51 protein-coding genes, 3 tRNA genes, 1 other RNA gene and 1 pseudogene (2 of these 56 running past the window's edge) are annotated in these 57,671 nt (G+C 58.4%); 39 read left to right on the forward strand and 17 right to left on the reverse strand.

The annotated features are described in order from the left end of the window. Both CAURIC_RS03350 and CAURIC_RS03355 read left to right on the forward strand, forming a co-directional pair. On the forward strand, positions 1 to 361 hold the 3' portion of the coding sequence (locus tag CAURIC_RS03350; protein ID WP_035113294.1) for a M3 family metallopeptidase. Its footprint begins 1,724 nt before the window's first position; only the last 361 of its 2,085 coding nucleotides appear in the window; its start codon lies beyond the left edge, outside the window; the stop codon is at positions 359 to 361. Next, on the forward strand, positions 358 to 585 hold the full coding sequence (locus CAURIC_RS03355) for a hypothetical protein (protein ID WP_035113295.1): 228 nt from the start codon (positions 358 to 360) through the stop codon (positions 583 to 585). Before CAURIC_RS03350 ends, CAURIC_RS03355 begins: the two co-directional genes overlap by 4 nt. Positions 586 to 772: 187 nt before the next feature. On the opposite strand, the gene CAURIC_RS03360 is transcribed toward CAURIC_RS03355, so the two are convergent. Then, on the reverse strand, positions 773 to 2,983 hold the full coding sequence (locus tag CAURIC_RS03360; RefSeq protein WP_035113296.1) for a 4-alpha-glucanotransferase: 2,211 nt from the start codon (positions 2,981 to 2,983) through the stop codon (positions 773 to 775). 284 nt (positions 2,984 to 3,267) lie between these two features. Between CAURIC_RS03360 and CAURIC_RS03365 the strand changes: the two genes are divergently transcribed. The 16 genes from CAURIC_RS03365 to CAURIC_RS03440 all read left to right on the forward strand — a co-directional run bounded on the left by CAURIC_RS03365 (position 3,268) and on the right by CAURIC_RS03440 (position 19,628). Continuing rightward, positions 3,268 to 5,100, forward strand: a complete 1,833-nt coding sequence (locus CAURIC_RS03365; RefSeq protein ID WP_172644038.1) for an AMP-dependent synthetase/ligase — start codon at positions 3,268 to 3,270, stop codon at positions 5,098 to 5,100. 105 nt (positions 5,101 to 5,205) lie between these two features. Further along, entirely contained in the window at positions 5,206 to 5,946 is a 741-nt protein-coding gene (locus CAURIC_RS03370) for a hypothetical protein (protein WP_265914783.1), read from the forward strand. Then, positions 5,943 to 7,202: a radical SAM family heme chaperone HemW gene (gene hemW, locus CAURIC_RS03375; protein ID WP_035113298.1), complete on the forward strand. Its 1,260-nt coding sequence runs from the start codon at positions 5,943 to 5,945 to the stop codon at positions 7,200 to 7,202. The genes CAURIC_RS03370 and hemW overlap by 4 nt, the downstream gene beginning before the upstream one ends. Before the next feature lie 16 nt (positions 7,203 to 7,218). Then, positions 7,219 to 8,244, forward strand: a complete 1,026-nt coding sequence (gene hrcA, locus CAURIC_RS03380) for a heat-inducible transcriptional repressor HrcA (protein ID WP_035113299.1) — start codon at positions 7,219 to 7,221, stop codon at positions 8,242 to 8,244. A 57-nt stretch (positions 8,245 to 8,301) separates the two neighbouring features. Further along, positions 8,302 to 9,459, forward strand: coding sequence for a molecular chaperone DnaJ (gene dnaJ / locus CAURIC_RS03385; protein ID WP_035113301.1), 1,158 nt, complete (start codon positions 8,302 to 8,304; stop codon positions 9,457 to 9,459). Positions 9,460 to 9,498: 39 nt separating this feature from the next. Further along, positions 9,499 to 10,257: a 16S rRNA (uracil(1498)-N(3))-methyltransferase gene (locus CAURIC_RS03390; RefSeq protein WP_035113302.1), complete on the forward strand. Its 759-nt coding sequence runs from the start codon at positions 9,499 to 9,501 to the stop codon at positions 10,255 to 10,257. Between the two features lie 67 nt (positions 10,258 to 10,324). After that, the gene (locus CAURIC_RS03395; RefSeq protein WP_035113303.1) at positions 10,325 to 11,419 is read left to right on the forward strand and encodes a PhoH family protein; all 1,095 of its coding nucleotides are present in this window, start codon (positions 10,325 to 10,327) and stop codon (positions 11,417 to 11,419) included. A gap of 11 nt (positions 11,420 to 11,430) precedes the next feature. Then, complete coding sequence (ybeY, locus tag CAURIC_RS03400; protein WP_035113304.1) at positions 11,431 to 12,030, forward strand: rRNA maturation RNase YbeY; 600 nt, start codon at positions 11,431 to 11,433, stop codon at positions 12,028 to 12,030. Positions 12,031 to 12,048: 18 nt separating this feature from the next. Beyond that, positions 12,049 to 13,446, forward strand: a complete 1,398-nt coding sequence (locus CAURIC_RS03405; RefSeq protein WP_035113305.1) for a hemolysin family protein — start codon at positions 12,049 to 12,051, stop codon at positions 13,444 to 13,446. Positions 13,447 to 13,691: 245 nt separating this feature from the next. Beyond that, positions 13,692 to 14,567: a hypothetical protein gene (locus tag CAURIC_RS03410; protein ID WP_035113306.1), complete on the forward strand. Its 876-nt coding sequence runs from the start codon at positions 13,692 to 13,694 to the stop codon at positions 14,565 to 14,567. Between the two features lie 53 nt (positions 14,568 to 14,620). Next, positions 14,621 to 15,616, forward strand: a complete 996-nt coding sequence (gene era, locus CAURIC_RS03415; protein ID WP_035113307.1) for a GTPase Era — start codon at positions 14,621 to 14,623, stop codon at positions 15,614 to 15,616. Positions 15,617 to 15,715: 99 nt separating this feature from the next. After that, positions 15,716 to 16,360: a DUF4282 domain-containing protein gene (locus tag CAURIC_RS03420; RefSeq protein ID WP_290183321.1), complete on the forward strand. Its 645-nt coding sequence runs from the start codon at positions 15,716 to 15,718 to the stop codon at positions 16,358 to 16,360. A 2-nt stretch (positions 16,361 to 16,362) separates the two neighbouring features. Further along, the gene (locus CAURIC_RS03425; RefSeq protein ID WP_035113308.1) at positions 16,363 to 16,857 is read left to right on the forward strand and encodes a DUF4282 domain-containing protein; all 495 of its coding nucleotides are present in this window, start codon (positions 16,363 to 16,365) and stop codon (positions 16,855 to 16,857) included. Between the two features lie 24 nt (positions 16,858 to 16,881). Continuing rightward, positions 16,882 to 17,628, forward strand: a complete 747-nt coding sequence (recO, locus tag CAURIC_RS03430) for a DNA repair protein RecO (RefSeq protein WP_035113309.1) — start codon at positions 16,882 to 16,884, stop codon at positions 17,626 to 17,628. Positions 17,629 to 17,714: 86 nt separating this feature from the next. Further along, positions 17,715 to 18,485 carry an isoprenyl transferase gene (locus CAURIC_RS03435; RefSeq protein ID WP_052094823.1) on the forward strand — a complete coding sequence of 257 codons (771 nt, stop codon included), beginning with the start codon at positions 17,715 to 17,717 and terminating at the stop codon, positions 18,483 to 18,485. Positions 18,486 to 18,539: 54 nt separating this feature from the next. Beyond that, positions 18,540 to 19,628, forward strand: a complete 1,089-nt coding sequence (locus CAURIC_RS03440; protein ID WP_035113463.1) for a VIT1/CCC1 transporter family protein — start codon at positions 18,540 to 18,542, stop codon at positions 19,626 to 19,628. A 40-nt stretch (positions 19,629 to 19,668) separates the two neighbouring features. Here CAURIC_RS03440 and CAURIC_RS03445 read toward each other — a convergent pair whose 3' ends face one another. Beyond that, on the reverse strand, positions 19,669 to 20,100 hold the full coding sequence (locus CAURIC_RS03445) for a Fur family transcriptional regulator (RefSeq protein ID WP_035113310.1): 432 nt from the start codon (positions 20,098 to 20,100) through the stop codon (positions 19,669 to 19,671). A 556-nt stretch (positions 20,101 to 20,656) separates the two neighbouring features. Here CAURIC_RS03445 and CAURIC_RS03450 point away from each other — a divergent pair. Together CAURIC_RS03450 and CAURIC_RS03455 are read left to right on the forward strand one after the other, a co-directional pair. Next, positions 20,657 to 22,036, forward strand: coding sequence for a glycine--tRNA ligase (locus CAURIC_RS03450; RefSeq protein WP_290183325.1), 1,380 nt, complete (start codon positions 20,657 to 20,659; stop codon positions 22,034 to 22,036). 13 nt (positions 22,037 to 22,049) lie between these two features. Further along, on the forward strand, positions 22,050 to 22,595 hold the full coding sequence (locus CAURIC_RS03455) for a hypothetical protein (protein WP_035113311.1): 546 nt from the start codon (positions 22,050 to 22,052) through the stop codon (positions 22,593 to 22,595). A gap of 6 nt (positions 22,596 to 22,601) precedes the next feature. Here CAURIC_RS03455 and CAURIC_RS03460 read toward each other — a convergent pair whose 3' ends face one another. Then, positions 22,602 to 24,638, reverse strand: coding sequence for a TPM domain-containing protein (locus CAURIC_RS03460; RefSeq protein WP_035113312.1), 2,037 nt, complete (start codon positions 24,636 to 24,638; stop codon positions 22,602 to 22,604). Positions 24,639 to 24,689: 51 nt separating this feature from the next. On the opposite strand from CAURIC_RS03460, the gene CAURIC_RS03465 reads away from it, so the two are divergent. Both CAURIC_RS03465 and CAURIC_RS03470 read left to right on the forward strand, forming a co-directional pair. After that, entirely contained in the window at positions 24,690 to 25,379 is a 690-nt protein-coding gene (locus CAURIC_RS03465) for a YdcF family protein (protein ID WP_035113313.1), read from the forward strand. Positions 25,380 to 25,434: 55 nt separating this feature from the next. Beyond that, complete coding sequence (locus CAURIC_RS03470; RefSeq protein ID WP_265914797.1) at positions 25,435 to 26,721, forward strand: deoxyguanosinetriphosphate triphosphohydrolase; 1,287 nt, start codon at positions 25,435 to 25,437, stop codon at positions 26,719 to 26,721. Here CAURIC_RS03470 and CAURIC_RS03475 read toward each other — a convergent pair. Together CAURIC_RS03475 and CAURIC_RS03480 are read right to left on the reverse strand one after the other, a co-directional pair. Continuing rightward, positions 26,718 to 27,164 (reverse strand): guanyl-specific ribonuclease, encoded by a 447-nt coding sequence (locus CAURIC_RS03475; RefSeq protein ID WP_265914798.1) that lies wholly within the window; start codon positions 27,162 to 27,164, stop codon positions 26,718 to 26,720. The genes CAURIC_RS03470 and CAURIC_RS03475 overlap by 4 nt on opposite strands. Positions 27,165 to 27,215: 51 nt before the next feature. Continuing rightward, on the reverse strand, positions 27,216 to 28,931 hold the full coding sequence (locus tag CAURIC_RS03480; RefSeq protein WP_265914799.1) for an FAD-dependent oxidoreductase: 1,716 nt from the start codon (positions 28,929 to 28,931) through the stop codon (positions 27,216 to 27,218). 107 nt (positions 28,932 to 29,038) lie between these two features. On the opposite strand from CAURIC_RS03480, the gene dnaG reads away from it, so the two are divergent. Next, on the forward strand, positions 29,039 to 30,976 hold the full coding sequence (dnaG, locus tag CAURIC_RS03485; RefSeq protein WP_172644039.1) for a DNA primase: 1,938 nt from the start codon (positions 29,039 to 29,041) through the stop codon (positions 30,974 to 30,976). A gap of 19 nt (positions 30,977 to 30,995) precedes the next feature. Here dnaG and CAURIC_RS03490 read toward each other — a convergent pair whose 3' ends face one another. Continuing rightward, positions 30,996 to 31,334: a hypothetical protein gene (locus CAURIC_RS03490; RefSeq protein WP_035113314.1), complete on the reverse strand. Its 339-nt coding sequence runs from the start codon at positions 31,332 to 31,334 to the stop codon at positions 30,996 to 30,998. A gap of 218 nt (positions 31,335 to 31,552) precedes the next feature. Between CAURIC_RS03490 and CAURIC_RS03495 the strand changes: the two genes are divergently transcribed. From CAURIC_RS03495 to CAURIC_RS03505, 3 genes are all read left to right on the forward strand, one after another. Next, complete coding sequence (locus tag CAURIC_RS03495; RefSeq protein ID WP_035113315.1) at positions 31,553 to 32,668, forward strand: S-(hydroxymethyl)mycothiol dehydrogenase; 1,116 nt, start codon at positions 31,553 to 31,555, stop codon at positions 32,666 to 32,668. 64 nt (positions 32,669 to 32,732) lie between these two features. Then, the gene (locus CAURIC_RS03500; protein ID WP_052094825.1) at positions 32,733 to 33,392 is read left to right on the forward strand and encodes an MBL fold metallo-hydrolase; all 660 of its coding nucleotides are present in this window, start codon (positions 32,733 to 32,735) and stop codon (positions 33,390 to 33,392) included. A 12-nt stretch (positions 33,393 to 33,404) separates the two neighbouring features. After that, complete coding sequence (locus CAURIC_RS03505) at positions 33,405 to 35,627, forward strand: heavy metal translocating P-type ATPase (protein WP_035113316.1); 2,223 nt, start codon at positions 33,405 to 33,407, stop codon at positions 35,625 to 35,627. On the opposite strand, the gene CAURIC_RS03510 is transcribed toward CAURIC_RS03505, so the two are convergent. Both CAURIC_RS03510 and CAURIC_RS03515 read right to left on the reverse strand, forming a co-directional pair. Then, positions 35,624 to 36,889: an HNH endonuclease signature motif containing protein gene (locus CAURIC_RS03510; protein WP_035113318.1), complete on the reverse strand. Its 1,266-nt coding sequence runs from the start codon at positions 36,887 to 36,889 to the stop codon at positions 35,624 to 35,626. The two genes, CAURIC_RS03505 and CAURIC_RS03510, sit on opposite strands and share 4 nt — an antisense overlap. 471 nt (positions 36,890 to 37,360) lie before the next feature. Continuing rightward, positions 37,361 to 38,704, reverse strand: a pseudogene (locus CAURIC_RS03515) (IS256 family transposase); the annotation flags it as partial. A gap of 178 nt (positions 38,705 to 38,882) precedes the next feature. Between CAURIC_RS03515 and CAURIC_RS03520 the strand changes: the two are divergent. After that, on the forward strand, positions 38,883 to 39,398 hold the full coding sequence (locus CAURIC_RS03520) for a hypothetical protein (protein ID WP_035113319.1): 516 nt from the start codon (positions 38,883 to 38,885) through the stop codon (positions 39,396 to 39,398). Positions 39,399 to 39,978: 580 nt separating this feature from the next. Here CAURIC_RS03520 and CAURIC_RS03525 read toward each other — a convergent pair. From CAURIC_RS03525 to CAURIC_RS03535, 3 genes are all read right to left on the reverse strand, one after another. After that, entirely contained in the window at positions 39,979 to 40,368 is a 390-nt protein-coding gene (locus CAURIC_RS03525) for a DDE-type integrase/transposase/recombinase (protein WP_141739664.1), read from the reverse strand. A gap of 42 nt (positions 40,369 to 40,410) precedes the next feature. Beyond that, on the reverse strand, positions 40,411 to 40,737 hold the full coding sequence (locus CAURIC_RS11085; RefSeq protein ID WP_141739665.1) for an IS3 family transposase: 327 nt from the start codon (positions 40,735 to 40,737) through the stop codon (positions 40,411 to 40,413). 707 nt (positions 40,738 to 41,444) lie between these two features. Continuing rightward, positions 41,445 to 41,517, reverse strand: a tRNA-Asn gene (locus CAURIC_RS03535). Positions 41,518 to 41,769: 252 nt separating this feature from the next. Here CAURIC_RS03535 and CAURIC_RS03540 point away from each other — a divergent pair. Beyond that, positions 41,770 to 41,843 (forward strand) — tRNA-Ile (locus CAURIC_RS03540). Positions 41,844 to 42,037: 194 nt separating this feature from the next. Beyond that, complete coding sequence (locus CAURIC_RS03545) at positions 42,038 to 43,297, forward strand: magnesium and cobalt transport protein CorA (protein ID WP_035113321.1); 1,260 nt, start codon at positions 42,038 to 42,040, stop codon at positions 43,295 to 43,297. Here CAURIC_RS03545 and CAURIC_RS03550 read toward each other — a convergent pair. Next, positions 43,275 to 44,144: a serine hydrolase domain-containing protein gene (locus CAURIC_RS03550; RefSeq protein ID WP_035113322.1), complete on the reverse strand. Its 870-nt coding sequence runs from the start codon at positions 44,142 to 44,144 to the stop codon at positions 43,275 to 43,277. The genes CAURIC_RS03545 and CAURIC_RS03550 overlap by 23 nt on opposite strands. Continuing rightward, entirely contained in the window at positions 44,137 to 44,526 is a 390-nt protein-coding gene (locus CAURIC_RS03555) for an acyl carrier protein (RefSeq protein WP_035113324.1), read from the reverse strand. Before CAURIC_RS03555 ends, CAURIC_RS03550 begins: the two co-directional genes overlap by 8 nt. Before the next feature lie 80 nt (positions 44,527 to 44,606). On the opposite strand from CAURIC_RS03555, the gene CAURIC_RS03560 reads away from it, so the two are divergent. After that, positions 44,607 to 45,635: an alpha/beta fold hydrolase gene (locus tag CAURIC_RS03560; protein ID WP_265914431.1), complete on the forward strand. Its 1,029-nt coding sequence runs from the start codon at positions 44,607 to 44,609 to the stop codon at positions 45,633 to 45,635. Here the strand turns inward: CAURIC_RS03560 and aceE are convergent. Further along, positions 45,632 to 48,385, reverse strand: coding sequence for a pyruvate dehydrogenase (acetyl-transferring), homodimeric type (aceE, locus tag CAURIC_RS03565; protein WP_265914433.1), 2,754 nt, complete (start codon positions 48,383 to 48,385; stop codon positions 45,632 to 45,634). The genes CAURIC_RS03560 and aceE overlap by 4 nt on opposite strands. 347 nt (positions 48,386 to 48,732) lie before the next feature. On the opposite strand from aceE, the gene CAURIC_RS03570 reads away from it, so the two are divergent. The 3 genes from CAURIC_RS03570 to CAURIC_RS03580 all read left to right on the forward strand — a co-directional run bounded on the left by CAURIC_RS03570 (position 48,733) and on the right by CAURIC_RS03580 (position 50,361). Then, positions 48,733 to 49,149, forward strand: coding sequence for a DUF3052 domain-containing protein (locus tag CAURIC_RS03570; RefSeq protein ID WP_070434179.1), 417 nt, complete (start codon positions 48,733 to 48,735; stop codon positions 49,147 to 49,149). 83 nt (positions 49,150 to 49,232) lie between these two features. Beyond that, positions 49,233 to 49,305: transfer RNA gene (locus tag CAURIC_RS03575), tRNA-Val, on the forward strand. A 102-nt stretch (positions 49,306 to 49,407) separates the two neighbouring features. Then, the gene (locus CAURIC_RS03580; protein WP_035113467.1) at positions 49,408 to 50,361 is read left to right on the forward strand and encodes an SURF1 family cytochrome oxidase biogenesis protein; all 954 of its coding nucleotides are present in this window, start codon (positions 49,408 to 49,410) and stop codon (positions 50,359 to 50,361) included. On the opposite strand, the gene CAURIC_RS03585 is transcribed toward CAURIC_RS03580, so the two are convergent. Together CAURIC_RS03585 and CAURIC_RS03590 are read right to left on the reverse strand one after the other, a co-directional pair. Continuing rightward, entirely contained in the window at positions 50,358 to 50,852 is a 495-nt protein-coding gene (locus CAURIC_RS03585; protein WP_265914436.1) for a low molecular weight protein-tyrosine-phosphatase, read from the reverse strand. The genes CAURIC_RS03580 and CAURIC_RS03585 overlap by 4 nt on opposite strands. Positions 50,853 to 50,866: 14 nt before the next feature. After that, positions 50,867 to 51,535, reverse strand: coding sequence for an HAD hydrolase-like protein (locus tag CAURIC_RS03590; RefSeq protein ID WP_290183343.1), 669 nt, complete (start codon positions 51,533 to 51,535; stop codon positions 50,867 to 50,869). Positions 51,536 to 51,626: 91 nt separating this feature from the next. On the opposite strand from CAURIC_RS03590, the gene CAURIC_RS03595 reads away from it, so the two are divergent. The 6 genes from CAURIC_RS03595 (at position 51,627) to CAURIC_RS03620 (ending at position 56,935) form a co-directional block, all read left to right on the forward strand. Further along, the gene (locus CAURIC_RS03595) at positions 51,627 to 52,793 is read left to right on the forward strand and encodes a Nif3-like dinuclear metal center hexameric protein (RefSeq protein WP_290183345.1); all 1,167 of its coding nucleotides are present in this window, start codon (positions 51,627 to 51,629) and stop codon (positions 52,791 to 52,793) included. Further along, positions 52,790 to 53,506, forward strand: coding sequence for a zinc ribbon domain-containing protein (locus CAURIC_RS03600; RefSeq protein ID WP_035113325.1), 717 nt, complete (start codon positions 52,790 to 52,792; stop codon positions 53,504 to 53,506). The genes CAURIC_RS03595 and CAURIC_RS03600 overlap by 4 nt, the downstream gene beginning before the upstream one ends. A gap of 57 nt (positions 53,507 to 53,563) precedes the next feature. After that, complete coding sequence (locus CAURIC_RS03605; RefSeq protein WP_035113326.1) at positions 53,564 to 54,724, forward strand: bifunctional RNase H/acid phosphatase; 1,161 nt, start codon at positions 53,564 to 53,566, stop codon at positions 54,722 to 54,724. Positions 54,725 to 54,737: 13 nt separating this feature from the next. Further along, an RNA gene (gene rnpB, locus CAURIC_RS03610) (RNase P RNA component class A) lies at positions 54,738 to 55,180 on the forward strand. A 69-nt stretch (positions 55,181 to 55,249) separates the two neighbouring features. Beyond that, positions 55,250 to 56,713, forward strand: a complete 1,464-nt coding sequence (locus CAURIC_RS03615; RefSeq protein WP_265914446.1) for an RNB domain-containing ribonuclease — start codon at positions 55,250 to 55,252, stop codon at positions 56,711 to 56,713. 48 nt (positions 56,714 to 56,761) lie between these two features. Then, positions 56,762 to 56,935 carry an SPOR domain-containing protein gene (locus tag CAURIC_RS03620; protein ID WP_156963363.1) on the forward strand — a complete coding sequence of 58 codons (174 nt, stop codon included), beginning with the start codon at positions 56,762 to 56,764 and terminating at the stop codon, positions 56,933 to 56,935. A gap of 9 nt (positions 56,936 to 56,944) precedes the next feature. Here CAURIC_RS03620 and panB read toward each other — a convergent pair whose 3' ends face one another. Further along, positions 56,945 to 57,671, reverse strand: the 3' portion of a protein-coding gene (gene panB / locus CAURIC_RS03625; RefSeq protein ID WP_035113327.1) for a 3-methyl-2-oxobutanoate hydroxymethyltransferase. It continues 110 nt past the right edge of the window; 727 of the gene's 837 nt are visible here — the last part of the coding sequence; its start codon lies off the right edge, out of view; the stop codon is at positions 56,945 to 56,947.

The raw sequence follows: 57,671 nt of genomic DNA on the forward strand, positions 1-57,671 counted from the left end.
CGCTTTGCAGCGGGCCGGGGTGGATATGGATGGCATGATCGCGCCGCGGTACCGTTCCGAGTACTTCAACCACATTTTCGCGGGAGGGTACTCCGCGGGCTACTGGTCCTACCTGTGGGCCGAGGTGTTGGATGCAGATGGTTTCCAAGCGTTTGTCGATACCGGCGCGGCGCGTGGGGAATCGGTAGATGGGGACATTGACCCAGACGACGTGCGTGCAGCCGGAGATCGGTTCCGCCGAATGATCTTGTCCCGTGGTGCAACTATCGATTACGAAGATGCGTTCTGGATGTTCCGCGGGCAGCAGAAGTCCGTGGAACCGCTGTTGCGCCGGCGTGGGTTGGATGGCGCCGTTCAATGAGTGCGCTGTGGGGATGGCTGTTTAACGCGCCGGTCTGGATCCAAACTCCGCTGGTTGTTGTGTTCCTTTTGGCACTCTCCGCCGCATTGGCATTTCTTGTCCTGAAGCTGTTGGAGGTGGTGGTTCCTACCTCATCCGAAGAGCGTGACATGCTGGCACAGCCCGTGGAGGATCCGCAGACAGATGGGCATCGGGATTCCCCAAAGAATGTGGACGCGGTTTAAGCTGTCGATATATATGTTGTCGGAATTGATTGGTCGCCACGGGGTTGTTCCGGCGGGGACTGGAAGGAAGAGGCTGTGAAACACCATTCGAAGGTGAGGCAGGCCCTGATCCTGCTGCTCATTCTGATTCTTGTGGCATGGATGGCGGGGACGTTCTTCTAGAACCTAGCCGCCCTGTGCTACTCACTTATCCCCGCGCTGCCCGCAGTACGTTCCGGGCTAATGCCTTGTTGGGCAGGTCTTCCACGGTGACGGCGTTCCCATCGTGATCGCATAGAGGAATGCGCCAGTTGGGGTAGACATCTTGGGTGGTGCCTGGCTGGTTTTGGGCCCGCACGTCGCCGACCATATCCGCCAGCGCAACGCATCGCATCGCGCTGGGGGTCAAGGCGAGGAAGCGGTGCATACCCTCGATAATGCCGGAGCTGTGTGCGTTGCCGGGATTATCGCCGCCCAACCCATCGGCGCCACCGGGGCGGTTATCGCGACCATGCACAGGGTCCTGTAGTTCGTCGGCGATGCGCGCAGAATACTCCTCGAATGGCAACCCTGCGAAAGCGCCGGCTTGGGCAATCTTCGATAGCACCTGCACCTGCCACTGCGCGTCGTTAGAAAACTCTTCCTCCACGGTGGTCGTCAACACACCTAGTTCTTCGCGCAGCGTGATGTGACCACCCCGTAGGTAACTCGCAGTGGGTGGTAAATCGTGGGTGGTCACGCTTGTCAGGCTGAGCTCTCGGTAACGATCCGGAGATTTTGGTCCGTTGGCATCGCCTTCGAACCACACCACGGTGGTTCCCAACACGTGTCGATCGGCTAGGTACTGCTGCACCCAGGGTTCGAACGTGCCAAGGTCTTCACCGACCACCACGGCCCCGGCCCGCTCGGCTTCGAGGATGAGTGCTCCGACCATTGCCTCGTGGTCATAGTGCACATATGTGCCCGTGGTGGGGGATTGCATTCGGGGAATCCACCACAGTCGGAACAACCCCAGCACGTGATCAACGCGGATCCCTCCGGCAGTGCGCAGAATTGTGCGGAGCATATCCCGCCACGGGAGGTAACCGTGCTCGGCTAGCTTCCACGGATGCCATGGCGGTTGCGACCAGTCTTGTCCTTGCTGGTTGTATCCGTCCGGTGGTGCACCCACGCTGGCACCCGGAGCCAATACGTATTCCAAGCTGCGCGCATCGGCGCCACCGGGGTGCACACCCACGGCGAGGTCCGCCAGCAGCCCAATACGCTGGTATTGTTTCAGTTCGTTTTGTGCTGCCAGTTCTTGTTCCTGGCATAGCATCTGCACCCAAGCCCAGAAATTGGCTCCGAGGTTCGACCAATCGCCCGCGCTCGCTTGGCACCACGTGACGAAACCTTCGAGGCCCTCGCCTTCGCGGTCAATGAACTCCTGCAGCTGTCGCAGCCTGTCTACTGGCAGGCCCGCCTCGTAGATGGCCGCTAGCGCCTGCAGTTTGGCAGCCCAAACTGCGTTGCGATCTAGCAGCTCGGCCTGGTCGTTGGCCGTAGCCACCCCGGCGCGCAACTGGGCGATATCGTCGTGTAGTTCCGGCCTTTGTCGATACTCTGGAATGTTCTCAATGCGCAGGTAAATGGGGTTGGAGTAGCGGCGCGTGGTCGGCAGGTACGGCGAATCCTCTACCGGGATTGCCACCTCGGCCGCATGCATGGGGTTGACCAGTAAGAAATCTGCCCCGCCCAATTGGTTGAGCGCCCGCCCCAGTGCTCCGATCGTGGCATAATCGCCCAGCCCCCACGCGCCGGTATCGCGCACCGAGTACAGTTGCGCCATCACCCCCGTGGCTGGGTTGTCTAGCAGTTCCTGGGTCTTGCTCAACCGATCCGGGCTCACCAACAACGTGGCCTCCGCCTGCGTGGTTTCGGCCTGCACTCGCAGTGTATGCCACCCTGCGGGCAGCTTCGGCAGCTGGAAGGTAGCGGTTCCGAAAGTCATGTTGGTTTCGGTTGCTTCGTTGTTTTTTTGATTTGACGCCACCCCGGCCGGCACGGACACCGTTTCCGGTGGCACCCACGTATTCAGCTGTTCGAGCACGTGCTCGGAGCCATCTTCGAGGATGGCCGTGACTTGGACGCGTTCACCATCGACACAGTTCACTGTGAGGTTTTGTGCGCGCTGCGCCCGTGCAGTCACTGTCGGGGGGATCATTCGCGCCAATTTGTGGTATTTCATCGTGGCCAGCGCGGCGTCGAGATGAAAAGCTTCCACACCGTCGGAAGGGATGTCGACCCCCAACTCCCGCAAAGTAAAGATGATTGTGGCCTCGTCGACCGTAACTGTGCTGCCGTCCTGGCCCGTGTAGGACGTGGCTACGCCACAGTGATCGGCCAGCTCGTGCAGAGTGCGGGTGACATCTGAATTCATAGTTGTTCATTGTGCCGGTGGCGGGCAGTTTATGCCATGCGAAAAAGTGTGCGAGGTGGTCGAATGGGGGGTTTTCTGCCGAGTACTGCAATGTCTGAGGTGTGTGCCAAAATGGAATTCGGCAACGTGACGCGGAACACTAAGCTATATTTCTAGAAGTGTGCATCACGCTGGCTGACGCTGCAACTACAACCCGTCCACGCGTGTGTTCCGCGAGAAGCGCTGTGCTCGGGACAAGCCACCTGTATGCGAAAAAGAAGTATTAGTCCTCTTAAAGGAGAATGATGACGGAGTACACCTCTGAAGCGCTCTACATGGTCGGGGAAAAGGAAACCATCCTCACCGCCGTGCGCGATCTTGCCGCCGACCAGCCGAATACGGTGTTATTTAGTCGCCCAGTGAACTTCGAGTGGACGGATGTGACCGCCGAGGAGTTCCTAGAGAACGCATACGCAGTAGCCCGCGGTCTTATCGCCAACGGCGTGGAGCAGGGCGATCGGGTCATCATCATGTCCGAGACTCGCTACGAGTGGACCCTCTTGGACTTCGCCATCATGGCTGCCGGCGCGACCTCCGTGCCGATTTACCCATCATCGTCCACCTCTCAGTGTGAATGGATCGCACAGGATTCCGGCGCGAAGATCGCTATCGGTGAGAATGAATCGCACACCACGCGCTTGGAAACCTTCCTCCGCGATGGGGAACCCCAGCCGAATCAGGCGCATTTCAACCGTGTTCTGTGCATCAATGCAGGTGCGGTCGACATCCTGATCAATGACGGCAAAGAAGGCGGGATTGGCCAGGAGCAGGTAGAGGCGCGAATCGCAGACACGAAGAGTAGCGATGTGTGTTCCATCGTCTACACTTCCGGCACCACGGGGCGCCCCAAGGGCTGCCGTTTGCTGCATTCCAACTGGCTGGGCGAAGCACGTGCCATCCTGACCCACCCCGTGGGGCAATGCGGTCGCGCCGGCTCCCGCGTTCTCACATTCCTGCCGTTGGCGCACGTGTTCTCCCGCGCGATCTCCCTGGCTTGCGTAGTCGGTGGCGCCACCCAGATCCATTGGTCGGACATGGGTTCGCTGGTCACCCAGTTCGAGCGCGCAAAGCCGCACCTCATCGTTGCCGTCCCGCGTATCTTTGAAAAGGTCCACGCAGGTGCCAAGGCTAAGGCCACTGATGGTGGAGGGCTCAAAGCAAAGATTTTCCTGCGTGCCGAGAAGGTAGCGCTCGACTACTCCCGCGCGCTCGATAACCCTGAAGGCCCTTCCGCTGCGCTCAAGGTTCAGCGTGCAATCTATGACAAGCTGGTCTACAGCAAGGTGCGCGAGGCCATGGGTGGCGAACTGGAATACGCTATCTCCGGCGGTTCCGCATGTAACCCTGATCTCCTGCATTTCTTCCGTGGTATCGGCGTGCGGATCTTCGAGGGTTACGGACTAACGGAATCCACCGCTGCCATCGCTGTGAACTTCGATCCGGACAACATCATCGGTACCGTCGGTCGACCCATGGGTGGCAACACCATCCGCATTGCTGAAGATGGCGAAATCACCATCAAGGGCACCGTGGTATTCGACGGCTACTGGCAGAACGAAGAAGCCACCAAAGATTCCTTCACCGAAGATGGCTTCTACCGCACTGGCGACCTGGGTCGTCTGCTGCCCAGCGGCCACCTGAAGATCACTGGCCGTAAGAAGGAGATCATCGTCACCGCCGGTGGCAAGAACGTCTCGCCGGGCCCCATGGAGGACATCCTCCGTGCGGCACCACTGATCTCGCAGGCCATGGTGGTCGGCGACGACCAGAAATTTGTCGGCGCGCTGATCTCCTTGGATGAGGAAGCAGTGAAGAAGTGGAAGGCCAATCATAACGTTCCGGAGAACACTCCAATCAGGGAGTTGGCGAAGAATGCGGTCCTGCGTTCCGAGATTCAGGATGCGGTCAACCAAGCCAACCTCAGTGTTTCTCACGCCGAAGGCATTAAGAAGTTCCGTATTGTCGAGCGCGATTTCACGGAGGAAAACGGCGAGGTCACCCCGTCGTTAAAGCTTAAGCGCTTTGTTATCGCGAAGAACTTCGCCGATGACATCTCATGGATCTACAGCGTGAAGTAAAAATTATCCTTCCCACACACCGGCCATGCCTCCCCGCTTGGCCGGTTTTCCTGTCCTAGAGTTGTCCAAGTACTGGCAACAAGATGTGGGAGAGGAGCCCGGCGCGTGCACTACAACGCAGCTTTGCGCGTTCGCGAACTCACCCAAAACATCTTCGACATCGGTGATGAAGTCGCAGCACACCTGGATAATCTCGCCGAAGCCATTGCAGACTGGGATCGGGAACTGGTCACCGACTGTCTGCATGAACTCAGTGAAATCATCGCTGAGGGACGTTCGGAAGTCCGCCCTCAGCTCGCCGAACTCAACGGCCTACGGCAGGCTTTTATCTCGGGCGTCAAAGCCGGGCGGATGTCCTACCTTGGTTCTTTTTCCGACGCCGATCGCTTTCCTCACCCAGGCCGTACCCTGTCCTTCTTGCGGAATGACACAGGCCAGGCAACGAATTATTCCGTGGCTGAAGCTGCCCCCAACGGGGATAGCTCGCCCCGCGATGGGGGAGTAGTACAGGAGCCGGGCACGATGGCATCGACGGCAGCATGGAGGCTGTGGATGCGGCAGCGCTCCGAAGGGCTGCAATACGAACTCACGCAGCTGGCGGAATGGGTGGTGGAACAGACCGAACGGGGCTTAACCAACCAATCCGTACTACTGACCCAAACGTATGCCACCGCGGAACGTTCCGCCTGCGCGCTCGTGGAACAGTGGGAAGAAGTAGTGGCGAAACAGCCCACATTGGCCCGCTCAATGCGAGGGGAAGCCCCGCCGACATTCCTGCAGGAGCGTGACCGAGTAGCAGCGGTAATCTCCCGCATCCAACGCAAACGCCGAGGGGCTGCAGTGTGACTGAGCGCGGGCTGTATATTCACGTTCCCTTTTGCGCTTCGCGGTGCGGTTATTGCGATTTCAACACCTACACACCGTTGGAATTAGCGGCGGATTCGTCCACCCAAGCAACGATGGCCGCGCGCGGTAACACAATCGATGGGTACCTGGATGCCCTAGAACGAGAGTTGGAATACGCCGCACAGCTGTGGGAACCAGAACCTGGGCGTGCTGCCGGCACCGCCATCGATACTGTCTTCTTTGGCGGTGGTACACCATCCATGTTGGGCGCCGAGGGATTAACCCGTGCCTTGCGCGCCGTGAAGCGAACGTTCGGTCTGGCCCCGGGGGCCGAGGTAACCACTGAATCCAACCCAGAATCAACCAGCCCGCAATTCTTTGAGGCGCTGCGAGCAGAGGGCTTCACCCGGATCAGCCTAGGCATGCAGTCTGCGGTTGGCCACGTTCTCAAAGTTTTGGAAAGGCAACACACTCCAGGGCGTTCCGTCGCCGCCGCCCGTGAAGCACGTGCTGCAGGATTCGATCACGTTAATCTCGACCTCATCTACGGCACGCCGACCGAGACGGATGAGGATCTGCGCACCTCCCTCGAAGCCGTGCTCTCCGCTGGCGTAGATCACGTATCGGCCTATTCGCTGATCGTGGAAGATGGCACGGCTATGGCTCGAAAAGTGCGCCGCGGGGAGCTCCCAGCTCCCGATGAAGATGTACTGGCCGATCGCTACCGCATGATCGATGAGCACCTCACCGAAGCCGGTTTCGGGTGGTATGAAGTATCCAACTGGGCTAAACCCGGCGGGGAATGTCGACACAATCTGGTCTACTGGCGCTCCGGTCAGTGGTGGGGTGCCGGCCCGGGTGCGCACGGGTGCGTGCAACTCAAATCCCACGTAAATGTAGGGGAGCCACCAGTCGGATTCAGTGGCCTGACCCGCTTGGTCAACGCCAAACGACCCGCCACGTATTGGCAGGGTCTAATGGAGCGGGGCGTCGGTAATAAACTGCCAGAAAGCGTGGTCACGGTGGAGCAACTCACCAGGGCCGACCTGGCCACCGAAAAGGTGATGTTGGGACTGCGGTTGCGTGAGGGGTTGGATTTGAATGTGTTGCATCCGACAGCGCAGTTAGACAAGGTGCTTTCGCGGTATCGCGAGTTGGGATTAGCTAACGTGGAAGGCGACAAAGTGGTGTTGACGGACGAGGGGCGTTACCTCGCTGATGGCATCGTGACGGATATTGTACTTTCGCAGGAATGAAGGAGTTGAGCGCCTCGTGTCCTCATCGACCGAACAACGTCGCAACGAGGTGCTGCGGGCCATCGTCTCCGACTTCATTGCACTGCACGAGCCGGTGGGGTCGAAAATGCTGGTTGACCGCCACAAGCTGGGGGTTTCTTCCGCCACAATCCGCAATGACATGGCGGTGTTGGAGGCGGAGGGGTTTATCACGCAACAGCATGCATCCTCCGGGCGTATTCCCACGGCCAAGGGATATCGCGCCTTTGTGGACGGACTGCACCGGATCAAACCGTTGAGCCCACCCGAGCGACGCGCAATTCTGAACTTCCTAGAAAACGGAGTGGATCTAGAAGATGTACTGCGCCGCGGTGTGCAATTGCTGAGCCAACTGACGCGCCAAGTGGCCGTGGTCCAGATGCCCGATCTGCGACGGGGCCGAGTGAAGCACTGCGAGGTCGTCCAGCTGGGAAGCCACCGAGTGCTGTTAGTACTGATCACAGATACAGGGAGGGTGGATCAGCGCAATGTGGACCTCACGCGGCCGCTGGTGGAAGATGACGTGCAGCGACTGCGCGATATCGTGAATTCCGCGATGGTGGGCCGCACGCTGGATGACGCCTGTTCGCACATCGCCCGGGTGGCGCGGGACGCGCAGAACAACCAAATGCCCGCGGAACTTCGCGGACCAGTGTTGGCGGTGGCTACTGTGTTAGTCGAAACCCTGCTGGAGCGACCCACGGACAAACTCATTCTGGCTGGCACACCGAACCTAGTGCGCACCGGCGAACTGACCCCCGTGTTGGAAGCCCTCGAAGAGCAGGTAGTGGTGCTGAAACTGTTGTCTAGCGCCCGCGATCTGCAGGTCAAAGTCAGCATCGGGGAGGAAAACGAGGACGAAGAGCTGCGTGGCGCCTCCATTATCTCGACCGGTTACGGGAATAACGATGAGGTGCTGGGCGGTTTGGGAGTATTAGGGCCCACTCACATGGATTACACCGGCTCGATCTCGAGTGTGACGGCAGTCGCCCACTATGTTTCCCGGATTCTATCGGGTGAGTAAACTACTACAAGTTATTGCAGCATTTTCGTCTAGAAGGTAAAGGATTACAGGTACACCGTGGCTCGTGACTACTACGGCATCCTCGGCGTGAGCAAGGACGCTACCGATTCCGAGATCAAAAAAGCTTATCGCAAGCTGGCCCGCAAGTATCACCCCGATGTCAACCCCTCTGAGGAGGCGGCGGAGAAGTTCAATGAACTCTCTGTCGCCCAAGAGGTGCTGCTCGATCCGCAAAAGCGACAGATTGTTGATGCGGGTGGTGATCCCGAAGCTCAAGGTGGTGGCTTCGGCGGCGCTGGTGGCTTCGGAGGTTTCGGGGGCGGCGGCCTGGGCGATATATTCGACGCGTTCTTTGGCGGTGGAGGCGGAGGTCGGCGCCGCGGACCGCGCGTTTCTCGTGTCCGCCCGGGCAACGATGCGTTGGTGGGGATCGAGGCGACGTTGGAAGAAATCTATACCGGTGTAGAGCGCGAAGTGACAGTGGAAACCGCCGTGCGCTGTGACACGTGCGACGCGACCGGTTCGAAATCCAAAAAGGCGCCGGAGACCTGCCCCACGTGCCAGGGCTACGGCGAAGTCATGGAGATTCAAAACTCTATGCTGGGGCAGGTTCAGGTTGCCCGTCCGTGCCACCGCTGTGGTGGAACTGGCGAGATTATCCCCGATCCCTGCGAGGTCTGTGCCGGTGACGGTCGCGTGCGCTCCCGCAAGACCATCAAGGTCAACGTGCCCGCAGGGATCTCCGACGGCATGCGCCTGCGCTTGGCCGGCAAGGGGGAGGTGGGCCCTGGCGGCGGGCCAAATGGCGACCTTTACGTGGACGTGCGTACTCGCGAGCACGCACACTTCATACGCGAGGGCGATGACCTCCACATAACGATCAAGGTGCCTGCGGTGGAGGCCACGTTGGGTTCCAGCGTGGAGGTTCCCATGCTGGACGAATCCGTGCAGACTGTCACGATTGAACCGGGAACCCAGCCGGATGCTGTGATCACCGTGCCGGAACGCGGTATGCCGCATTTGCGGCGGGAGCGCGATGGCTACGGAAACCTTTATGCCCACGTTGAGGTGATTATCCCAACGGAACTCAGTCGTGCGGACAAGGAACGGTGGGAGGAACTGCGTGATCGTTCCGAGGAGTCCGTATCCGTCGGGACCAAGAACGATCATAGCGAGGGACTGTTTTCCCGCCTGCGTTCCCGTTTCGCCCGCTAGGCTTCACACCAATTTCCACAGTGATGAGATTGCCCCGCCATGACTGACCCAGTATTCATTCACCCCATCCCTATAGAAGCGGCCGCCGATGGCAGTGCGGGATTTCGCTTTGCCCTCACAGGGGCCGAAGCCAAGCACGTAGATGTGAAGCGCCTCAAGGATGGGGAACCGCTGGTTATCACAGACGGTCAGTCGCGGGCCGTTCGTGCGGTTTGGCGCGGGGGGCAGGTAGAGGTGACAGAAGGGTTAGCTGTTCCGGCACCTCGGCCTATGGTGACAGTCGTACAGGCCATCCCGAAATCTGAGCGAGCCGAACTCGCCGTGGATCTCATGGTGCAAGCCGGTGCTGATCGGATCATCCCCTGGGAATCGGCCCGCACGATCGCTAAGTGGGCAGGCAAAGAGCACAAGGCGCGTTTGAAGTGGGAAAACGCTGCCCGATCTGCGGCCAAGCAGGCGCGCCGTTTGCGGGTTCCCGAGGTCACCATGCCAGTTCGCTCAGTCGCGCAGATTGCCGAGTTTTTGGACGACGCCCCCACGGCCAGCCGCCAAATTCTCGTCTTGCACGAAAGCGCCTCCGTGAGTGTGAAGTCCTGTGATTTCACCACCTGTGATGAGGTCGTGCTGGTTATCGGTCCCGAAGGCGGCGTGGCGCCGGAGGAGATTGATCAGCTGGAATCCCTAGGTGCCCGCACGGTTGTTCTTGGACCCGAAGTGTTGCGTACGGCTTCTGCAGCAGCTGTGGCCCTCGGGGCAATCGGTGCGCTCAGTCCTCGCTGGGCTGCAACCACCGACTAGGCTGGCAGATAGTTCGTCCAACCCGAACTCCAGCATTCGCCCAACAAGTGAAGGACATACCTCGTTTATGACCCCATCTCAGGCTCACCCCCGCGTGGCCAGCTCTACCGTTGAGCTGGACCCAGATGCTGCTGTGGCCGTTGCCGGTCCAGGGGATGAAAACCTGCGTGTGATTGAGAATGCCTACGACGCGGACATGCTCACCAGGGGCAACCGTGTGACCATCCGCGGTGAGGCCTCCGAGGTTTCGCGTGTGAGGCAGGTCCTCCAAGAAATGGCCAACTTGGTCAGTCGTGGCAACACGGTTACACCAGATACCACTCGTCGGATCATCGCGTTGCACAACGATCGTGGCTCCCGTAGTCTCCAGCTGGGTGGGGAGCCGGAGGAGCCCCAGCAAGTGGGTGCTCCTGTTCTTGGGTCCGATGATCCGATCGTCAGCTACCGTGGCAAGACCGTCCGGCCGAAAACTCCCGGCCAGTCGGAATACGTGGAAGCTATCGATGATCATTCCGTCGTGTTCGGTGTGGGACCGGCGGGGACGGGTAAAACGTATCTGGCTATGGCCAAGGCGGTTCAAGCCTTGCAAAACAAGGACGTGACCCGCATTATCCTTACTCGTCCCGCGGTGGAAGCGGGAGAGAAATTGGGATTTCTGCCGGGCACTCTTGGCGATAAAATTGATCCGTATCTGCGCCCGCTGCATGATGCGCTGCGCGAGATGGTTGATCCGGAGATGATCCCGCGCCTCATGGAGAGCGGTGTTATTGAGGTTGCTCCGTTGGCGTACATGCGCGGTCGCACGCTTAACGATTCCTTCGTGGTTCTCGACGAGGGCCAGAACACCACGCCCGCGCAGATGAAGATGTTCCTCACGCGCCTGGGCTTCGGTTCCAAAATGGTCGTTACGGGCGATCTCAGTCAAACCGATTTACCGCATCATCAGGAATCGGGTTTGCGCGTGGCACAGCGGATTTTGCGGGATGTTCCCGGCGTGCACGTCACTGCCTTTGACAGTGACGATGTGGTGCGTCACCGTTTGGTCTCTAGGATTGTCGACGCCTACGAGGCTTTCGAGGCCGAAGAGGAACAAGCCCGCATGGACCGCGAAGAAGAACTCCAAGAGCGCCGCCTCGGACGTGGCAAGAAGCACAAAGGATAGGGCCCAAAGTCGTGAGTATTGAAGTTTTCAATGAATCCGGTCGTGGAGAAGTCAATGAGGAGGAGCTCATTGATGTAGCTAGGTACGCACTGTGGACTCTCGATGTTCATTCTGCAGCGGAACTGTCGATCCATATTGTGGATCTGGACACTATTGCTGATCTGCATGAACGGTGGTTGGACTTGCCAGGCCCCACGGATGTCATGAGTTTCCCTATGGATGAACTCACACCGGGTTGGGGCCGTAAGGACGGTCCTCCGCCGAGTCCAGCGATGTTGGGAGACATCATGTTGTGCCCGGACTTCGCGGAGCGCCAGGCCGACCGAGCTGGCCATTCTCTAGCTCATGAGCTGGACTTGCTGACGGTGCACGGTGTGTTGCACCTGTTGGGCTTTGATCACACCACGCCTGAGGAGGAGCAGCGCATGTTCTCCCTCCAGAATGAGATTCTGGCTAATTGGTATGACTCGCAAGAGGAGCGTGGCGTCAGTTTTGCACCAAAGCCCAGCGGGGCCGGGGCCTTCCCTACGGCGGCGGACCGCGTAGATGCTAAAGATGATTCGGGCGCAACGAACATCGACACCAGCGCCAGCCACCCCGACAAAGACTAAGACACCTAAACCAGCAGCATGGACTCAATCGCAATTTTCGGCCCCCTCGGTGTTTTCCTCGCACTCCTGATGGGTGGTGCGTTGTCGCTTGTGGAAACAGCGGTATCCGCGATTTCGCGCGCGCGAGTGGAAGTTCTTGTTAAGGACGAGAAGCCGGGTGCGGGGCGGCTTCTGGATGTCATCGATAACCGTGCGCAACACATTAACCTGTTGATCTTGCTGCGAACGGTGTGCGAGGCTGCCGGGGCAGTGTTGGCAGCTGGGCTCCTGCTGACGTGGCGGGGTGATAGCGCGAGCACGTACGTGATCGCGATTGCCGCTGTGACAGTGATCACGTTCGTCGTTATTGGTGTGCTGTCGAGGACACTGGGCCGCCAAAATCCGTATTCCATTTCGCTGAAAACCGCGCCCCTACTCTTGGGGATGCGGCGACTACTGGGGCCCATTGCAAAGTTACTGGTGGCTGTGGGTAACTTCCTCGCGCCGGGCAGGGGATTTCGGGATGGTCCCTTTGCGACAGAAGTGGAGTTGCGCGAGCTGGTAGATATCGCTTCGGAGCGAGGGATCGTGGAGCGCGACGAGCGCCGCATGATTCAGTCGGTGTTCGATCTCGCCTCGACCTCCGCACGTTCGGTGATGGTTCCGCGTCCGGAGATGCTGTGGATCGAATCCGATAAGACCGCGGGACAGGCCACCAGCTTGTGCGTGCGATCTGGTCATTCGCGCTTGCCGGTGATCGGTGAGGACGTCGACGACATCGTCGGTGTGGTGTACCTGAAGGATTTGGTGGCCAAGACCTATTACTCCCAGGACGGCGGACGATCGGTGAGTGTGTCGGATGTGATGCGCCCTCCGGTGTTTGTGCCGGATTCACGGAACCTGGATGACCTGCTGGAAGACATGCAGCGAGACCAGGTACATATCGCCATGCTGGTTGACGAATACGGTGCTATTGCCGGGTTGATTTCCATTGAGGACATCCTGGAAGAGATCGTCGGTGAGATCGCGGACGAATACGATGCCACGGAAATGGCACCAATCGAAGAACTGGGGGATGGCAAATATCGTGTTGTCGCTCGCCTCAGCTTGGAAGAATTGCAAGAACTCTTTGCAGAATCCGACCGCCAGCAGTTCTTAGATCACCGAGGCGATGATCCGGACGAGATTCACGACAGCGCAGCCGAAATCTCGCGGCACACTAGTCCGCTGGAGTTTAGCGAGGAACAGCTCGACGAGGTCGATACCGTGGCCGGCTTAGGTGCTTTCGAGCTGGGTCGCGTGCCCATTCCCGGAGCTGAAGTTACAACCGCTGGACTGCATATTGTTTATGAGGGCGGGCGGGATCGCCGTGGGCGATTGAAGATCCGCTCCGCAGTGGTCTCTCGGGTAGGGGAAAACACCGAACGCGAGGGGTAGTTTTACCCCCAAAAGTGTAGGGTTTTGTACTATTTTTTCTCGTCTTTTGGCGCAAGAAGTAAACGTGTGCGATTGTTTATTTTGAGCTTAAAAGCTCATGATGCCCACTTAACAATTCTGCATATGATCGCGAATTGGTGAAACACACGACGGAATTATCCTCCCTCTGCGTAGCTATGTTCGCTTTTAACGGCGGTGTGTATTTGGGATATATACGTCCACTTTTCGATACAAGGGAGTATTCCATGCGCAAGATGTCCACGATTATTACTGCGGTTGCTACTGCGACCGCATTGGGGGCGACCGCGTCCCCCGCTGGTGCCGTCACCGGACCGGAGAAGCAAGCAGTCGAAGAATCGGGTATTAAAGCCATCGTGACGGAGCTTACCTCTGCTCACGATGCGCTCACTGGGCCGGTAAAGGTGGTTCGTGATGGCGAGAAGCTGTCTGTGACCTATACCAACAACACGGAGGCGCGGCAGAGCTGCTCTGGACTGGCATTGCCATACAAGGATGTCAAAGCTGCTGGCCTGAACAAACCGGGGGCGGATGAACAAGAGTCCACTGAGTTGGTGAAAACTTTTACGGGTATTCTCTCTAAGAACGAGTCTGCCGTTTTTGGTGTGGAAAAAGGAGAAATCGCCGTCGCTGAGGGTGAAAAGGCAGCGGCCAAGGTGCTGAGTTTGGGGCTCCAGGGAGCTATCGGCAGCGGCGCAAAGATCAAGCCGGGCGAATCTCAAACATGGACGATGACCCTTCCAGTCGCGCAGGCGACGGGTATCATCATGTGTGACGGTAATGCTCTTTTCGGTGTCTCACCAAGGGTTTACAAAGGCATTGAGCAGGATGTCCTTTTTGAGAATGTGAAGGACAAGTTGGGCTCTGTAGGTTCCGTTGTCGATGGTTCATCGAAGAACCCCACTGTGGCCGGTTCGTTCATTAAGAACATTCCTTTTTTGACGAAGATTCTGGAGTTCCTGGGCGGATTCTTCGATTTCTTCAAGAACCTGTTCAACCCACAGGGTGAAAAGGGCTCCAGTTCGAAGGGGTCTTCCGAGGCCAAGGAACCGGAAAAGGACTCCGAGAAGCCTGCGAAGAATGAGGCAGCCACCACGAAATAGTGGGGTTAGTGTTGCGGCAGTGGGGTTAGTTAACTGTCGCTGCGTCGGGCACAATGGTTAGCGTGAACAGTGATATGCATTTCCCCGACGAACCCCAGCTACCTGCTGAAGCCGTAGCCGATGCAGCGGTAGCTCCAGTTGATTTCAGTGCGCCGGAGGGATTCCGCTCCGGCTTCGTGAGTTTTGTGGGTCGACCCAACACTGGTAAATCCACACTCACCAATGCGCTGGTGGGACAGAAGATTGCGATCACTGCCGACCAGCCGGAGACGACCCGTCATCCAATTCGTGGGATAGTGCACCGGGAGAATAGCCAGATTGTCGTTGTTGATACTCCCGGCCTGCACCGTCCGCGGACGCTCCTAGGTGAACGGCTCAATGAGATGGTGAAAGATACCTATCAGGATGTCGACCTCATCGCCGTGTGTGTGCCGGCTGATGAAAAGATCGGTCCCGGTGACCGCTGGATCGTCGATGCTGTTCGCAAGGTAGCGCCGAAAACAGGGCTCATCGGGGTGGTCACGAAGGTCGATAAAGTTGGGAAAGACCAAGTCGGCGAGCAGTTGCTTGCGTTGCACGATCTACTCGATGGGGCTGATGTCATTCCCGTCAGTGCTACTGAGAAAATCCAATTGGATGTTCTGGCTGACGTAATCGCGGAGCACCTTCCTGAGGGGCCCAAGTTTTATCCGGACGGTCATGTCACGGATGATGACCGGGATACGCGCATGGCTGAGCTAATTCGTGAGGCTGCTCTAGCCGGATTGCAAGATGAGTTGCCACACTCCGTAGCAGTCCAGATTGATGAGGTGTTCCCTTCCCCTACACGTGAGGGAGTACTGAACGTCCACGCGGTCATTTACGTGGAGCGGGAGGGGCAAAAGGCAATTCTGCGCGGCAAGGGTGGCCGTAGGCTGGGCCGTACAGTCCATAACGCGCGACTGCAGATCATTGAAATGCTGGGGCAAAATATCTATCTGGATGTGCGCCTGAAGGTCGCCAAGAACTGGCAATCCGATCCAAAGCAACTGGGCAAGCTGGGATTCTAAACATCAGTTAAGAGTCGGGTAGTCTCCTGCAAAAGAAATGCCCATCGTTTACATTGTGTGAGTAGATCACATTCCCCTTTTTTGGAAGGTACTGCATTCATGACTAATCCAAACCAGCCCGAAGGTGGCTCCCACCCCGTTGGTTCCGGGAACAATAACCCAGATGGCGTACAGCCCAACGGGTACGGAAACCCAGGTGGGGCGCACTCTAACGGTTATGGTGCCCCCGCCAATGGCAGCAATTTCGGATCCCATGCCACCGATGGCTATAACCCCCACGACAACGGCGCCGCAGGTTTTAACCAGAATTACACAGGTTATGGCGCCCAACAGCAGGGGAACCCGCAGTTCGGTGCCTACCCAAACCAGGCGCCTGGATTCGGCCAGACCGGGGTGCAAAAGGACAGCTTCTTCGGCGCTCTGTTTGACTTCAGCTTCACCAAGTACGCCACGCCATCGGTCGTCAAGGCAGTGTACATCCTTGCGATGGTTGGAATCGGGTTTTTCCTTTTCATTGGTGTCATCGCGCTGCTGATTGGCCTCACACAAGACGGTGGTGCATTCGGACTGTTGTTGCTGCCTCTGTTGGTTGTGGGCGGGCTGTTTTACCTAGCAATGATCCGTGTGGGACTGGAAGTGTCCACTGCGATCATTCGCACTTCTCAATCGGTCCAGTCGATTGATGAGCGCCAGGCACGTGAAGAGACTTCGGGACAAAGCTACAGCGGCCCATTTGGGGGCTAGTAATGACTTATCACAACACGCCACATCGTGATGGCGGCCCGAACATCCAGATGGGTTCAAAGCAGGATACGTTCTTTTCCGCTTTGTTCAATTTTGGATTCACTAAGTACGTGACCCCCAGCCTCGTCAGGGTCCTTTACATTCTAGGCATCGTGGTAATTGTCCTGTGGGCACTCATGCCATTCTTTGGCGCGTTGCTCGGAATCTCGTTGCTGGATTCTTTGCAAGACGAACTGCGCCCATCGAGCGCGTACGGTGACTATAGTCCGTACACGAATTACCCCACCTACGGCTCCGAACTGGACTCGCAGATTGATAAATCACAAGGTGCGGTTGCAGGTTACGCGGCGATGTCCTTGGTGACTGGCGCCATCGGAGCCCTTATCCAAATCGGTTTGCTGCGCATTTCACTTGAAGTGCTGATGGCTCTCATGCGCACAGCTGAAGCGTGGCAACGCATCAAGCAACGCCACGAGGCGGGAATCGCCACCCTGTAGTCGCTTGGGCTTATACTTGCGGGCATGCCTCGCCGAACGCCATCGCCTCGCCCCACTTACCGGGACGAGGCTTTCGTCTTGCGCACTCATAAATTGGGCGAGGCAGATTTGATCCTCGTGCTATTGACTCGCGACCATGGGCAGGTGCGGGGCGTCGCTAAAGCAATTCGCAAATCGAAGTCACGGTTCGGTGCCAAGTTAGACCGCTTCACGCGAGTCAACGTGCAGATTTACCCAAGCCGAGGATTGGCCAATATCACGGATGCGGATGCGGTGGAATCCTACGCTGGCCCCATTGTTGCTGACCCCGATCGCTATTTCGCAGGGTGCGCGGCGCTTGAGGTTGCACACTTATTTGGCGGGGAGGATAGTTCTGTCTTTCTTCTTCTCGACGCCACCCTCCGCGACCTCGCCGCTCCTCATCCATCGTTGCCCCTAGTGAACGTGGTTGATCGCTTCGTGTTGAAAGCGTTGGACATGGCCGGATGGGCACCCAGCTTGGTTGATTGTGCACAATGTGGGAAGACGGGCCCGCACCGCGCGTTCCATCCCATGGCCGGCGGGGCAGTGTGTGTTACGTGCCGTCCACCGGGGGCAATGACACCCCCTGGGCAAGCTGTTCGGTTGTTGTGGTTGCTAGCCAACGATCGCAACGATACTGCTGCGGAAGTTGCGACGGATCGTGCAGTTTCTCGGCAAGCACACGAATTGCTTCTCAGCCACGTTCGTTATCACCTGGAATCGGGTTGTCCCGCGTATGCGGCCCTGTAAGTATTGATTCAGGTAGTAGCCAAGGGCACCTTCCCGGTTTCCCCGTCATTGCCCCTCTCTTGGCGAGGTAGGGAATCGCTGGCAGAATGGAACGGGTGAATACGCAACATCCTGCACCAGCCGCCACCCATATCGATCGCAGCTCCATTCCGGCTGAGCTCGTGCCCAAGCACATCGCGATCGTCATGGACGGGAATGGGCGCTGGGCTCAGGATCGGGGGTTGCCCCGCACCGAGGGGCATAAACGTGGAGAAGGTGTGCTTCTCAGTTTGGTGGAAGAGTGCCTCGAGCTGGGTGTGGATTACCTCTCGGCCTATGCATTCTCCACCGAGAATTGGCGGCGAAGCGCCGAAGAGGTCCGTTTCCTTATGGGTTTCAATCGCGATGTGTTGCGCAGGCAGCGTGATTACCTCGACAGTTTGGGGGTACGTATCCGTTGGGTGGGACGGCGCCCACGACTGTGGCGTTCGGTCATCGCGGAACTGGAAAAAGCTGAGCGCCAGACCGCAACGAACTCGAAGATGACTCTTGCCATGTGCGTGAACTATGGTGGTCGGGCCGAGATTGTCGACGCCGCCAGGGCCATCGCGGACGACGTGGCCCGTGGGGCGCTGAAGCCCCGACAGATTAGCGAGGCCAGGTTCGCTGATTACCTCGATGAACCCGATATGCCAGATGTAGACCTGTTCCTGCGCCCCTCGGGCGAGCAACGTACGTCGAACTTTTTGCCTTGGCAATCGACGTATGCCGAGATGGTCTATCAGGACGTTTTGTTCCCGGATTACACGCCCAATGATTTGCGGGCAGCTGTGTTGGAATTCGCCAAGCGGGACCGCCGCTTCGGCGGCGTGAAGTAAGAGGAGCTGGGCGTGGATCGCAGTCACGATTCAGCAGAAACGAAGGCGGGTCATATGCCCTCCCAACCACCGACGAAGCAGCAGATCGCTAGGTGGCGTCAATACTTAGCGAACGAGCGAGCCGAAGGAGCGGTGTACCGGGAGCTGGCGCGCAAGAAGACCGGCGAGGAGCGAGAGATTCTGCTGGCGATTGCCGAGGCCGAAGCGCGCCACGAGGCCTACTGGCGGAATCGCCTGGGGGAATACGTCGGCTTGCCACGGAAAGCCAGCCTGGGCACGCGCATGATGGCCTGGATGGCGCGGCGCTTTGGATCGGTGTTCGTTCTGGCGTTGATGCAATCGGCGGAGTCCCGCAATGAGTACGTCAAAGACAACGATGCCAGCGAGCAAATGGTGGCTGACGAAGCGATCCACGCCGAGGTGGTCCGGGGGTTGGCCACACGCGGCCGCGCCAAAATGAGCGGTGATTTCCGCGCAGCGATTTTTGGTGCCAACGACGGGTTGGTATCCAATTTGTCCCTGGTCTTGGGAATGGTGGGCACCGGGGCCTCTGCGAATGTGGTGTTGGTGACCGGAATCGCCGGATTGCTGGCGGGTGCACTTTCGATGGCGGCGGGGGAGTATGTCTCCGTTTCATCGCAACAGGAATTATTGGAAGCTAACACGCCGAACCCCGAGGCTGGCCGGTCGGTGCCGAAACTGGATGTGGAAGAAAACGAGCTGACGCTTGTGTACCGCGCCCGAGGAATGAGTTCGCACGATGCAGCAGCCAAGGCACAGCGCGTGTTCGAATCCATCATCGCGAACGACCGCGATGAAAAGGCGGTGCCGACTTTCACTGATGATATCGAGGTGGAACGCGAGGATGGCGGGTCGCCCATGTCTGCGGCGGTATCCAGCTTCTTCCTCTTCGGGATTGGTGCGCTGATCCCCGTTCTGCCGTATTTATTTGGCACAGAAGGACCTACCGCAGCCGTTGTCGCGTGCGTGTTGGTGGGGCTATCCCTCCTGCTGACTGGGGGAGTGGTGGGAATACTCTCTGGGACTACGCCCGCCAAACGTGCCTTGCGCCAACTGGTCATCGGTTTTGGCGCAGCGGCGATCACCTATGGTTTGGGATCGCTGTTTGACGTCTCTGTGTAGCTAGGGCAGGGGAGGAGGCCCTTACTCGGGGGTGCTTGAGTCACCTGGATTGGCAAGCGGAGCACAGGCCGAAAATTTCGGCCGTGTGACCGGATTTGTGGAAGCCGTGTTTTGCTGCGATTTGCTCTGCCCAATCCTCCACCGGGCCGCCGTCGATTTCGACGGTCTTCCGGCACTTCGTGCATACGAGGTGGTGGTGATGGTCGTCCATTGCGCAGCTTCGGTAGAGGGTTTCTCCCGATTCGTCGTGGAGAGTATCGATAGCACCGATATCCGCCATTTGTTGCAAGGTGCGGTAGACCGTGGTGAGACCCACCTTTTCGCCCTTGGTAGTCAATTCGTGGTGGATGTCCTGCGCGCTGGAAAAGGTGGTGATTCCATCCAAAACGTCGGCTACTGCCCGGCGCTGGCGCGTATTGCGCTGGCCGATTTTGGGGCGACGTGAAGGTACAGTTGTTTCTTGCTGAGCCATGAACTCAGTTCTCCTCGAAGCTAGTGGTGATTTGTCATCTACTCTAGGCACTTCGTTCACCATATTCAATTGGTTTTCAATTGCCGTAGACGTTCACTGAGAAGTCCAGGGCGGGACAGTAGGGGGGTGGGGTGTTAGTGGCCCCTTGCTGAGGGAGCACACTAGGCGTTCGGAAAACGCTTAGATTGGGCACTTGACATTCTTTGGGATAATTCGTTAGATTACAGGTAGTTCCCCTGAGGTGACGTAACCCCCCCTTCGTCGCCTCTACTTGGTGGGAACAGGCCCCATTCACTTCGGTGGACAGTGTGGCCGGGACCCGCAGTGATACCCCCCCTTTAACTGCGGGTCCTTTTTAATGCCCAGCGGTGGACGAGTTGCGCAGTGAAAGGGAACGAGTCACGCATCCTGTGAGCGCTCTTTGCTCTCTTTAAAGATCACGTAGGACCGCCCCCTCACGGCTGCCGACCCAGTGAGTCGTTAGGATAGGGGGAGTTGTGATCCCCTATTTCAGCCTCGCAACCAGCGAGGTCTACACAAGGAGAATAATAGAGCCATGGCCGGAAACATCGATTCCGTAGTTAACCTCGCGAAGCGACGGGGTTTGGTCTACCCGTGTGGAGAAATATACGGAGGAACCCGGTCTGCATGGGACTACGGGCCACTGGGCGTCGAGTTGAAAGAGAACATCAAGCGCCAGTGGTGGCGCCACATGGTGACTTCTCGCCGTGATGTGGTCGGTCTGGACTCGTCCGTGATCTTGCCCAAGCGGGTATGGGAGGTTTCCGGCCACGTGGATGTATTCACTGATCCGCTGGTGGAATCCCTGCACACGCACAAGCGCTACCGCGCAGATCACCTGCTAGAGGCTTATGAGGAGAAGCACGGGCACCCACCAGCCAACGGTTTGGCAGATATCAACGATCCCGAAACCGGCCAGCCTGGTAAGTGGACCGAGCCACGGGCGTTTTCCGGCCTGCTGAAGACCTACCTGGGCCCAGTAGACGACAAGGAAGGCCTGCACTACCTGCGTCCAGAGACCGCCCAGGGTATCTTCACGAACTTCAAAAACGTGATGACGACCTCCCGTCAAAAGCCACCATTTGGTATCGCACAGGTCGGTAAGTCCTTCCGTAACGAGATCACACCGGGCAATTTCATCTTCCGCACCCGCGAGTTCGAACAGATGGAGATGGAATTCTTCGTTAAGCCCGGTGAGGATGAAGAATGGCACCAGAAGTGGATTGACGATCGCTACCAGTGGTATATCGACCTGGGCATTAGGGAAGAAAACCTGCGGTTGTACGAACACCCACAGGAGAAGTTGTCTCACTACTCCAAGCGCACCGTAGATGTGGAATATGCATTCCACTTCAAGGGCTCCAAGTGGGGCGAGCTGGAGGGCGTAGCAAACCGTACCGATTACGACCTGCGTGTGCACTCCGAAGGTTCCGGAGAGGACCTCTCCTTCTTCGATCAGGAATCCAATGAGCGTTGGATCCCATATGTCATCGAGCCCGCGGCTGGCTTGGGCCGAGCCATGATGGCCTTCCTTTGCGATGCCTACGAGGAAGAGGAAGTCCCTAACTCCAAGGGCGGCACGGATACACGTACGGTTCTGCGGCTGGATCGTCGTTTGGCGCCCGTCAAGGTGGCTGTGCTCCCGCTGTCTAAGAAAGACACACTGACCCCCACCGCGGAGAAGGTGGCCGACAAGCTGCGTGGACTGTGGAACACCGACTACGACACTTCCGGTGCCATCGGTCGCCGTTACCGTCGCCAAGACGAGATCGGCACCCCGTTCTGCGTGACCGTCGACTTTGATACCCTCGAGGACAACGCGGTGACCGTGCGCGAGCGCGATACCATGGAACAAGAGCGCGTGAAGATCGACGACCTGCAGGCTTACCTCGGTGAGCGCCTCGCCGGTTGCTAGGAAGGATATCTGCGTGAATTCCGATATCCGTTGGGGCCTGCCCAGCGATGGGCACACCTTCCCGATTTACGCCGGACCTGCTGACGACATGGATCGCGTTGCCGAATTTGCTCAAGAACGCGGAGTAAATCACCTGCGATTCGGCGGGGACACGTGGGCGCTCCATGCTGATGAGGGCCCAGAAATCAGTGCCCAGACAGGCACCGGAACATGGACTGCTACGGCTCTTGACGCCGAAAAGTTCTCTCGTGCAAAAAATATTGAGATCAAAGCTGACCGGCACACAATCCGAATCATTAACGAAGCCAAGCAGAACTTTGTCTTGGACATTGATGGCGAAAAGGTCGGTCAATTTACGGGAGACCAGCGCGGGTTGCGGAATCTCCACGTGGAATTCGAAGGACCGGGGCAAAAATTGCCACTCGACGTTCAGATCTTTACGTCGTGGGTGGCTCGTCGCTGTCTCGAAGGCCGGATGCTCAATGCCAACACGGCCGTGCTTTGGTTCTTGGCATTCATCGCTGTGATGGCAATCGTGGTGTGGCTCGGCACCCTCTAGTGTGACCTAGAAGCTGGCGGAATCCGAGCCACCACCAAAGTCTCCGCCACCGAAGCCTCCGTCGCCGTCACTCCAACCGCCACCGAAACCGCCACCGAAACCGCCACCGCCGCTAAGTAACGATCCGAGCAGCATGCCGGTCAGGATGTCTCCACCGCCATAGCCTCGGCCGTATCCGCCACCACCGTAGAAGTTGTTGCGATTGTTGAAGCGGTCAATGTCCTCGCGGACCAGTTGAGTAGCTCGCTCTGCCCAGCTGGAAGCCTGCTGGGCTGCGGACATCGCAGACTTCGGATTGGTGGCCCGTGCCTGCTGCGCTTCGGCTAGGTATTGCCGGGCGGCGTTGGCAGCGGAACGTGATTCAACGCTGATGATCGAGCCGCGGTTGTTAATCACGTCCTCTACCGACTGCAGCTGCAAAGCGCCATTATCCACCATTCGGCCAACAATGGCATCGGAGCGACGGAAATCGCTCTCGGCGCCCCGCGCGGAATCCAAGCAGTCGTCCAACTCTGCATCGGCCTGCAATAGTGTGTTGTACGCACCCAGCAGATCAGTGTTGCTGGTACGCGCCTCATTTGATTGCTGCAATGCTAGCCGCGCGTTGCTAATGGCCTGTTCCATCGCGGTGCGATCGAAGGAAGCCGGCCCTTGGAGTAGCCGTTCGGCTTCGGCAATCTCGCCTTCCACCTCAGACATCAAGGACGTGAGGTTGTTGTGCGCTTGGCGCAATTGCTCCTCAGCGCGCTCGACCGCGGTGAGCTGGCTATCCGCCTGATTGATCGCCATGCGGGCCCCGCCGATGACGTCGATTAACCCGCCTTGTTCACCCGCCGGACGTTTGAGCAGCTCGTTGGCGCGGTCCAGAGCCTTATCGGCTTCGTTAATCTCTTCCTCGGCCACGTCAGGGTTGTTCTGCACAGAGACTAACAGGTTGGCATCTAGACGACTGTGCAACTCGGTGAGCTTATTGCGAGCACGAGGAATCCGCCCTCGCAGCTCGATTGTTCGCCGACGCAGTTCCTCCACTCGCTCGGGCGCGTTAATGAGCTCCTGGCGCAGGTTATTGAACTCCGCTGTTTTGGCATTGAGGTTCTTATCGGCCTTGCCACAGGAAGAAATGACCTCGATTAAGATGCTGCGCACCTGGTCTTCTTGCATCACCACTCCGCTGCGCACCTGGTGCTCTAGCTCGAAAGCCCGCGTCAATGTGCTGCGCGAATGCTCCAGGGCCCGCGCGAGATCGCGGGTGCGTTCCGGGCCGAACTCGTCCGTCGCCACCTGCAGTTCTTGGGCTCCCTTTCGGATGGACTCATCGGTGCTCTGCAGTTCGTCAGCCGCCAGTGTGCGCAACACGCTCGTGGGCTGCTGCGCGTAATAATCCACATCGTCTGGATTGATTGTGCGCGCGGCCTCTAGCTGCTGTGATTCGGTTTTGCGACGGTTTCGACGTGACCACCACACCGCTCCACCAAGACCACCGACCACAGCGGTTGCCCCAGCACCCATCCACACCTTGGACTCGGTACTAGCGCGCCCCGCGACCTTATTGGCCGCAGCTTGGGCGCTCCCAGTCCAATCATCATTGGTCAACTTGGCCACAGCCGCATCGCGAATTTCACCGGCTAGTGAGCGCGATACACGCTCACCCCAATCCATTCCGACATTCCGCGAGGTCGTGCTAATCACCATCACCATGGTGTTGGCGGAGGAATCCTGAGCACGAAGCTGCTGCGCCACACGAGTTGGATTGTTGTCTTGCTGATCCGTGTACACCAAATACAACTTGGTCTTGTTCTTCTGCACTCCCTCGCGGAGCGCTGCTTCGATGTCGGATTTTGCGGACCCGTCGATCACACCAGCTTGATCGACCAACCGGCTGGATAGTTGTAACCGCTCAACAGTTACACCCTGAGCTTGGGCTTGGGCGCTGGCCAAGTGGGCGTCGGCCCATAAAATAGCAGGTGACAACAGTAAACCGGCGCCCATTGCGCCAGCCAGTGATACCCGGGTGATGCGCCACCCAGAAGTTTTAGGAAGCATGCAGTCCACCTTAACGCAATTCGCAAGCTTGACCGCGTATGTTTATTAGCCATGGCAGGCTACAACTCACTGGGTCAGGGGCGGGGCTCCGCGGTAGGGGCGTTTTTCGGCGGGATCGCGCGCTCGATCACCTACCTAATTTTTGGAACGCTGTTGGCAATAGCGCTCATTACGGGAGCCACCGCAGCCCACGTGTGGTCCTTCGCCCGGGCGGACGACCGCCAGCAGGCGGATGTCATTTTCGTCCTCGGTGCGGCGCAGTATGACGGCAAGCCCTCCAAGTGGTTGGCGGCCCGGCTGGATCACGCCGCGGAGTTGTATAAGGAAGGGACCGCCCCCAAGATCGTGACGGTGGGTTACAAAAAGGACGGTGATCGGTTTACCGAGGCGGAAGCCGGAAAGAATTACCTCACTACCGGCTATGGTGTTCCCGAGTCTGACGTGGTTGCCTTGCGCACCGGCGTGGATACCATCTCCAGCGCCGAAGCCCTCCACACCGAAGCTCAGTCCCGTGGCTGGTCCACCGCCGTTGTGGTGACGGACCCCGGCCACTCGTTGCGGGCCACCACTATGGTTAAGGACCAGGGGCTCGACGCCTGGGGCTCCCCGACCCGAAGTGGCCCAAGTGTGTCGAGCCGAGCTGCACAGGTCAACAGCATTCTTCATGAGACACTGGGATTGATGTACTACAAGACTGCCCAGCGCGAAGATATTAAATTCCCCGAGGTGGCAGTATCCTAAGTCGCCGCCATGCGCGGTGGAGAGGGAACTCGAGTTGGTCAGGGAGGAACGCAACGTGGATGCGAAAACGCACCGGTATACCGCACACGACCGGGAGCGGATTCACGAATTGGGAGGCAAGCGGTTAGGGCTGCCGGGATCCGTGGATGACCGCCGCGATGATTTCGACCGCGATCGCGCCCGCGTGCTGCACAGCGCGGCATTGCGCAGGTTGGCTGATAAAACCCAAGTGGTCGGGCCGGGAACTGGGGACACGCCGCGTACGAGGCTGACCCACTCCTTGGAAGTGGCGCAGATCGCGCGTGGGATTGGTAAAACCCTGGGGTGTGATCCAGACCTGACGGAGCTGGCTGGGTTAAGCCACGATATTGGGCATCCTCCGTACGGACATAACGGGGAAGTCGCGCTCGACATAGTGGCGCAGAAGTGCGGGGGATTTGAAGGCAATGCTCAAACGTTGCGGATCCTCACCCGGCTGGAACCCAAGACCTTGGATGCCGACGGCAATTCCTATGGTTTGAACCTCACCCGCGCCAGCATCGATGCGGCATGTAAGTACCCGTGGGGGCCGATCGCCGACGATGGCAGTGTGCGGCGCAAGTACAGTTGCTACGCCGATGACCTGCATGTGCTGGAATGGGCTCGCGACGGCGCGCCGGGGGTGCGAAAGTGCCTGGAGGCCCAGATCATGGATTGGTCCGATGATGTGGCGTATTCCGTGCATGACGTGGAAGACGGGATCGTTTCCGGACGCATCACCATGGATGTTCTGTGGGATCTGGTGGAAATTTCAGCATTAGCGGAAAAGGGCGCGAAGGTCTTCGGCGGCTCCGTGGAGGCTCTGCTGGAAGCCGCCGGGCGGTTGCGCGATATGCCTCTGGTGGCGCGGGCGGCCGATTACGGGGGTAGCTTGCGGGATTTAGCGGGATTGAAGGCAATGACCAGCGAGCTCGTATCGCGTTTCGTCACGGCATGTGTGACGGCGACACGGGCGGAGTACGGGCCGGGGCCGCTTGGTCGATATGCCGCAGACCTGGTGATTCCACCCGTCGTGGAAGCTGAAGTGACGCTACTGAAGTCCGTGGCGGTCCTATATGTCATGGATGAAACCCGGCACCAGGCCCAGCAGGAGCGCCAACGCGACCGCATCTTCCGTGTGACGGATTATTTGTGGCACGGGGGAGCAGGCGCACTCGATCCACAGTTCCAGGGATGGTTCGAGACTGCGGATGACGATCACGCGGCCATGCGGGTTGTGATTGACCAAGTTGCATCGCTCACCGAATCCCGATTGGAACGGCTGGACAAGCTCGCCAGTGGTGCGAGTGCTGCGTGGGCTTAGCGGTCTTCGGCATCCGGAATGTGGCAGAACGACTCAAAGTGATCGTCGGAGTAGTACCACACATCGGGATCAGTTTTTGACCCGCCACCCACGACGATGCGGCGTTCACCGCGGTGCTTCAGCCCAGGTGTTTTGACGGTGTATTCCCGGTAATAGCTGGACTTTTTCTGTGGCAAGAGGTTTTCGTAGTTGCCGAAATGTTTACCATCGGCCTGACCGTCATCGGGCTCGGCGCCCATGAGGATGTCCTTGACCTGCTTTGAGGTTTCTTTCGGGAGCGAGGAAAGCCGGCAGTCCGGAATGCCGGAGGAAGCAGTGGTATACGTGGCCGTGGAGCCGTGATCGTCATCGGACTGTGTGGACAGCCACCCCAGTCCAGACAACAGGGCGATTGCGGCGGCAGATCCGATACCGACTAGACGCGTGGGTTTTTTCTTGTCCATCGGTAGTCAGATTCTAGTGCACTGGCTGGCGCTGGTGCACTTAAGGCGAGGCTACTTCGGGGTAATTGGCAAACGCAGTGCCGCTGGTGCCGTGAGCGGAACCATGGGTGAATGCGGCTCCACGGGCGCAATGCGACGGTAGCCCTCGGACTGCGCGGGCCGTGGATCGGCTTCGCCCTTGTTCGGCCACATTGCGGCTGCACGTTCTGCATTGGCAGTAATTGACAAGGAAGGGTTCACACCTGGGTTGGCTGTAATGGAGGAACCATCTGTGACAAACAGAGTGGGGTAGCCCCATACGCGGTGATACGGATCCACCACGCCGTGCTGTGGGCCCGAGCCAATTACACATCCGCCCAAGAAGTGCGCAGTTAGAGGGATATTTGCAACCTCAGACCACACCCCGCCGGCAATACCCTGTGGCATGAGGCGAGCCATAATTCGCGTGGCGCGGTTACCCTCTGGAATCCAGGACGGGTTGGGCTCACCCGTGCCCTGTTTGGAGGATAGAGATACGATCGGGCCCGTCTTTTTCAAAAACGTTGTCAGGGAGTTATCGCGGGTCTGCATCACTAGGTTGATCACCGTGCGCTGGGACCATTTGTGCAGGTTGAGCAAGCGTGGAATGGCCTTGTATTGCACACAGGCTTGTTTGATGAACTCCAAGACGCGCGGCTGCAACTTGTCGCCATCGGTCATGAGGGTCTGCAGTAGCCCCATGGCATTGGAACCCTTGCCGTAACGCACGGGCTCGATATGGGTATCCGTGGCAGGGAAGTAGCTCGATGTAATGGCCACGCCCTGGGAATAGTCTACGGAGGAATCAAACTTGGAGGAGTTCGCACCCAAGAGGGCCTCAGAGTTCGTGCGAGTCAGGTGCCCCAGCGTGGCGGGCAGTTGTGGCAAGTTGCCATTGGCCTTTTGGCGGTGCAGCAGGTTTTGTGTGCCCCACGTTCCTGCAGCCATCACCAGGTTATCGGCGGTGAAGGTACGTTTTTGGGGTTTGCGCTGCCAGAACGTGGCGGTGGCCTCGGTCTCCACGACCCACGTGTCACCGTTGCGCTTAATCGCTGTTACGGTCGTGCGATCGTGAATCCTAGCTCCGCCCTTTTCCGCGAGGAAGAGGTAATTTTTCAGCAGGGTGTTCTTGGCACCGTGGCGGCAACCCGTCATGCATTCACCGCACTCATGGCATGCGGTGCGGTCTGGTCCCACGCCGCCGAAGTAAGGATCCGCAACCGTCTCCCGGGGCTTGCCCTTGAGTCCTACCTTCTCGCCGAAGAACACGCCGACGGGCGCCAAGCGGAAGGTATGCCCCACGCCCATTTCCTCCGCGACTTGCTTGGAGAGCTTGTCAGCAGGGGTCATTGTTGGGTTGTCAACCACGCCAAGCATCTTCTGAGCTTGCTCATAATACGGTGATAGCTCATCTTCCCAATCGGTGATCCCCGCCCACTGCTTGTCTTGGAAATAAGGGGAACCGGGCTTGTACAACGTGTTGGCGTAGTTCAAGGAACCACCGCCCACACCGGCACCGGCCAAGATCATGACGTCCCGCAAGAGGTGAATGCGCTGAATACCGAAAAAGCCCAGTTTAGGAGCCCAGAGGAAGTCCTTGAGGTGCCAGCTATTCTTGGCGAAATCCTTGTCTTCAAAGCGGCGCCCCGCTTCGAGGATGCCGACCTGATACCCCTTTTCTGTCAACCGCAGAGCGGTGACAGATCCACCGAAACCAGAGCCGATCACGAGTACGTCGTAATGAGTCATGTTTAGTAGCCTAGAGCGTTCTTTTTGGGTGCTTGCTGAAAACACAGAATTCTTCAGTATTTTTCATGCCACCGGCCGATTTGTACCCAAGTATTAGCATGGTGGCTATGGCACAAGGACGAATTCCCCAAGCGGATATCGAGGCAATTCGCGAGCGCACCCCCATCGAGGAGGTTGTGGGGGAATATGTTCAACTTAAACCGGCTGGTGTGGACTCGCTGAAAGGGCTGAGCCCCTTCAAGGACGAGAAGACCCCTTCCTTCCACGTGCGTCCGAACAAAGGCTACTTCCACTGTTTCTCCTCCGGTGAGGGCGGTGATGTTTTCAGCTTCCTGATGAAGATGGAGCACGTTACATTCCCCGAAGCAGTGGAACAGTGTGCAGAGCGCATTGGCTACCACATTCGCTATGAAGGTGGTGGCCCCGGCAAACGTGAGGAACCCGGCACCCGGCAGCGGTTAGTCGCCGCCAATAAGGCGGCTCACGAGTTCTATCGTGAACAGTTCCATAGCGACGTCGAGGGGGCCGATTCCGCTCGGAATTTCCTGTTGAACCGTGGCTTCCAGATGGAACATGCGGATCAGTTCGGCTGCGGTTATGCCCCTGCCGGCTGGGATACGTTGACTAGGTACCTGTTGCGTAAGGGGTTTAGCTTTAAAGAGCTGGAGGCCGCGGGATTATCCCGCATGGGCACAAAAGGTCCGATCGACCGCTTTCACCGAAGATTGCTGTGGCCCATTAAAAACGTCGCTGGAGATGTGATCGGGTTTGGTGCTCGCAAACTCTTTGACGATGACAAGCTGGGTAAATACATGAACACGCCCGAAACGATGCTCTACAAAAAGTCTAAGGTGCTGTTCGGTATCGACCATGCCAAAGGGAACATCGTTAGCTCTCACCAGGCAGTTGTGGTGGAGGGGTACACGGATGTGATGGCCATGCACGCAGCAGGAGTCACTACTGCCGTGGCAGCGTGTGGTACCGCGTTTGGCGCGGATCACCTGCAGATGCTGCGCAGGTTCATGCTGGATGACAAGTTCTTCCGCGGCGAGATCATCTACACCTTCGATGGGGATGAAGCCGGCCAAAAGGCAGCTATGCGAGCTTTCGAAGGGGATCAGCAATTTACGGGGCGTAGTTACGTCACCATTGCCCCAGGGGGCATGGATCCGTGCGATATTCGGATGGAAAAGGGAGATACTGCGGTACGCGAGCTTGTCGCTTCCCGCATCCCCATGTTCGAATTCGTTATTCGAGCGCTTCTTGAGGACTATGACACAGCTAGCGTTGACGGCCGTGTACACGCACTGCGCCGCATAGTGCCTGTGCTCGCGGGAATTAGGGACGATGCCATGCGCGACGAATATGCCCGTCAGGCCAGCGGATGGGTTGGTTGGGAAAACCCGGCTGAGGTCGTAAAACAGGTTCGCGAAGAGGCCCGTAAAGGCAAGGCCGAAAAACCAAAGCTGGAATTGAAACAAGGGGCGGCCCGCGAAGCCCGCACGGGCAACCGGCCTGATCTGCGTGCCGTAAATTCTATGGAACGCCCCGACCCGAACGAGGAGTATCTCGAAGGCCCCAGGGAAGTCCTCAAGATTGCCTTGCAAGAACCAGGGCTGGCGGGCGAGATGTTCGATCTCATGCCACCGGTGAGTTTCGCGCACCCAACCTACATTGCGATTGCCCAGGCGATGGCGAAAGCTGGGGGAGCAGCTAATGCCACGGGCGGAGCTGCGTGGATCGACAATGTGGCCGGTCTGATTGGAGATGCGATGGGAGCTGCCGTTGTTTCGGAGCTTGCCGTGGAGGATGTGCACTGCCAACCCGGCCGGTTGGAGTTCTACGCGGACGCGATCATGGCTCACATGCAGGAACGATGGGTGGGCAATGAGATTGCGGATATGAAATCCAAGATGCAGCGGATGCGCCCAGACTTGCAACAGGAAGAGTACAAAGGGCTTTTTGCGGACCTCATGGCCCTAGAGAAGTATCGTCGCTCGCTCCAGGCCCGCGCTGCAGCCTATGGAGAGCTGGGGAGCGGGTAAAGGGATAGCTGGGGGGGGGCTATTTCCGCTTCTTGAAAGGGTTGGCCGGTCGGCCGGGCTTCCCGCTGGAGGTGGGCGCATCAATGCGGTCACGGGGATGCTCTGTATCGGCTTCCACAATCGTTTGTCCGTCGTCCAAGCTGTGCCGTGCAGACCGGGAAAGGTCGCGCACCTCGTGCATACGCGGATCCGGATCCAAGCGATTCGCCAATGCTTTCCTACCTGCCCGAAGAGCGGTCTTCGTGACCTCCGAGTTGACTGCAGTCTCGTATCCGCGCCGGATCTGCTCGTAGCGACGGCGGCCAGCTTTGGTACCCATGAGGTAGCCAGCGGCAGCTCCGACAACCAATTGAATCATTCGCGTGCTCTCCTTGGTAGGTCTCTGGGGATGACTCTGGGGCGAGTTAGGTCTCTGGGGTCGGTCTTCGACTGACGGTAAGTAACTACTTTTCTCAACTATACGGTACGGATTCTCCCGCCTCGCCATCGTGCCTAATGGGAACCGTTTTCCGTATTCATTTTTATGCCACCATGGGAACGTTGAACAACCCCTACCACCCCAGGAGGAATCAGTCCATGGCTGAACAGAATCACACTACGACCGTCAAGGGCATTATTGCCCGTACAAAGGGCGAACCGGTTGAACTGGTGGACGTTGTCATCCCCGCGCCGGGGCCAAACGACGTTATCGTGAAAATCCAGGCCTGCGGTGTGTGCCACACCGACCTAGCTTACCGCGACGGTGGCATTTCCAATGACTATCCATTCTTGCTGGGCCATGAGGCCGCCGGCGTTGTGGAAACGGTCGGCGATCGCGTGACCCACGTGGCGCCCGGTGATTATGTAGTCCTGAACTGGCGCGCCGTGTGTGGTGAGTGTCGCGCTTGCAAGAAGGGCGAACCCAAGTACTGCTTCAATACTCACAACGCCAGCCAGAAAATGACTCTCACCGATGGCACTGAGCTAGAGGCAGCCCTCGGCATCGGAGCCTTTATCGAGAAGACCCTTGTTCACGAAGGCCAGTGCACCAAAGTGAACGACTCTGAAGATCCCGCTGTCGCTGGTTTGCTGGGCTGCGGCATCATGGCTGGCCTGGGCGCCGCTGTGAACACCGGCGACATCAAGCGTGGCGAGTCGGCGGCCGTCATCGGCGTCGGTGGCGTTGGCATGGCCGCGGTCGCTGGCGCTGCCCTAGCTGGGGCCACACCAATCATTGCTATTGATGTTTCCGACGCCAAGCTGGCCCGCGCCAAGGAGGAATTCGGGGCAACTCATACCATTAACTCCAAGGACCTCACAGATGATCAGCTCATCGAGAAGGTCCAGGAACTCACGGGTGGCTTTGGCGTGGATGTGGTAGTCGATGCCGTGGGCATTCCACAGACCTATAAGCAAGCGTTCTACATCCGCGATCTGGCTGGCCGCGTGGTGCTCGTTGGCGTACCGACCCCCGACATGAAGCTGGAACTGCCGTTGCTGGACGTCTTTGGTCGAGGTGGCTCCCTGAAGTCTTCTTGGTACGGTGATTGCCTGCCGGAGCGTGACTTCCCCATGTACGTTGACCTTCACCTCGAGGGGCGCTTCCCACTAGACCGGTTCGTGGACGAGCGCATCGGGCTTGGCGATGTTGAACAAGCCTTCGAAACGATGAAGGCCGGAAAAGTGCTGCGTTCTGTGGTGGAGTTCAAGTAATCAACCCCGGAATAAATCCGCCCTCGAACGACGTTGAGATAACTGGAAGAAAGGCATTCCCGCGATGACTGACAACACTACCTCTGGGCACAGCTCCACGGGCCTGCGCATCGAACGCGTGGTCACTAGTGGCGTGTTCGCCCTCGACGGCGGTGAATGGGACGTAAACAACAACATTTGGATCGTCGGCGACGATTCCGAGTGCTACATCATCGACGCCGCCCATGCAGCAGACCCCATTATCGACGCCGTGGGGGACCGCAAGGTTAAGGGCATCGTCTGCTCGCATGCGCACAATGACCACATCACAGTGGCACCCGAATTGTCCGAGAAGCTCAATGCCCCCATTTTCTGCCACCCCGGTGACAAGATGCTGTGGGATGAGACGCACCCAGATGTCACCCCGCACGACCTCGCCGATGGTCAGAAGTTCGATATCGCGGGTACTGACCTGAACGTTATTAACACTCCCGGGCACTCCCCGGGGTCGTGCTCGTTTTACCTACCTGAGGCCAAGGTGCTGTTCAGCGGTGACACCCTCTTCGCCGGCGGGCCTGGCGCCACGGGTCGCTCCTTCAGCGACTTCGACACGATCATTGACTCTATCCGTACGAGCTTGCTCACCCTTCCGGGCGAAACCGAGGTCTACACCGGCCACGGCGATGCCACCAGCATCGGTGAGGAGGCTCCCCACCTAGAAGAATGGATCAAGCGCGGTTACTAGCGCACATTATCTATGACTCACACAGCTACCCCTTCCGACACTCTCGATCTCGCCATTACAGGCATGACGTGCGCGTCCTGCGCCAACCGAATCGAGCGAAAGCTCAACAAGATGGAGGGCGTATCCGCCACCGTCAACTACGCCACGGAGAAGGCACACATCCAGTCAATTGCGGGTAGCACCATTTCTTTTCCCGACGCCCAAGAGTTCATCGACCTCGTCGATTCCATGGGTTATGGCGCTGAGGTCGAACGGCCTTTGCGCCCTGCGGAAGACGAGTCTGAACATGGCGAGGGGGCGTCGGACCAAGAACTGGACGCACTGCGGCAAAGACTGGTGATTGGTGCATGGCTCACAGTGCCGGTAATTCTGCTGGCCATGGTGCCACCGTTGCAGTTTTTGCACTGGCAGTGGCTGTCGCTGACGTTGGCCGCGCCCATGATCGTGTGGGGTGGGTGGCCGTTCCACCGTGCGACGTGGAAGAACCTGAAGCATGGCGCGTTCACGATGGATTCGCTCATCACGATCGGCACGCTGGCGGCATTTGGGTGGTCCTTGTACGCGCTGTTTTTCGGTACCGCAGGGATGGACGCTAACAGTCATGGTGGGCCCGCCGGGGATATTTACCTGGAAGTCGGCGCCGGCGTGATCCTGTTTGTACTGGCAGGGCGCTACTTCGAGAAGCGTGCCAAGCACCGGGCGGGTAGTGCGCTGCGGGCATTGACGGAACTGGGCGCGCAGGAGGTCACGGTCTGCGAGTGGGACGAGGGTTCTACGAGCAGCGCGGGCAGCCAGCGCACCGTGCCCATCGACCAGTTGCAGGTAGGGCAATACTTTATTGTGCGCCCAGGTGAGAAGATCGCTACCGACGGAGTGGTCGTAGACGGTCATTCTGCCGTGGATGCCTCCTTGCTGACGGGAGAATCCGTGCCGGTGGATGTGGCAGTCGGGGATCATGTTACGGGTGCCACGATCAACACCTCGGGACGATTGGTGGTGCGTGCTCAGAAGGTGGGCGCGGATACACAGCTGGCGCATATGGCGAAGCTGGTTGAGGATGCCCAGTCCGGTAAGGCTCCCGTTCAGCGACTTGCGGACAAAATTTCGGGTGTGTTCGTGCCCATCGTCATCGCTGTGGCGGTGTTGGTTTTCCTCGGTTGGTGGATTGCTACGGGTGAGGTGGCGCGCGCTTTTTCCACGGCAGTTGCCGTGCTCATTGTCGCGTGCCCTTGTGCCTTGGGCCTCGCGACTCCCACCGCGCTGTTGGTCGGCACCGGCCGCGGAGCCCGCGACGGCATCCTCATCAAGGGGCCCGAGATTCTGGAATCCGCGCGCGGTGTGGACACGATCGTGCTGGACAAGACCGGTACCGTCACCACCGGTGAGATGACCGTTACCGCCGTCGTGACCGGAGACGGTTGGGCGCCTGCGGAGGTCTTGGGTCTTGCTGGGGCGGTGGAGGCCAGCTCCGAACACCCCATCGGCCGTTCTATTACCGACGCCGCCCGGGCAGAACGTGGCGTCGATCTAGAAAAGGCGCGAGTCGATGCCTTTAGGAGTATCGCCGGGCGAGGAGTGGAAGCGACGGTCGATGGGCGACTCGTGCAGGTGGGGCGCGGGTTTGTGGATGTGAGTGCTGGTGCGTTCATTCCGGTGGTCGTCGATGGGGCGTTGGCTGGGCAGATCGAGGTGCGCGACGGGGTGAAGCCTACGAGCGCGGCGGCGGTGGCTGAATTGAAGCAGATGGGTCTGCGACCGATCCTGTTGACGGGTGATGCGGACGCGGTAGCGCGCCGGGTGGCCGGGGAAACCGGAATTGCGCCGACCGATGTGCTTGCGGAAGTCATGCCTGAGGACAAGGTGGCGGAGGTGCGCCGGTTGCAGGAGAAGGGCGCTGTGGTGGCCATGGTTGGAGATGGTGTGAATGATGCGGCGGCCCTGGCGCAGGCAGACTTGGGCATCGCGATGGGGTCGGGTACGGATGCCGCGATCGAGGCAGCGGATATCACCCTCGTGCGAGCGGAGTTGCCTGCAGCGGTTGATGCGGTCAAGCTTTCTCGGCGGACGTTGCGAACCATCAAGGGCAACCTGTTTTGGGCGTTCGCGTACAACGTCGCGGCGATTCCGCTCGCGGCAGCGGGGTTACTGAACCCGATGTTGGCGGGAGCGGCGATGGCGCTGTCCAGTGTGTTTGTGGTCAGCAACAGTCTGCGTTTGCAGGCGCAGCGGCTTTAGTACGGTGGGTCTTCCGGCAGCGGTCCCCATATCCGCTGTGATTTCCTCCTGTTGAATTCGGCGAGGGTGAGCGTGCGACGGACGGCGCGTTGACGGAAGGTTTCCCTACCGAGTGGTCCGTTGGGTGCGGTGATGACCTGATGGCCGTCGCCGTGGCTGGTCCATACCTCTACGCCGTCTTGGTTGATGGTTACATCCCATGATCCGGCGGTTTTCGCGTTGTGGTGTTTTGCACAAAGGCAATGAAGGTTTGACGTGCTGGTCGGTCCTCCATCAGCGGGGTTGTCATGGTTGTACCTCTGGACGTGATCGAGTTGGCATTTGTGGGCGGGCACGTCGCATCCGGGAAAGCGACAGGTGCCGTCTCTGCCTTCGACGCTGGCCCGGACGATGGGGGATGGTGCGTAGCCATTGTTGGCAGTAAAGCCCGGTGCTTGTAGGTGGGTGATTCGTTTCATCCATTTCTTTGTTGCAAGGGGATTTAGCCAGGTGCCTGCGGCCCAGATTTGGGAATCGGGCAGGTCCACGCGACGGTATAGGTTTAGGTGGATTTCGGCCGTGGTTTGACCGCGGACGATTTTGAGCAGGGCTTCTGCGCGCGAGCAGTTCTCCTTTTTCCTTACGTTGTCGAGGGCTGCGGTGAGTTCCTGGGCCTCCAGTTTTGGCAACGTGAGGAAGAAGTCGGTCGTCTGGTCATCGCGATCATCGATGTTGAGGCGGGTTGACGAGAGGAGACTGTCATCGTCCTCGGGAGGCTGGGGATCTTCGTCGAGATCTTTGGGGCAGGCTAGGTGATCGTGTTTGTTGACGATATGCTTCATGCGGCGCCGAAGAGTGGTGGGGCTCCACATCGCCTGGTTCGGCTGGGTGGGGAGGAGGGCTTGGTAGACTTCGGGTTCCATGGCTGCGACGACATCGTCGTCGACGCATTCCAGACTGTCGGCGATGTTGCGCCAAATCTCCAGTGAATAGGCGCCCGTGTTGCCTAGCTCGACCAGTGACGGAAAGCGGTCGAAGAGGCGGCCGATCTCTACCAGAGTCAGTGCGCGGTATTCGGGCATGCCGAGCCGGGCCCCTAACCTGGTTGAAACGTCGCTGATGCAATCGTCCATATCGGGCGCGAAGGCTAAAGCCAGCCGGACGTGTGCTTTATTGATTTCGCGAATTTCGCAGCTGTAGATATCGCTGGGGTCGCATACGCGCCAGCTGGGTTGTGGGTTGTTGTGGTTCGGTTCTCGCGGTGGTCTGGACTGGGCGAACATGGTCCCCCTCGGACGGTTCTTGGACGATTCTTGCTAGTTCAAGTCGCGGATATGTTCGGTGTTTAGAAGGTGTAGACGATTCCTGTTTGTCAGGCTCGCTCTCATCATATAGACCGCCTCAGACATCGCTGCCGACATCTTTCAGAAAATCGAACACGCGATCTAATTCATGTGGAAAATGCTGGTGCAGTGTTGGGGTGCTTAGCCGAACTGACCTCGCGCGATGTGGTGGTGTGACGAGGGGAATTCCGGGTTGCCATTCGCTAAGTGCGCCCGCTAGGTGAGCCCGCTAAGTGGGGGGTCGTTGAAGTTGGCAGTGATCTATTGGGGGAGGGGGGCGGGTTAAGGGACAGAAAGTGTGTCTGAATTCCGCGGGAAATCTAGGTCAGGGTATGTAAACAGGTGCTTTATATTACTGGTTGTGGACGTGTCAAGTTTTTTTGTGTGTGGTGTTTTGTTTTCTAGATGTATGGGGGCGAATCGGTCGGGGTAGGCGACGATCATTTGGTTGAGTGCATCCAACCAGCCGACGGTTGTTCTCCCTTCGATTATGCGTCCCGATTTATCTGGTTTCGGTGCCCCTTTTGCTTTCTTTGCACGCTTGAGTGCTCGTTTGTCTTCGATTGTGCAGATCGTCAACCACAACGCTTTTACTGCAGCGATATCGTTGGGGAACTGGATGCGATTGCGGGTGGCTTTACGCAGTTCACTATTGAGTGATTCGATCGCGTTGGTCGTGTAGATCATTTTCCGCACCTGCGGGGTGAACTGCAGAAATGGTACGAATCTGTCCCAGGCGCGTTCCCATACCAAGACAGATTGTGGGTATTTCTTACCGAGGTCACTGACGGCAAACCGATCCAAGGCCTGCCGGGCTTGGGTCTCATTGACTGCCGTGTAGACCTCTTTTAGTGCAGCGGAGACGGCCTTGCGGTCACCGTAGGCGACGTATTTTTTGGCGTTGCGGATTAGATGCACCACGCAGGTTTGCACGAGTGAATGCGGCCGGGTTGCTTCAATGGCTTCCGGCAGACCTTTAAGTCCGTCGCAAGCCACGATGAAGACATCCTCAATTCCACGATTAGCCAGTTCAGCGCATACCCCTGACCAAAACGACGCCCCCTCGTTCGCTGACGCCCAGATACCTAAGATGTGTTTGATCCCGTCAAGGTCAATACCTACAGCAATGTGGGCAGCTTTGTTGACGACTCTGCCACCATCGCGGATGTTGATACGGATGGCATCCAAGAACATGATGGGATAAAACGCATCCAGCTTGCGGTGTTGCCACTGCATGACGGCATCGAGCACGGAATCGGTGACGTTGCTGATCGTCTCATGGGACATATCCACCCCATAGGAGGTGTGGATATGGTGCTGGATATCCCTGATCGTCATGCCGCCGGAATACAACGACACGATCATGTCATCGAGTTCAGTAATCCGGCGGGCACCTTTGGGCACCATCCGAGGGATAAACGAACAATCACGATCACGGGGAATGTCAATCTCGATCGGTCCGTAGTTCGTATCGACTGTTTTTGAATAACTACCATTGCGATGGTTTGTCTGCCCGGCAGCGGCCTTTGCCGTACGGTCACCGGATTCATAACCCAGGTGCGCCTCCATTTCAGCGGCCAGCCCGTTGTTCATCGCCGATTGCAGCACACCACGAACAAGCGCGTTGATGTCACCATCGGCAGCTTGAGCGAGCTTACCGATCAGTTTCGATAATTCCGGGCTCGCCATGATCCTGTTGGAAACAGCCTTAACCTGATCAGCATCCTGATGTTTCTTCGGAGACATACTTGTCATAATGTTTCATCCTCCGGACTATGTGGTGGAACCCCACACTCAAACCATCTGACACTCTCACGTAAACACGTAGACGTAAGAAAACTGAACTGATAGCCTCCCAAATGGGTACGGTCCACGACCGGACAAAACCAAGCCACCGAGGTTTCAGACCTTCAGGCAGGAGACAACACAACCCATGTTAAGAGCACGCCAAATCGCAGCAGTAGGACTCGCTCTAGCCCTACCATTCACCAGCACCCACACTGCAAATGCAGCAGAAGCCCCAGTACACGCCACCGCCAAAGAGCGTCAGCTTCTCGAAGCACCAAAAGACCAACGCCTAGCCCCACAAGCAGAAGACGTTGAGCAAGCACTAAAGCTCATCGACTCCATCCCAGATGAAGTCCTGCAAAAAGGCGACAAAGCAACACAACAATGGATCGCCGAGCATCAAGCAACAGCCACACGAGCAAGCGTCGCTGGATGCACGACAGCCATCGCTTTCTTCATAGGCACTAACGCCGTAAGTCTCGGAAAAATCGTTAAAATCAAGCGCCTAATTAAGGATCTAGGCGGCCTCAAGGAAGCAGTACAAATCATGTGGGGAGCCAGCTTCTCCTACGAAAAAATGCAAGCCGCTGGTGGTACCCTCGCAGCCCTCGCTGGAGAGTTCTTCGGGGTCACAAGCATCCGTAACGAATGCTTCCAATAAAACAAGTCATCGAAGGTTAAGGAAATGTTCGAAAAAGGACTCGTAATAACCGGAGGAACAGCACTACTAGTAGCTGCAATATTTTGGGGAATCGATGGGAAACCCCTCATCGCTTCCGGATGCGCCCTCGCAGCCCTAGTCGTCTTCTGGTGCTGGAAATACACACCACAAAACGACAACCGAAAGCCAACTACAGCAAATAACCCCACTCCTCAAGAAGTCCCTCAATACCGCAAAGACAACCCTGGCATTTCAATAACCCACGCAGTCAGATTCCTCAAAGGCCAAAACTAGCTAAACCACAAACAGGAAACCCCAGCCTGCAAGACACAGCAGCTGGGGTTCTCTTACCCAATAAAACCAAAATTGGAGAACCACCCTCACCCCATACACTGAAGTGTCTCGGGTTTTGTTCCTAGGTTTGTGCCTTGATTTCCATTATTTCTTGGGAAGGGTTGCGACTCCAAAACTCTGATTCAACATTCGCCGGCGCCCGGTAGCTCAGGCTCTGGTGGAGCCTTGATTCGTTCCACTAGGTCACCCACTCAGACGTGGCAATCTCGACATCAACCACGTCGGTCTACAACCTGGTATGAATCAGTTCGTTGTTGTAGGAACCGTTGACGTTTTCAGCCAGTGTATTGTCATAACAGTCACCAGCAGTGCCGGTCGACGCGATAGTTCCATGCTCAGCAAGACGCTCATTGTAGATAATGCTCACATATTGCGAGCCGTGATCCGAGTGGTGAACTAGACCGGTGGTCTTCTTGGCGCACACAATGGGCTGATTGAGTGCTTGCAACGGCAACGCTTCGGTGCGCATCGAATCAGACAACGCCCAGCCGACGATCCTACGGGAGAACACATCAGTCACGAAGGTGGCGTACACGAACCCTTTTCTGGTGCGCACATAGGTAATGTCTGCCACCCATAGCCGATTTGGCCCACAGGCTCGATACGCACGACCCACTAAGTCGGGGCGAGTGTTGGGGTCCCTTGGGCTTTTGTGTCGTCATGGGAGACCGGCTTTTACCTTTGTGCCAGACACACCTGCAAGGCGCATCAGACGCGCGGTCTGTTCATGTCCAATGTCGATTCCTTCACGGCGCAGCGCGTGCCACATTGTGCGAATTCCGTAGACACCGTAGTTTTGTTTATGAATTTCGGTCATGCGCTCTACTAGGGTGGCGTCGCGAAGGCTATGGACACTTATTCCCCGAGTCTTAGATTGGCGGTACCCACGATAGGTAAGGAAACCGCCAACACGGTGGGTGTTTAACGTCGTGCAGATGAACTCGACGGTGAAATGATTCCGGTGTTTATCGATGAGCTGGATCATTTCTTAACGTTGTGGGTCGAGTTCCGTGGCGAAAAAAGTTGACGCGGCCTTTAGCAGCTCGTTGGTGTCGCGAAGTTCTTGATTCTCACGCCGAAGCTTGGCTACCTCTGCCACGAGGTTTTCGGGCAACGGCTCGGCAATACGACCGTCGCGGCGAGCAGTTTGTGTCCACTGCCGAGCTGTCTGCCATGAGACGCTCAGCTTCGGCGCCACTGCCCTGGCAGGCGGCCTGCATCGACATGTTCTCGGCCAGGATGTGGTCCTCCACCAAGCGAACGACGCGGCCCTTCGCATCCTGATCAAATTTTCTTGGCGTGTTCCAGATTTTCACATCTACTCAGACAGAACAAAACCTGGGACACTTCACTCTTGTGCGTCCGCTACGTGAGTTTGAGGAATGGATGCGCACCGGGGCGAAGCCCCCGCCACCGCCGTTGCCGAAGGCGCAGACGATTCAGCGGATCGTGGACGAGAATGCGCGGAATCCTCCGAACCAGTGAAACTACGAATGACCCCCGTCATGGGTTGAGCTTATGCTCCCTGTGGTGGGGGTCTTTTTTGCGTCTCGGGTGACAACAACGTGACGACATTTTGACGACAATAGGCGCTAAAACAGGCTAAAACACACTGAAACCCAACACCCGTGCAGAACACGAAAAACCCCGCCCTACCAGCTATTTAGCCTGATAAGACGGGGTGTGCGATTGCTCCCCCAACTGGGCTCGAACCAGTGACCCTTCGATTAACAGTCGAATGCTCTGCCAACTGAGCTATGGGGGAATATGTTTCTGTACCCAGCGCCGGTGCGCTGTGCAACGAGTCCATACTCTATATTGCTTTTGGTTGAACTTACAAATCGCCACGTCAGGCGGATGATTCCTAGGTTTGTGATGGCTAGGGAATTCAAAGGCAAGGGGGTAGATCTCAAGAGGCCAGGGTTGTAACGAGGGTTGTAAGGAGGGATGGAAGGAGGGATGGAAGGAGGGGGTAGATTTCAGAGGGGATTGGCAATGTGGTTGAATCTTGATTGCTGGGGCTATAGCTCAGTCGGTTAGAGCCGCGGACTCATAATCCGCTGGTCGCGGGTTCGAGCCCCGCTGGCCCCACTAGCATGCACCCTGGTTCCGCTATGGAGCTGGGGTTTTGCTGTCTCTAGGCCGGGGTAGCTCCATAGTGCCTCCGCGCGGTAAAGTGAATTGTTTGATGAGGGGTCGCGGTCGCGCCTGCGCGAGTGGCCCCATATGTGCGCAGGGTGAAGCTTTCGGGTGCCATCTGTTCGATCCGGATAAGGAGCTCAAGTATGACGAATAACAGAGCCAATGACCCACGTCGAAATAGTCGAGCAGCCCGTTTGCGCAAACTTGAACGCCCCCAGGCTTCCAATGGGAATGCGCGTCGGGACGAGGTGGCGTCGATGAAAAAGACGGCCACTACAAAAGCAACAGCCCTCAGCGATGGCGTGGGCACCCCCAGTAAGCGCCCCACAGTGCCCGGCGCCCGCAAAGTGAGCCTCTCGCGCCTGACCCGGTCCACGAAGAAACCCAAGGCCGGTCTCACCGTACCCGTGCAGCGCGCCGTCGATCACTGTCGCGTGATTATCGATGGTGAGGCCAAGCCAGGGGAGTACACCATGCTGGCGGCTCGGCGAGAGGTGGAAGAACTAGGGCAGGGATTCGTATGGCTGAGCCTCAATCAACCAGATGAGTTTCAGATGGATCGTGTGGCGGAAGAATTCGACATACATCCACTGATCGTCGAGGACGTCATTGTGGCCCACCAACGCCCCAAGATTGAACGCTACGATGACCAACTGTTCTTCGTCGTGCGCGACGTGCACTACGTAGAGGAAGAGCAAGTCACCAACACCCGCGAAATCATTAGCACGGGTGAGGTTCAGATGATCATCGGCCACGACTTCATCGTGACCATCCGCCACAACTCGGAACCCATCGAACCGTTGCAGCACCTCGCCAACGAACCCGAATTGCGCGACATGGGCCCCATTGCGCTGGCCTGGAAAGTCGCCGACCTCATGGTCGATGAGTACGCCCGCATTGCGCAGTTGTTGAGCGAGGAAGTCGATCTGCTGGAGGAAGAAGTCTTCACCCCAGGCCGCCCCATCGATATTGAGCACATTTACATGTATAAACGGGAAATCGTGGAAATGCGCCACGCCACAGAGCCGTTACTGCCCGCCCTCAAGGCGCTGTCCACTGATCACAAGGACAAAGTCAACAAGCTACTGCGAAGCTACTTCCGCGATGTGCTGGACCACGCGATCACCGCAACCCAGCGCGTGGAGGGTTTCGATTCCCGCCTGACCTCGCTGATTGATGCATCCGTGGCAAAGATCACCCTGCAGCAAAACCAAGATATGCGCACCATCTCGGCTGTGGTTGGAATGGCGGCCGTCCCCACGCTCATCGCCGGCATTTACGGCATGAACTTTGACAATATGCCGGAGCTGCACATGCAATACGGCTACCCCGTCACGCTCCTGGTCATTTTGCTGGCTGTGCTCCTGATGTACGCCTGGTTTAAGAAGAACCACTGGCTGTAGCCGCCCAGATGCCCCCGTTGAAACCGTCCCACCGCTGCTTGGCCCAGTCTCCAAACGCGGTATCGGTCAGGACCACCGCAGCGCGGTTCGTGGGCCGGTGTACCCATAAGAACGTGCCGGACTGACCGAAATGCCCCGCCACGTCCGTGGGCATGTCAGCGCTCAGCCAGTGGGGGGACTTCTGGCCGTGCAACTCGAACCCTAAACCCCACGGGCATGGAATCTGGCGCCCGTAGCCAGGGACCACTCCCGCCAGTTTGTCGTAGTGGACGGCGAGGGCCTCGCTGAGGGTGCGCTCGCTGAGCAAGGTGGGCGTCAAGAATTCACCGGCAAGCGCGGTCATGGAACGCAGATCGGAGCTGAAACCGTGCCCCGCGCTGCCTTCAACCAGGATGGAGATCCCGAGGGGTTCGCAGATGGCCTGAGCCACATACGTCGCAAAGGGGATCTCGGTGGCACGCTCTAGGTACTCGGCGAGGATCTCGTAACCCGCGGAGGAATAAATGCGGCGATCGTGGGCCGGTTTTTCCTGTGCGTGTTCTTTGAAGCCCACGCCAGAGGCATGCGCCAGCAGGTCACGGATTGTCGGTGGGGCATTGCCCTCAAGCGTTTCCACAAGATCCGCATCCACGCGGTCGTCCAGTTCGAACGCGCCTTCTTCCACGGCGATGAGGAGCGCGTAGGCGGTCACTAGTTTGCTCACGCTGGCCAGCGCAAACGTGTCGGTTTCGGAGCAGTTGCGTACCTCGGTGGTGGTGTCACCGCCGTGGATCACCGCGGCGGCGGCTTTGCCGACCGGCCAGTCGTGGATCTCGCGCAGTCGGTCGGCCAACGCAGTGTCAGTCACGCTGCTCACCCTTCTCGCTCTGCTTTCGCTCCACCAGTTCCACCAGATCGCCTACCGTGGAGGCCTGCATAATGTCGTCTTCCTCAATTCGCACGCCGAACTTTTCCTCCAGGCGCACCGCGGTATCCACCTTGGACAGCGAGTCCACATTGAGGTCCTCATCCAACCTCGCGCTACTGCTCATCTCTTCGCGCTCGATACCTGTCGTCGCCTCCAGAATGCGGGTCACTTCGCCCAGCACCTCGCCATTCTCCAGCTGGTCGTGGTGGTTTTCTTTTGCCGACGCCACGCTGGACCCAGTCACGTTTCCCCCTAGGCTCTGGGCGAGCTTCCGCTTGGTGTCCTCAGAAATTCCGCTGGTGGAGCCCTCGGCAGTAGACATGCATTCTCCTTATAACCCGGTTCGGGTGCATTAGAGTATTTGAGTCAAAGATGTGCCGTTTATCTTAGCAAGGAGCAACCGTGCCGCAGGTATCCAAAACTCGTGGAGTAATGCGAGTGGTCAGGGCGTGGTGGCGTCGGTTCAAAAAACGGATGCGCAGCGCGGCCGACGAGGTGCCGGGGTTAACCAACGTCGACCACGTGCGATGGTTGCGCGCTGACGATGGGGCGAGGTTGCGGGTATTTGAGGTCGAGGGGCAGGCTGCCGGCGCCGAGGGCGGGGTGAATGTGATTTATGCGCATGGGTTCACCCTCAGTGCGCAATCATGGTGCTTCCAAGTTCAGGCGCTGCGCGGTGAACACACGATTGCCACGCAGTTGATACCGGACTTACGTGGGCACGCCGGTAGCGCCGGGGGACATGAGGCCCACCAGGAGCAGGTGATGCTGGGGACCGACTTAACGGCGCGGGACTTGGTTCTGATAATTCGTCAGCTGGCTCCTCGGGGGCCGTTGGTGCTGGTGGGGCATTCGCTTGGGGTGATGACTGTGTTGGGGGCGCTGCGGCACATGACGCCAGCGGAACGCGACCGCGTGCAGGGGATCGTTGTCGCCAACGGTGCTATCGACCCCTTTGCGGCGCGCGGAGTGACTCGTATGCTGCGAGCGCTGCCCGTGCGAGCCATGCGTGCGGCCGGGCACCACACGCCCGCGTTTGCCGAAGGGGTCAAAGAGCGGGTTGAGTGGCTGATCAAACCGGTTATTGCAGCGGCGGTGTACTACGGATCCCTAGAGCAAGGGAAATCCGCGCGCTATGACGTAGTAGATTTTCACGCACGCGAGATCGAAAGCGTGCCGATGCGTACGATCCTGGGTTACTTGGATGACCTCACTAGCCACGACGAACGCGATAGTGTGCCCTATCTGCGCACGATCCCCGGGGTCATCCTGGCAGGGTGCAACGACACGGTGGCCACGCCCGAGCAATCACGGATCATGGCAGAACTATGGCCGGCTGCGGAATTGCGTGAATTCGACGAAGCCGGCCACATGTTGCCCGTGGAACGCCCGGAGGATGTGAATCGGGCGATCAGGGCCTGTTTGCGTTAGACCGCGGTGGGGTCATCTATCTGCAAGCGCTTGGCGGCTTCGCTGACCACTGAACGCTCGATCTTGCCTTCGCGAGCGAGACCGAGGAGGACGGCGACTGTGACGGACGCGGCGTCGATATTGAAGTATCGACGTGCGGCCTCGCGAGTGTCCGAGAAGCCGAATCCATCGGCCCCCAGTACCACGTACTCGCCGGGAACCCATTTGCGAATCTGCTCGGGAACACCGGTGGTGAAATCGGACACAGCGACGAACGGGCCCGTGGCATCTTGCAGAGTTTGCTGCAAGAATGGCACGCGGGGCTCTGCGGCGGGATCGCGAAGCTCTGCCAGCTCGGCTGCGTGGCCGTCACGCGCGAGTTCATTCCAACTGGTCACGGAATACACGTTGACGTTGACATCGTATTCGGCCAGCATTTGCTTGGCCTCGATGGCGGCCGACATACCCACGCCCGAGGCCAGGATATTCGCGGTGAACTGCAGCTTCTCGGCCTCGCCAGAATCCGTCCGGCGGTCCGCAGGGGAGTACAAGTAGATCCCCTTGAGCAGGCCATCGACGTCTAAGTCCTCTGGCGCTGCAGGTTGATGCATCGGCTCGTTGTAGACGGTGAGGTAGTAAATGACGTTCTCGCCGCGCCCTTCGCCGTACATCCGATCGATTCCCTCGCGTGCGATGTAAGCGATCTCGTAGGCAAAGGCAGGGTCGTAGGAGACTACGGCTGGGTTCGTCGCCGCCAGCAGCGGGGAGTGCCCGTCCATGTGCTGCAGGCCCTCACCAGTCAGCGTGGTGCGACCGGCGGTGGCGCCGATGAGGAAACCACGGGCCATTTGATCGCCAGCTGCCCAGATTGAATCACCCGTGCGCTGAAAACCGAACATAGAGTAGAAGAGGTACAGTGGAATCATTGCCTCGCCGTGAGTGGCATAAGACGTGCCGGCAGCGATGAACGATGCCATCGAACCGGCTTCGTTGATGCCCTCGTGCAGGATCTGGCCCTCCGTGGACTCGCGGTAGGAGAGCATCAAGTCGTGATCCACCGGGGTGTAGTTCTGGCCGTGCGGGTTGTAAATCTTCAGCGTGGGGAACCAAGAATCCAATCCGAACGTGCGGGCCTCGTCGGGGATGATGGGTACCAGGCGTTTTTTGATCTCGTCGTCGCGCATCAAGTCCTTGAAGATGCGCACCAAGGCCATGGTGGTGGCGACCTCTTGTTTGCCTGAACCCTTGAGTGCGGATTTCAATGTTTCTACGCCGGGCACCTGCAGCGGCTTGTACGCCTCTCGGCGCTCGGGGAGGAACCCGCCCAGCTCTTTACGCCGATTGAGCATGTATTTGACTTCGTCCGAATCCGGTCCTGGGTTGTAGTAAGGGGGCAGGTACGGATCCTTCTCCAGCTCCTCATCGGTGATCGGCACACCCTGTTTGTCGCGGAAGAGTTTGAGGTCGTCGAGTGTGAGTTTCTTCATCTGGTGGGTGGCGTTTCGACCCTCGAAGTTGTGGCCCAGACCATACCCCTTGATGGTGTGCGCCAAGATGACCGTTGGTTGGTCCTTGGTTTCCAGTGCTTTCTTGTAGGCGGCGTAGATCTTACGGTAGTCATGACCGCCACGGCGTAGGTTCCAGATTTCCTCATCCGTCATGTCCTCGACCAGCTTGGCTGCGCGTGGATCGCGGTTGAAGAAGTACTCGCGCACGTAAGCGCCGTCATTGGCCTTGAACGTCTGGAAATCGCCGTCGGGGGTCTTGTTCATTAGGTCGACCAGCACACCGTCGGTGTCTTTCTCCAGGAGGGCATCCCATTCGCGCCCCCAGACAACTTTGATGACATTCCATCCTGCGCCGCGGAAGAAACTCTCCAGCTCCTGAATGATCTTCGTGTTACCGCGAACCGGGCCGTCCAAACGCTGCAGGTTGCAGTTGATCACGAACGTGAGGTTGTCCAGATTATTCAACGCGGCGAACTGGATGAGGCCGCGCGATTCTGGCTCGTCCATCTCGCCGTCGCCGAGGAAGGCCCAGACGTGCTGGTCGGAAGTGTCCTTGAGCCCACGACCGTGGAGGTATTTGTTGAAGCGTGCCTGGTAGATCGCATCCATTGGGCCCAAGCCCATGGACACGGTCGGGAATTCCCAGAACTTCGGCATGCCGTGTGGGTGTGGGTAGGAAGGCAGGCCGTGCCCTGGCCGAGACGCTTCTTGGCGGAACCCGTCCAGATCCTCTTCATTCAAGCGGCCTTCCAAGTAGGCGCGGGCGTACATGCCTGGGGAGGCGTGGCCTTGGAAGAACACGTGGTCGCCACCGCCCGGGTGGTCTTTCCCGCGGAAGAAGTGGTTCAACCCCACCTCGTATAGTGGGGCAGCGCCGGCGTAGGTTGAAATGTGCCCGCCCACTCCGATGCCTGGGCGCTGCGCGCGGTGCACCATGATCGCGGCATTCCAGCGGATCCAGCGCCGGTAACGCTTTTCCATCTCTTCGTCGCCCGGGAAGTCCGGCTCCATCGTGGTGGGGATGGTGTTGACGTAGTCGGTGGACAGGAGGGGTGGCAGCGCCACTCGCTTGGCCGTTGCGCGCTCCAGTAGACGCAGCATGAGGTAGCGGCCACGTTCCGGTCCCGCTTCCTCCAGCAGGCCGTCCAGCGAATCCATCCACTCTTGGGTTTCTTCGGGGTCGTGGTCTTTTAAGTACGACGCCACGCCGTCCCTGATTAGGGTGAAGTTACTGTCACGGGATTTCTGCTCGTCATCGGCCATGTTGCAGCCCTCCTTGTAGGAATCGGTCGGCACTGGGTCGGGGTGGCCCGGTGCCCGCAGTACACACCTTCCGAACTTACAACTAAAAACCGAGACGTGTCTTGGGTGGATATAGAGGTATAACCAGATCAGTTGGGATCACGCCGATTTTGGGCATGCTGGAACATTCCCGGTGCAAATGTCCCCGATTGTGTTAATTTCAATGGAAGTGGTTGCCATGGGCGTGGCCGTGTTCGATGAACGTGGTGGCGTCGGTAACCAAAAGAACAAAAAGTAGTGCAACGAAGGAAAGGTAATAAACCACTGTGGGTAACGCCCCTGGATCAGCCGTCGACAAGGCGGATGCCATGGACCAAGGTCAGGCAGGCCACGACTGGGCGGCTGTGTTGAGTATTTCGTCCGATGATGTCGTTCAGGAACTCGGATGGGATGAGGATTGCGACTCGTCCATCAGTGAGGGAGTTGAAGACGCTTTGGGGGAGGCGCTGCTGGATTTCGACACCGATGAGGTGGTGGACGTTGTGCTGCTGTGGTGGCGCGCGGACGACGGTGACCTTGTGGATGGGCTCGTGGATGCAACACGCAACCTCAGTGATGACGGTCGTATCTGGTTGCTCACACCCGCGCCAGGTAAAAGTGGTGCGCTCGAGCCCGCAGACGTAGCCGAATCCGCGCAGTTGGCTGGCATGGTTCAGACCAAATCTGATCGTTTTGGAAACTGGCAAGGCGCATGTCTTGTTAACCGCGGTTACAAAAAGCAGTAGCGTTGAGGAAGGCCTCGAAAAAGCGTTTCTGACCAGCGGTTTGGTTAAGTGTGTAGGTATCGTGTTAGGGTAATACCTGCTTCGCGCCTTTAGCTCAGCTGGAAGAGCAGCTGGTTTACACCCAGCAGGTCGGCGGTTCGAACCCGTCAGGGCGCACAATGATGAAGAAACCCCATCGGTACACAATGTGGCCGGTGGGGTTCGTTTTCGTCTGAACGCGGTATTGCAGGTGCGCATAGAGTGGAACAGGTGAACCAAGTGGCAGCGACAGATGGTAAAAGCACCCAGCGGGCAGGGTGGAAAGTGTTTCTCACTCCTAGTTGGATTGCCATTGCGATTCTGGTGTTGATGTTCACCTATTTCGCGTTTTCATTCCTTGCGCCGTGGCAATTGGGGAAGGGTGAGCGTAAGAGCGAAACTAATCATCGACTGCAGGCGGCCTTAGAGCACGATCCAGTTCCCGCCGGAGAAGTACTACCCGACGAAGGCCCCGTGGGCACTGACAAGGAGTGGACACACGTATCCCTCCAGGGGCAGTTCGAACCCGCCAAGGAGGTGTTGCTCCACAATCGGCCTGTGGATTCCAATCCCGCTTTCCAGCTGCTCACTCCGTTTAAGACCACAGACGGGCTGACGGTCTTAGTGAACCGCGGGTGGATCCCCCCAGCCGAGGGCGTGAAAGCCGTCGATATTCCAGCGCCGCCGACGGGGCAACGTACTGTCACCGGCTTCGTTCGACTGGGTGAAGGCAGTACCTCTGATGTGGTAAATGCTGACGGTGTACCACAAACTCAGGTGATCAACACGAGCACCATCGGCAAGGCGCAAGGAATCGAACTAGCCCACGATTACGTGCAATTGGATGCTGAAAGCTTGAATGCCATGAATGAGGCAACAGGGAATGAGGCAACAGGTAGCGGGGACAACAAGCCTCGGCCCATTCCGCTACCGCAGTTGGATAATGGCCCGCACCTGTCTTACGGCATTCAGTGGATCGCGTTTGGCATCCTTGCGCCCATCGGGTTGGCTTGGGCGATTCGCAACGAATGGCGCGAACGTAAATTGGAAGAAAAGGATCGGGCAGCCGCGGTTGCACCGGAAACCGCCGAGCCAAACCAATTGGTCGATCGATATGGCCGCCAGCGCACGCACCTCGGAGATAGGTCGGGCTTTGGCGGGCGTAGTAAAAACAATGGTGGCGAGCGCTTCTAGGCGCCAACTTCCACCTGCTTGCGAACGAAATTGGTGATGCCAGGCAACGCGTTGTTGATTTCAAAGGCAGTGGTGGCAAACCCGCTCTCGGGGCCATAATATGGGTCATCTACTTCTGGGGCATTGTGGTCATCGATCTCCCCGGTATGGCTGGCCGGATCGAATGCGCGGAATAGATAGATCTTGTGCGGATCCACACCGTTATCGATCAGTCCGCTGACGTGCCCATGATCCATCGCCAGGAACATGTCGGCATCCGCGTGTTCCGGACCGAATTGCGCGGCCACATGGGCAGTGCCATCATAACCATCCTGCTTGAGCTGTGCCACAGCGCGCCGGTCGGCACCGTCACCGACGTGCCAACCGCCCAGTCCGCATGAGTTCAAATCCACGGCATCGGCTAGACCTGCTTGCTCTAGGGCGGAGCGCAACATGACTTCGCCCATGGGGGATCGGCATATATTTCCCGTACACACAACAGAAATCTTCATATTTAAAACACTACCTAGCGCGCCAGGTCCGCCAATTGCTCAGGCGTGGCCACCACGAAATCGGCCTGCGCGCGCTCCTCATCGCTGCCGTATCCCCACTCCACGAGGGCAACGGGGATACCGTAGTGACGTGCCCCCTCGATATCGTGAATGCGATCGCCCACCATGAGTAACTGCTGCGGGGCGGGCATCGCCCATCCCTGCTCGCGGCTGAGCTTCTGTAGTTCCCGCAGCGCAAACTCAACGACCTCGGCCTTCGCCCGGCGCGAGCCATCATCGCTGGCGGTGGCGATCACATCGAAATACTCGAGCATTCCAAAGTGTTGCAGTAGGCGAACCGCCGAGGATTCCGACTTGCTGGTTGCCGTACTCAAAACGCAACCAGCAGCTTTCCACTGTGCCAGCAGTTTCTTCATGCCGGGAAACTCTGCGGCCTGTTTCCACCCGACGGTCCGTTGGTGTACGAGATACGAATCCAACGTGGCGTCGAGTAAAGAGCCCTCTAACCCTAGCGACCGCATAGTCTCCACCATCGGCGGACCGGGAATGCGGCGAGTGAAGTCCTCGTTTGGAGCCGGAATGCCGTTGTCCGCGAGGGCGTGCAGAAAACTGGCGCGGATACCGGGGTAGGAATCGGTGAGTGTACCGTCGACGTCAATAAGCAGAACTTTTGGATCCTTCACGCTGTCAAGTGTGCATGACGGGGCCGTCGCGGTGTCTGTGTTCTCGCTAGGGTGGGGGTGGAACAAGCTATGGGAAAGGACTATCCACCAGATGACCCCGCAGAAGAATCCAGGCAACACCACCGTTGCCGACGTGGTTTCGGCCATGGACCAGGCATACCCGCCGCACTTGGCCGAGGATTGGGACCGGGTCGGCCTGATCTGCGGGGATCCGGAGGCAGCGGTTGATCGTGTGGCGTTCGCGTTGGATTGTACTGATGCGGTTGCCCAGCGCGCGATCGACAGCGGCGCGCAGATGCTGGTTGTCCACCACCCATTGCTGCTGCGCGGGGTGAATTCCGTGGCAGCCAACACCCCCAAAGGGCGCGTGATTCACCAGCTGCTCACCAACGGGATCGCACTGTTTGCCGCGCACACCAATGCGGATTCCGCCCGCCCGGGTGTGAATGACAAACTGGCCGAGCTGCTGGGCGTGCACCCCGGCCGTCCGCTGCGCCCCATCGAAGAGTCACTGGATAAGTGGGGTTTCACGGTACCTATTACCGACGCCCCCACGGTCAAAGCCGCCGTTTTTGCAGCAGGGGCTGGCAATGTGGGCGAGTACGAGAAGGCGTGTTTTGAGTATCCGGTCACCGGGCAGTTCGCTCCGACAGATAGCGCCAATCCACATATCGGCCGCGCCGGGGGCGGGTTGGAGACCGTGGAGGAATTGCGTGTGGAGTTCGTAGCACCCCGGCGGATTCGGGAAAAGGTGCGGCGGGCGTTGCTCGATGCACACCCATATGAAGAGGTAGCCTATGACGTTGTAGATTCCCACACTGGCCCAGCGGATCAGGGTATTGGCCGTGTAGGCGAATTGGATACTCCTATGACTTTGCACGAATTCACCGTGCGGGTGGCCGAGCGCCTGCCGCAGACCAGGTGGGGTGTGCGCGCAGCTGGCGACCCGGGCACGATGATCCGCACCGTGGCCGTGGCAAGTGGAGCGGGGGATAGCTTCCTCACCCAGGTTGCGGGAATGGACGTGGATTGCTTCGTGACGAGCGACCTGCGCCATCACCCTGTGGATGAGCATTTGCGGATGGGTGGCTGCCCGGTAATTGATACTGCACACTGGGCATCGGAGTTTCCGTGGTGTGAGCAGGCTGCCGACGTTGTAGAGAGGGAAACGAACGTCACCACTACTGTCATCGATATCCGCACTGATCCATGGACAGTGCATGTGGGAGGAAGCTGGAATGAGAGGAATCCGGGATGAAGTGCACAGCTAAAGACCGAGAAGCGCTGCTGATTCTGGCCCGAGATTCGGAGAAGGAATCTATCTTGGAGGCGCGATTGGACTCGCTGCCTGAGCGCCACCGGGTGGACGAGCTGGAAGCAGAGCTGCGTGAACAGCGGGAACGCGAGGTGCGCACTCGGGCGAACCATCGAGAACACCGTGCTAGCGAGCACCGGCTGCGGCAAGACATAGCGAAGCTGCGCGCGCGGGCGAAGGCGAATACGGATGCCTTGAGTGCGGAGACCGACCGAGAAAAGCGGAAAGACCTTAAGCATGACCTGCGCAGCACTAGGGTGCGCCTTGATGCCTTGGAGAATCAATTGGGGCGCGTGGAGCGCGTGGCGGAGTGTTTCAGCCATGAGGACAACGTAGAAGCCGGCCCCGATATCGCACAGGCACGCGAAGAGCTGCAACGAGCGGAAAATGCGGTTAAGGCCGACTTAGACGCCGTGCGTGCCAGGATCGCGCGGGCCAAAAGCGACTTGGCACCCCAGGTCTTGGCAGCTTATGAGAGCCAGTTGGAAGAACACGGTGTGGGCGTGGCTGAACTCAAGGGGGTGACCTGCCAAGGGTGCTTCATGGAGCTGGACCCCATGAGCATGAAGGAATTCCGCACGACGGGTCTTGATCATTTACTGCGCTGCCCCGAGTGCAATGTGTTTTTGGTTCAGCCCACGGAGAAAACTTCCTAACCCGGCGCGGTAGTCTTTCCCAATAGTTATTTCGTTCACGAAAGGGGTACCTTCACCATGCGATTACGTTTGGAATGTGACGGCGGATCACGCGGAAATCCCGGGGTTGCGGGGGCGGGGAGTTCTATCGTGGATGCCGCCAGTGCGGTTCGCGGGGACAAGCAAGAACTTGCGGCGCGGTGGGAATACTTCGCCAAGGCAACAAACAACTTCGCGGAGTATCATGGCCTGCTCAATGGCTTGGCGTTGGCGACCGAGGTGGCGTCGAGAAAAGGGGTGAAACCCGGTGACGTGGAACTCGATGTGTTTATGGATTCCAAGTTGATCGTCGAGCAGATGAGTGGGCGCTGGAAGGTCAAGCACCCCGATTTGAAGCCTCTGGCTGCCAAAGCACAGCAGCTGGGTGCCGACTTTGCGGCGGTGAATTACACGTGGGTTCCGCGGGCGCAGAATAAACGCGCTGATGAATTGGCCAATCGCGCGATGGATGACGGCGAAGGTGGAGAGTGGTTCGAAGATATGACGGACAAATCTTCCCCTAGCGCTGAGCCCACCTCCAGTCCGGCGCCCACCTCCAGTTGGCACGGAGGTCGTCGTCCAGCCCGCTTTTTGCTGCTACGCCACGGGCAGACCCAGATGAGTGTGGATGGACAGTATTCCGGACTTTCTGATCCGGAGTTGACAGACATGGGGCAGTGGCAGGTAGAGCAGGCTGCGCGGTTCCTCGCCAGCCGCGGTGGCATTGCCGCTATCGTGAGTTCGCCGCTGCAGCGCGCTAAGCAGACGGCGTTGACCGCGGCATCGGCCTTAGGCATGGATGAGGAAGCTGTGGAAGTCGATGAGCGTTTGATTGAAATGGACTTCGGACATTGGGAGGGGCGCCGGTTTAGCGAAGTGAGAGACGACCACCCGGAAGAACAAGCGGAGTGTTTCGCCGATTGCACCAAGGCACCCCACGGAGGGGAAAGCCCGGAGCAGGTGTACCGCCGGGTGAGTGAGCTGATCGACGAGCTGACCGAGGAGTACGCAGGGAAGAACGTCCTGCTGGTCAGCCACGTCACGCCCATTAAATCCGTGCTGCGTTACGCCATGAATGCCGGGGGTGAGGTCTACCGGACCGTGCACCTTGATCTGGCCAGTTTGTCCATCGCCGAATTCTATGGCGGCGCAGCAACATTGGTGCGGGCAGTCAACGATACGCACTATTTGGTGGGGTAGGGTTAACTTCTGTCGAGACAGCCGGGTGATCGCGGCGCGTGGAACCAGCCGTTTAGTGCGGAAAGGCCAGGCGCGGAGGAAAGTCCGGACTCCATAGGGCGCGGTGGTTGCTAACGGCAACCCGGGGTGACCCGCGGGCTAGTGCCACAGAAAACAAACCGCCTGGCGCCTTCGGGCGTGCGGGTAAGGGTGAAAAGGTGCGGTAAGAGCGCACCAGCACCTCAGGTGACTGGGGTGGCTTGGTAAACCCCACCGGGAGCAAGGTCAAGTGTTTGCACTGCAGTCTTCGGGTTGATAGTGCGAGCGAGTTCGAGGGCGGCCCGCCCGTGTGATGAATAGGTAGACCGCTTGAGGCCACCAGCGATGGTCGGCACAGATGGATGATCGCCTCGTCCACGTCTTCCCCTCGGGGAGGGGGTGGATAGACAGAATCCGGCTCATAGGCTGTCTCGACCTCCAACGTGTTTTTTTAAGACCAGCTGGGCGCGCCTCCACGCCGGCGCTGAGTGTGCCATTGTGGTGAGCATGAAACTTTTTGCCGCCGCACTCAACTTCAGTGATATTCGCCGTGAGTTCTCCTTGCCGGATGGCTTCCCCGAGGAGGTCCGCCAGGCTGCTGCTGTTGCCGGCGATCGATTGCCGGAGGGACGGCAGGATATGCGTGACGTGCCCTTTGTGACCATTGATCCAGCCGGATCCATGGACTTGGACCAGGCGGTACACATCGAGCCTGCGGAAGGGGTAGCAGCGGAAACCGCAGCGTGGCGGGTACGCTATGCCATCGCGGACGTGGCTGCATTCGTCGAACCAGGCGGGGTGGTGGAAGCCGAATCCCTGCGGCGTGGTCAAACCATCTACGTTCCCGATGGGCCGGTCCGCCTGCATCCGGAAGAATTATCGGAAAACAGTGCATCGTTGCTACCGAACCAAGACCGTCCTGCAGTGGTATGGGACATGCTGGTGACCGCGGAGGGCGAGGTTGAAAACTTCACCGTGCGGCGATGCCTGGTGCGTTCCGTGGCCCGGTTCGATTACAACGGGGTGGAAGAGGATTTGCGCGCCGGGAAGCTGCACCCCTCGATCGCCCTGTTACCGGATGTGGGACGGTCCCGGCAGGGCTCCGATCTGCGCCGCCAAGCGATCAACCTGCGGGTGCCCAGCATCTCGGTGGAGAACGCTGAAGACACAGAAGCAGGTGCATTCCACCTGAGTATTGACCCGCGTCAGTCGATGAATGATTACAACGCCGAGCTTTCCCTAATGGCGGGTATGTGTGCGGGACGCATGATGGTGGAAGCTGGTGTGGGAATTCTAAGAACACTGCCCCCAGCCGACGAGAAGTCTCTGGCGAAGTTCGATACCGCGGCGGCAGCTTTAGGATACGAACGCGGGGATCGCTCCGTAGGGGAGTTGTTGGCGGAAGTGGACGCTTCTACGCCACGGGGAATGGCTTTAATGCGCGACGCCCAAAGCTTGCTCCGTGGTGCGGGTTACCAGGCGCTCGGTAGTGGCGAGAACGAGGAAGCCGCGATCCACTCGGGAATTGGTGGGCACTACGCACACGTGACTGCGCCGCTACGCCGGTTGGTGGATCGCTTTGCAACCGAAGTGTGCTTGGCTATCGCGGAGGGCAGGGAAGTGCCCGACTGGGTGCGTTCACGCATTCCGGAGGTGCTAGAGACGATGAAGTCCAGCGGGGCATTGGCATCCCAGGTGGATAAGGCCTGCCTCAAGCTCACGGAGGCCGTGGTGTTGCACCCATGGATCGGACAGGATTTCACCGCAGTGGTGTTGCATGCTTCGTCTGCGCAAGACAACAGCGATCGGTCGGCGACCTCCACGGTTTTCGTGGAAAACCCTCCGGTGATCGCGCCTTGCCGTGGTCACGGCGCTGATGGAGCTCCGGACGAAGCCGAAACGGTCAGGGTCACGCTGGTGACCGCGGACGTGGACAGCCGGGAAATCCTGTTCACATGGCCGGCCGATTAGATCGGCCGCGCCGACGTGCCCGCCCGTGTTGTGGTATCAACGGGAACCATGACTGAAAAATGGTACTACGATACAAAAACCGGTGAAGTCCTCCAAGGCAAGAATGATTCTTGGTCCAACCGTATGGGCCCCTACGACACCCAGGCGGAAGCCGCCGCTGCTCTGGAAACCGCGCGCAAGAACACCGCTGCGCAGGATGCTTACGACGAAGAGGACGACTAGTAGCCAACCTTAGAAGCAGTGTTCCTCGGCCGGGAACGTCCCCTCGGCCACTTCGCGCTTGTATTCGCTCGCTGCGTGGGTGAGGTCCTGGCCCACCTGCGCCCACTGTTTCGCGAATTTCGGGCGGTGCCCATTGGCCGGCAGTGCAGCTAGGTCATGCCACACGAGGACCTGGCCATCGCAGTATGGGCCAGCGCCGATACCGATGGTGGGAATTGGGCACTCGTCAGTGATGTCCTTGGCGACATCCGCGGGCACCATTTCCATGACCACCATGTCGGCGCCGGCTTTGACGACGGCCTTCATGTCTTCCATCAGAGCTTGGGCGCCAGCGCCGCGGCCTTGTACCTTGAAACCACTCAGTTGGTTGACTGACTGTGGGGTGAAACCGATGTGCGCGCACACCGGAATGCCCGCTTGCGTAATGGCTTCAATACGGCTGGCCATGCGTACGCCACCTTCGAGTTTCACAGCATGGGCACCTGAGCGGTGCATCATCTCGGCCGCGCTCTTTACTGCTTGTTCGTCCGAGGCCTCGTACGTTCCGAATGGCAGGTCGGCAACCACAAATGCATTACCAGAACCTCGCACGACTGCTGCTGCGAGGTAGCACATCTCGTCCATGCTGACACTCTGTGTAGCCCCGTACCCATAAACCACATTGGCGGCCGAGTCACCAACGAGTAAGAGCTCGATGCCGGCGTCGACAAAAGAAACGGTGGTGGAGTAGTCATAG

Origin of the sequence: Corynebacterium auriscanis, from assembly GCF_030408435.1 — a bacterium.
In the GTDB taxonomy this organism is placed as follows: Bacteria; Actinomycetota; Actinomycetes; order Mycobacteriales; family Mycobacteriaceae; genus Corynebacterium; species Corynebacterium auriscanis.

Coding starts and splice junctions, on each gene's coding strand:
- CAURIC_RS03420 (WP_290183321.1), top strand. CDS start 15,716: ATGACTAATCCAAACCAGCCCGAAGGTGGCTCCCACCCCGTTGGTTCC.
- CAURIC_RS03440 (WP_035113463.1), top strand. CDS start 18,540: ATGCCCTCCCAACCACCGACGAAGCAGCAGATCGCTAGGTGGCGTCAA.
- CAURIC_RS03425 (WP_035113308.1), top strand. CDS start 16,363: ATGACTTATCACAACACGCCACATCGTGATGGCGGCCCGAACATCCAG.
- CAURIC_RS03600 (WP_035113325.1), top strand. CDS start 52,790: ATGAAGTGCACAGCTAAAGACCGAGAAGCGCTGCTGATTCTGGCCCGA.
- CAURIC_RS03475 (WP_265914798.1), bottom strand. CDS start 27,164: ATGGACAAGAAAAAACCCACGCGTCTAGTCGGTATCGGATCTGCCGCC.
- CAURIC_RS03405 (WP_035113305.1), top strand. CDS start 12,049: ATGGACTCAATCGCAATTTTCGGCCCCCTCGGTGTTTTCCTCGCACTC.
- CAURIC_RS03490 (WP_035113314.1), bottom strand. CDS start 31,334: ATGATTCAATTGGTTGTCGGAGCTGCCGCTGGCTACCTCATGGGTACC.
- CAURIC_RS03390 (WP_035113302.1), top strand. CDS start 9,499: ATGACTGACCCAGTATTCATTCACCCCATCCCTATAGAAGCGGCCGCC.
- CAURIC_RS03480 (WP_265914799.1), bottom strand. CDS start 28,931: ATGACTCATTACGACGTACTCGTGATCGGCTCTGGTTTCGGTGGATCT.
- CAURIC_RS03545 (WP_035113321.1), top strand. CDS start 42,038: ATGACGAATAACAGAGCCAATGACCCACGTCGAAATAGTCGAGCAGCC.
- CAURIC_RS03360 (WP_035113296.1), bottom strand. CDS start 2,983: ATGAATTCAGATGTCACCCGCACTCTGCACGAGCTGGCCGATCACTGT.
- CAURIC_RS03505 (WP_035113316.1), top strand. CDS start 33,405: ATGACTCACACAGCTACCCCTTCCGACACTCTCGATCTCGCCATTACA.
- CAURIC_RS11085 (WP_141739665.1), bottom strand. CDS start 40,737: ATGATCCAGCTCATCGATAAACACCGGAATCATTTCACCGTCGAGTTC.
- CAURIC_RS03520 (WP_035113319.1), top strand. CDS start 38,883: ATGTTAAGAGCACGCCAAATCGCAGCAGTAGGACTCGCTCTAGCCCTA.
- CAURIC_RS03410 (WP_035113306.1), top strand. CDS start 13,692: ATGCGCAAGATGTCCACGATTATTACTGCGGTTGCTACTGCGACCGCA.
- CAURIC_RS03450 (WP_290183325.1), top strand. CDS start 20,657: ATGGCCGGAAACATCGATTCCGTAGTTAACCTCGCGAAGCGACGGGGT.
- aceE (WP_265914433.1), bottom strand. CDS start 48,385: ATGGCCGATGACGAGCAGAAATCCCGTGACAGTAACTTCACCCTAATC.
- CAURIC_RS03355 (WP_035113295.1), top strand. CDS start 358: ATGAGTGCGCTGTGGGGATGGCTGTTTAACGCGCCGGTCTGGATCCAA.
- CAURIC_RS03495 (WP_035113315.1), top strand. CDS start 31,553: ATGGCTGAACAGAATCACACTACGACCGTCAAGGGCATTATTGCCCGT.
- CAURIC_RS03555 (WP_035113324.1), bottom strand. CDS start 44,526: ATGTCTACTGCCGAGGGCTCCACCAGCGGAATTTCTGAGGACACCAAG.
- CAURIC_RS03595 (WP_290183345.1), top strand. CDS start 51,627: ATGACCCCGCAGAAGAATCCAGGCAACACCACCGTTGCCGACGTGGTT.
- CAURIC_RS03500 (WP_052094825.1), top strand. CDS start 32,733: ATGACTGACAACACTACCTCTGGGCACAGCTCCACGGGCCTGCGCATC.
- recO (WP_035113309.1), top strand. CDS start 16,882: ATGCCTCGCCGAACGCCATCGCCTCGCCCCACTTACCGGGACGAGGCT.
- CAURIC_RS03395 (WP_035113303.1), top strand. CDS start 10,325: ATGACCCCATCTCAGGCTCACCCCCGCGTGGCCAGCTCTACCGTTGAG.
- CAURIC_RS03460 (WP_035113312.1), bottom strand. CDS start 24,638: ATGCTTCCTAAAACTTCTGGGTGGCGCATCACCCGGGTATCACTGGCT.
- CAURIC_RS03620 (WP_156963363.1), top strand. CDS start 56,762: ATGACTGAAAAATGGTACTACGATACAAAAACCGGTGAAGTCCTCCAA.
- CAURIC_RS03445 (WP_035113310.1), bottom strand. CDS start 20,100: ATGGCTCAGCAAGAAACAACTGTACCTTCACGTCGCCCCAAAATCGGC.
- CAURIC_RS03615 (WP_265914446.1), top strand. CDS start 55,250: ATGAAACTTTTTGCCGCCGCACTCAACTTCAGTGATATTCGCCGTGAG.
- era (WP_035113307.1), top strand. CDS start 14,621: ATGGTTAGCGTGAACAGTGATATGCATTTCCCCGACGAACCCCAGCTA.
- CAURIC_RS03365 (WP_172644038.1), top strand. CDS start 3,268: ATGACGGAGTACACCTCTGAAGCGCTCTACATGGTCGGGGAAAAGGAA.
- CAURIC_RS03585 (WP_265914436.1), bottom strand. CDS start 50,852: ATGAAGATTTCTGTTGTGTGTACGGGAAATATATGCCGATCCCCCATG.
- dnaG (WP_172644039.1), top strand. CDS start 29,039: ATGGCACAAGGACGAATTCCCCAAGCGGATATCGAGGCAATTCGCGAG.
- CAURIC_RS03510 (WP_035113318.1), bottom strand. CDS start 36,889: ATGTTCGCCCAGTCCAGACCACCGCGAGAACCGAACCACAACAACCCA.
- CAURIC_RS03435 (WP_052094823.1), top strand. CDS start 17,715: ATGGAACGGGTGAATACGCAACATCCTGCACCAGCCGCCACCCATATC.
- CAURIC_RS03465 (WP_035113313.1), top strand. CDS start 24,690: ATGGCAGGCTACAACTCACTGGGTCAGGGGCGGGGCTCCGCGGTAGGG.
- CAURIC_RS03570 (WP_070434179.1), top strand. CDS start 48,733: ATGGACCAAGGTCAGGCAGGCCACGACTGGGCGGCTGTGTTGAGTATT.
- CAURIC_RS03605 (WP_035113326.1), top strand. CDS start 53,564: ATGCGATTACGTTTGGAATGTGACGGCGGATCACGCGGAAATCCCGGG.